Below are 53,350 nucleotides of genomic sequence, written 5' to 3' on the forward strand. Positions count from 1 at the left end.
TTCGGGATGATTGGAAGTGATCGACTGGGCGATGTTCTGCAGGAGCACCGTCTTGCCGGTACGCGGCGGCGCCACGATGAGGCCGCGCTGGCCTTTGCCGATCGGCGTCACGATATCGATGACGCGGGCCGAGTAATCCTTCTTGGTCGGGTCCTGGATCTCCATCTCCAGCCGCTCATCGGGATAGAGCGGCGTCAAATTGTCGAAATGGACCTTGTGGCGGGTCTTGTCCGGATCCTCGAAATTGATCGTGTTGACCTTGAGCAGGGCGAAGTAGCGCTCGCCGTCCTTGGGGCTGCGGATCTGGCCTTCGACCGTATCGCCGGTGCGCAAGGTGAAGCGGCGGATCTGGCTTGGGCTGACATAGATGTCGTCGGGCCCGGCGAGGTAATTCGCGTCGGGCGAGCGCAGGAAGCCGAAGCCGTCCTGCAGCACCTCGACGACGCCTTCGCCGATGATCTCGACCTCGCGCGCCGCGAGGCTCTTGAGGATGGCGAACATCAGCTCCTGCTTGCGCAGCGCGCTGGCATTCTCGACCTGCAGCTCTTCGGCGATCACCAGCAATTCGGCCGGGCTCTTTTCCTTGAGCGAGTGGAGTTTGATTTCCTTGAGTTCTGAAATACTTGTCATGTGAGTTTTCGGTGACGCCACTTTTAGCGGCGTTAGTCTTTGAGGGAGTTGAGTACCAGGTCACTAAAACAACGGCCTGGCGGGTGAGGGAGGGAGCCGATTCTAGAGAAGAATCCTGCCGGCCCTTTGAGGTGGGAACCTTGAACCGGTCACTGCTTCAGCAGAGCCTTAACAAAATACATCGGCCTTGGAAACTGTTTATTTCATTAGCGCGTGATCAGGAAAAGTGGCCCCCGGTTTTCCGTCCGATCACGCGCCAAATTTAAGATTACGATCACGTTAATCACTTCAGGTCGTACCGACCTGAAGTGATCGTGATCTAGGGCTTAACCACGGCCATGATGACGATCACGATCAGGAGCACGGTCGGGATCTCATTGATGATCCGGAAGAACCTTTCGTCCCTGGGTCGCTCGTCCTCTGCGAAGGCTCCGACGAACTGGGCCAGCCAGAAATGGAAGGCCGTCATCGCCACCACCGCAACGAGCTTGACCACAAGCCATAGGCTGAGACTGGCAAAAGCATCGGTCACCCAGATGAGCGACAGACCCAGTATCCAGGACAGGATCATGGCCGGCAGCATGATCGCCTTGAGCAGCCGCCTTTCCATTACCTTGAAGATCTCAGAGCTCTCTCCGCCGACGGCGGTGCGCCGGTGATAGACCATGAGCCGGGGAAGGTAGAAAAGGCCGGCCATCCAGGCTGTGACGGCGATGATGTGAAAGGCCTTGAGCCAGAGATAGCCCATAGATAGTCACCCGTCGAGTTTTCGCAAGTGCCGCACGACTTGCTCCACATGCTCGGGCGGCGTCCCCGGTCGCATGCCATGGCCCAGATTGAAGATATGGCGGTCTTTCGGCAAGGCCCCGATAATCAGCTCCACGGCTTTCTCGAGCGCCGCTCCGCCTTTTTCGACGAGCAGGGGATCAAGGTTCCCTTGCACGGCATGTGATCCCGCCAGCTGGTCGCGGGCCCAAGTAAGCGGCAGCGACGTCTCCACGCTCAAGGCCTCCGCCCTGGTGATCTGGCCGATCCGCTTGTGGCCGGCCCCGGCGCCGCGGGCAAAGACGATGACCGGCACATTGGGCCGCGCCGCCCGCACTTTGGTGATGATCGCCGCAATCGGCCGCCCTACCAGGTCTTCCTGGAGATAGCCCGGCAGATCCCCCGCCCAGGAATCGAAGATCTGCACAACATCCACCCCGGCATCGATCTGGCGGATGAGATAGGACACCGAGGCCTCGATCAAACGGTCGATCAAGAGACCGAACCATTCAATCCCGCTTGCCGCGACAGCACGCGCGATCTCGCGTCCGCCTTCACCGCCCCCGCCGACCATGTAGCTCGCCACCGTCCAGGGCGCGCCGCAGAAACCGATCAGCGCGATGCCGGCCGGAAGCTTCGACTTTACCGCTTCCGCGGTCTCGCAGACGAGCCGCACTTCCTCGGCCTCATCGAGCCGCCACAAGGCCTGCACCCTCGCAAGACCTGAAATCTTCTCGACCACCGGCCCTTCGCCTTCCGCGAAAGTCAGACCCAGGCCCATGGCCTGCGGCACGACCAATATGTCGGCGAACAGGATCGCCGCATCGAGATCGAAGCGCCGCAAAGGCTGCAGCGTCACCTCGGCGGCGAGCTCCGGCGAATAGCACAGATTGAGGAAGGATCCGGCCTTCGCCCTGAGCTCGAGATATTCCGGAAGGTACCGCCCGGCTTGGCGCATGAACCATACTGGACGTCGCGAGGCTTTCTTGGCCTTTAGAACGTCCAGTAGTGCCGAACTATCCATGAGCGCATACCAAATAAAGAGAGAAAGATAGATATTGGTTTAGATGATGGGGCGTGAGAGTCATGAATAGCGAGCTTGCCCGCATCTTGCCAACCGGCCCTCGTTGTCACAGCTCCGAGTCACCTCGCGGCATATTGAGTTGAGGATAAATAAATCTTCTATTTCAATAGGATAATAGAGAGGTGGCAGAGCTGTCCACAAATGGTTTAAGCATTGTTAACAGCGCGTCCTTGTCCACAGAATACCGTCACCACGTTCCCCGACGGCGAAATTGTGGATTACCCGATGAACAAAATGATAGAAGCTTTCCAAAAGCTTAACCGGCGTCATCTTATCCACAACTGAGCAACTGGCTGTACCCGTGTCCGCTCCGCGATTTTTCCACATGCATCTGATCTCGGATGCGACCGGCGAGACCTTGAACACGGTCGCCCGTGCCGCGATGGCCTATTATGCCGATTACCAGCCGGTCGAGCATATCTATGCTCTGGTCCGCACGTCGAAGCAGCTGGCACGCGCTCTGACCGAGATCGAAAGCGAGCCCGGCGTCGTCCTCTTCACCTTGATCGATGCCGATCTGAGATCCCAGCTCGAGAAGAGATGCGCCGAGCTCAGCATCCCTTGCATCTCCATCCTCGATCCGGTCATTGCCAGCCTCGCGCAATATCTCAATGCTCAATCGCGGCCGCAGCTTGCCGGCCAGCATGCGCTCAATGCCGAATATTTCCGCCGCATCGATGCGCTCAACTTCACCATGATCCATGACGATGGTCAGCACACGAACGATCTCGACCAGGCGGATGTGATCCTGACCGGCATCAGCCGCTCGTCCAAGACGCCGACCAGCATCTATCTCGCCAATCGCGGTATCAAGACCGCCAATGTCCCGATCGTGCCGAACATTCCCCCGCCCAAGGAGCTCGAGACGGTAACCAGGCCCCTGATCGTCGGCCTGATCGCCAGCGCCGAGCGTATCGCCCAGATCCGCCGGCATCGCCTTCTCGCCATCAATGAGCAGGGCGAGACGGACTATGTAGACCAGGACGCCATCGCCGCCGAGCTCGCCCATATGCGCAAGCTGTGCTCCCGCCATAATTGGCCGATCATCGACGTCACCCGCCGTTCGATCGAGGAGACGGCCGCGGCCGTCATCAATTTGTTGCGCGACCGTGACGAAGCCAAGGATGCCGAGGCATGAGGCTCGTGCTCGCATCGACGAGCCGGATCCGAGGCGAGCTCTTGACCAAAGCCGGTCTTGACTTCGAAGCTTTACGGCCGGAAGTCGATGAAAATGCGCTGAAAAGATCAGCCAAGGACTTGGCACCCGGCGATTTGGCGCAATCCCTGGCCGCCGCCAAAGCCGTTTCGGTAGCGAATCGACTGCCGGGTGCTCTGGTGATCGGCGCCGATCAGATCCTCAATCTCGGGGGCAGGGCCTTCGACAAGCCGGGATCCCGGGACGAGGCCCGCCAGCATCTCCTCGAGTTGGGGGGGCGGTCCCATGTCCTCGAGACCGCGATCTGCTGCGCTGAAGGCGACGCTGTCGTCTGGCGGCATCTGGGCCGGGCCACGCTGCGCATGCGGAACTTCTCGGAAGCTTTCCTTGAGGACTATCTCGACCGGATGGGCCCGGAGGTCACGACATCGGTCGGCGCCTATAAGCTCGAAGGCCTTGGCGCCCAGCTCTTCGACACTATCGATGGCGATTATTTCACCATTCTCGGCCTGCCGCTGTTGCCGCTCCTCGATTTCCTGAGAAAAAAGGAGGTCTTGGCCCAATGACGCGCAAAGCCTGTGTCATTGGCTGGCCGATCAGCCATTCGCGCTCGCCTATCATCCATGGCTACTGGCTCGAGCGCTATGGCATCGACGGCGCCTATGAGCGCATTGCTGTGCCCCCGGACGACCTGCCAAGCTTCTTCAAGTCGCTCGGCGAGAAGGGCTATGTCGGCTGCAATGTCACGCTGCCGCACAAGGAGGGCGCGTTTCGCGCCGTGCGCGTCGCCGATGCGGCGACCACGCGTCTCGGCGTGGTCAACACGGTATTCCATCGCGATGGCGAATTGTGGGGCACCAGCACCGACGGCGAAGGCTTCCTCGCCAATCTGTCAGACCATGTGCCGGACTGGCAGGCAAAGGATCGCAGCGTCGTCATTCTGGGCGCCGGCGGCGCCGCGCGGGCCATTGTCGGTGCGCTTCTCGATGCCGGTTGCCGAAGGCTCCTGGTCGTCAACCGCACCTTGGCGCGCGCCGAGGAGTTGCGGCGCGATTTTGGGCCACGCGTCGAGCCGCGCCAATGGATGGACGTCGAAAAGCTTCTCGAAGATGCCGATCTCCTGGTCAATACGACATCGCTCGGCATGAGCGGACAGCCGCGGCTGGCGCTCGATCTCGATCACCTGCCGCGGTCGGCGGTCGTCACTGATATCGTCTATACGCCGCTCGAGACCGATCTCCTGATCCGCGCCCGCGCCCGCGGCAATGTCGTAGTGCCGGGCCTCGGCATGCTGCTGCACCAGGCGGTGCGCGGCTTCGAATTGTGGTTCGGCCATAGGCCGGAAGTGACGGTTGAGCTTCACGACCTCGTCGCCCGCGATATCGATCCCGGATTCAAGCGATGATCGTGATCGGCCTCACCGGATCGATCGGCATGGGCAAGACCGAGACGGCGCGCATGTTCGCCAAGGAAGGCATCCCCGTCTCGGAATCGGATGCGATCGTACACCGGCTCTATGATCAGGATGGCGCTGCGGTGAAGCCCGTCGCCGCCGCCTTTCCCGGCGCCGTCGTCCATGGCCGCATCGACCGGGAGAAGCTTACAAAGCATCTCGGTGCCCATCCGCAGGATTTCGCCCGGCTCGAGGCGATCGTCCATCCGCTGGTGCGCGCCGAGCAGGAGAAATTCCTCAAAGACGCGCGCCGGCGGAAGGCGCCTCTCGCGGTGCTCGACATTCCCTTGCTGTTCGAGACCGGGCGCGACCGCGACGTCGACAAGATCGTCGTCGTCTCGGCGCCGGCCGATATCCAGCGCCGCCGGGTACTTGCGCGGCCCGGGATGACAGAGGAAAAATTCGCGGCCATCCTGGCCCGCCAGGTACCCGATGCGGATAAGCGGGCGCGCGCCGATTTCATTGTGGATAGCGATCGGGGGCTGGACTACGCGCACGCGCAAGTGCGGCATATAATCGACGTGCTGTCACAAAGTGATTCGACATAATGCGCGAGATCGTCCTCGATACCGAGACCACCGGCATAGATCATGCGAAAGGCCACCGCGTCGTCGAGCTCGGCGCGGTCGAGCTCATCAACCACATTCCGAGCGGCAAGACCTTCCACGCTTACATTGATCCCGAGCGCGACATGCCGTCCGATGCCGAGGCCATCCATGGTCTGACGACGCAGTTCCTGAAAGGCAAGCCGCTGTTTGCGGCGATCGCCGCGGAGTTCCTCGCCTTCATCGGCGAGGCGAGCCTCGTCATCCACAATGCCTCATTCGACGTCGGCTTCCTCAATGCCGAATTCGCCCGCCTGAACATACCGGCGCTGCTGCCGGAACGCGTCGTCGACACGCTGATGCTCGCCCGCCAGAAGCATCCGATGGGTCCGAACAGCCTCGATGCCCTGTGCAAGCGCTATGGCATCGACAATTCGAAGCGCGACAAGCATGGCGCTCTGCTCGATTCGGAATTGTTGGCCGATGTCTATCTCGAGCTCATCGGCGGACGCCAGGCGGCGCTGTCGCTCTCGGCCATCACGGTCGGAAGCCGCGCCGTGATCACGCCTTCCGGCATCGTACGGCCGCGTCCGGTGCCGCTTACGAGCCGGCTCACCGAGATGGAGATCCTCGCGCACAAGGCCCTGATCGCCGAGCTTGGCGAGAAGGCTTTGTGGAACGAGCTTCTGAATTAAACGGAAATTACGCCGTGGCTTGCGCCTGCGCCGCCATGCGCTTCTGATACATGCCGGCGAAATCGATCGGATCGAGCATCAAAGGCGGGAAGCCGCCATTGCGGGTCGCTTCGCCGAGGATCTGGCGGGCGAAAGGAAAGAGCATGCGCGGGCATTCGATGAGCACCGCCGGATGCAGCATGTTCTGTGGGAAATTCTCCAGCCGGAAGACGCCGGCATAGAGGATCTCGGCGGCGAAGATGACCTTGTTCTCGGACGTCGCCTTGGCGTCGATATGGAGCTCGACCTCGAAATCCGACGGCGCCAGGTTGCGCGCATTCACATTGATCGAGATGTTGATCTCGGGCTGGGCCTTTTGCGGCGCCAGCGACTGCGGCGCATGCGGGTTTTCGAAGCTCAGATCCTTGAGATACTGGCCGAGGATGCGCATCGACGGCTGGGCGCCCGGCTGCGGCGGCGGCGCGTTGAGCTCGGACCCTACGGACTCTGCCGGAGCGGCGGTAGCCTCGGGGCCGGGGCCGGGGCCGGGGCCGTTGCTGTCGCTGCCGTCGCCATTCGTTGATTTGGCGGCCTGCTTCTTCGGCGCCGGCTTGCTCGTCTTGGCCATGGAATCTTCTGCCTTTCATCAAAACGGGGGTGTCCGTTCCGGACGCCAGCTATCATGAATGGCTGATGGGCCGCAAGCATTCCGGCTCGCGCCTGAAGGGCGCTAGCGGTTCCAGGGCGAGCCGTCGTTCTTTTCCTGCTCTCGCTGCGGCGGCAGCCTGTCATCGTGGATTTCAACGGCTTCGCCGTCGATCACGACGCCGCCCTTGCGCGCCATTGGCCGGCTCATGCGCCGCTCGACGATCTTCCGCATGAACGGCAGGAGCAACAGGATGGCGGCGACATCGGACAGGAGACCGGGCAGGATAAAAAGGATGCCGGCCAGGATGCCGAGCATGCCGGCAATGGCGGCGTTGGGGCCGATATAGCCTTTCTGGCTCGCTTCCCGGACCTCGTTGAGGGATCTGATGCCGGTATGGCGGATGGTCAGGCCGCCCAGGACGAAGCCCAGAATGACGGCGAGGACCGGAAACCAGGCACCAAACCATTGCCCGGTCTTAACCAGCAGGAAGAGCTCCAGCAGGCCGAGCGCAAAAAGGACAAAAATAATGGTTCTGATCACCTTAAACCTGTAGGACAGTGAAGCAGCAGCGGCGGCCTTTGGACCGCGCCCCGGCCCTCCTATATAAGGAGGTTGAGACCCCGACTTCAATTTGGCCCAGACGGAAAGACCCGCGGAATGATGAATCAGGCTTTTGACCCACTGAATCTGCTGATCCTTGCGATTGCAGTGGTGGTCATCTTGCGCCTGCGGTCGGTCCTGGGCAAACGCACCGGCAATGAGCGTCCGCCGGTCGATCCCTATGCCACTCAACGCCGCGCTGAAAAGCCGCAAGCGCCGGGCAATGTCATCAACCTGCCACAGCGTGAAAACGCGACCGAAAATTCGGCGTCGCAGCCGCCGGCGGAACCGGTCTGGACAGGCTATGCCGAGGCCGGCACCAGCGTCGCCAAGGGCCTTGAGAAGATCGCCGCCGCCGACGGCCAGTTCTCGACGAAAACCTTCGTCGAGGGCGCCAAGCTCGCTTACGAGATGGTGGTGACGGCCTTCGCCCAAGGCGACCGCCAGTCGCTCAAGAACCTCCTGTCGCGCGAAGTCTATGAAGGCTTCGCCAGGGCGATCGACGAGCGCGAGAAGGCCGGCCAGATCCTCGAATCGCGGTTTGTCGGCATCGACAAGGCCGATGTGACGGCCGCCGATCTCAAGGGCAAGCGCGCCAGCATCACCTTGCGCTTCATTGCCGAATTCATCTCGGCGACCCTCAACAAGGCGGGCGAGGTCATCGACGGCGATCCCAAACAGGTGCGCCAGATCACCGATGTATGGACCTTCGAGCGCGACACCGCCTCGCGCGATCCCAATTGGAAGCTGGCAGCGACGGACGAGCCGGGCTGAGCCCCTCACATGCGGGATGGCATCAGGATGCGCCGGCTCTTGAGTTTGGCCCTGCTTCTGGTCATGTGCGGGGGCATGAGCGCCGCAGCGAAACCCCCCTTCGAGGAAACGGATTTCCGCGCGATCGCCGGCTGGGCCGACGTCGACCACGAGGCTGCGCTCGCGACCTTCAAGCGCTCATGCGCCGAGATCGAAGCGACCGGCCATGCTTTCCAGCGCAAGGTGGCCTATGGCGGGACCAGGCGCGACTGGCTGGCGGTCTGCCAGGGGCTCAAGACCGTCGCCGATGCGCGCCGCTTTTTCGAACAGGCCTTCACGCCGCTCATCGTGCGCGACGCCGAGCGTCCGCAAGGGCTGTTTACCGGCTATTACGAGCCTGAAGCCGAAGGCAGCCTGAAGCCCGGCGGCGCCTACAAGGTGCCGATCTATGCCAGGCCCGCCGATTTTGTCGGCTTCGATGCCAAGACCGCGAAGCGCCTGGGCCTTGCCTATGGCCGCACCGTCGATGGCAAGCCTCAGGCCTATTACACAAGGCGCGAGATCGAGAACGGCGCACTCGAGGGCCGGGGCCTCGAGCTCGTCTGGCTCAAGGACTGGGCCGATGCGTTCTTCATCCAGGTCCAGGGCTCGGGCCGCGTGCGCCTGCCCGATGGCCAGGTGATACGGCTCGGCTTCGCGGCAAAGACCGGCCTTCCCTATACCGCCATTGGCGGGCTCCTGCTCCAGCGCGGCATCCTCACCCGCGAGGACGTGTCGATGCAGGCGATCAGGGCGTGGATGCGCCAGAACCCCAAGGATGCGCGCGAGCTGATGTGGGAGAACAAGTCCTTCGTATTCTTCCGCGAGATCCGGGGCGGGGATTCCGACCTCGGTCCGCCCGGCGCCCAGAAGGTCCCGTTGACACCGTTTCATTCGCTCGCCGTCGACCGCTCTCTATGGATGTTCGGCACGCCGGTCTGGCTCGATACGCAGGCGCCCAAGGGCGAACGCGGAACGCTCGTGCCGTTCCGCAATCTCCTGGTGGCGCAGGACACCGGCACCGCGATCAAGGGCCATGCGCGGGGCGACGTTTTCTGGGGTGCGGGCGAGGAAGCGGCACTGACCGCGGGCCACATGAAAAGCCCGGGCCTGATGATCGTGCTTTTGCCCAAGGCGCTGGCCCAGCGGCTGCTCAGCCGGCAATGACCCGCAAGCTCCCACCCGATTATGCTTTGTGGGAAGACGTCGCGCGGACCGTGAAGCCGCTTCACAGGTCCAAAGCGAAGAAGAAATCCGAGACCAAGGCAAAGGCCGAAGCCCCTCAAGCGGCGAGGGCTGAAAAGCCGGCCAAGCCCATCCTGCGGGCACCGCCGGCACGCCACGATCCGCCGGCATTGACCGGCCTCGACCGCAGAAGCGAGCGCCGCATGACCCGCGGCCAGGTCGAGATCGAAGGCCGCATCGATCTGCATGGCACCGGCATCGAGCGCTCGCGCGAGCGTCTCCTGAATTTCCTGGTGACGTCCAGGGCGCAGGGCCTGCGCCTGGTCTTGGTGATCACCGGCAAGGGTGCCTCGCCCTTCACCCGCCACACGCTGCACGGCTCGGATCACTATCATGCGCCGGAACGCCAGGGCCGCTTGCGCCGCCTGGTGCCGGACTGGTTCCATGAAGGCCAATTCCGCGAGCATGTCGCGGGCTTCCAGCCGGCGCATCCGCGCCATGGCGGGGGCGGCGCCTTTTATGTGAAGCTCAGGAAGAAAGAGCGGAGGGCAGGATGACGCCCTTTGGCGAGCGCATGCGCAAGCTGCGCGCCGAGCGCAAGGTCACGCTGAAGGAGATGGCCGAGGAGATCGGGGTGTCGAGCGCTTATCTCTCGGCGCTGGAGCACGGCAAGCGCGGCCGGCCGGGCTGGCATCTGCTGCAGCGCATCATCAGCTATTTCAACATCATCTGGGACGAGGCCGAGGATGTCGTGCGCCTGGCGCGCATCTCGCATCCGCGCGTGGTCATCGACACGTCGGGTCTCGAGCCTTCCGCCACCGAGCTCGCCAATCGCCTGGCCGACGATATTTCGACCCTCGACCAGAAGGATCTCGCCGAGATGCTCGCCGTGCTCAACCGGCGCAAGCAGAAGAAGAAATAGGTCTGGATCTCAATCGGCGTAGCTGCCGATGAGGACGAGATTGAGCCGGTCGGGCTGGACGCTGTTGCCGGGCTGCATGACGACCGACTGCGCCTGGTAGACAGGGTCGGTGCGCACCAGCGAATAGAGTTTTGCCGCCATACGGGTCTCGTCGCTGAAAGTGAGCCGGTATTTGACGGTGACCAGGATGAACGGGGAGATGACGGACATGCCCTCATATTCCTCGAGGCCCATGCCGGCCGTTTTGACCTCGCTGAACTGCTCGCCCTTCGACAAGGTGTGGCCGAGCCGCCCGGCGGTGTTGAAGTCGCCGGACCGGCGCTTGATCACGTCGACGGCTTTGAAAGGCTGCTTCTCCTGGCAGAAGATCACCGGATGAGCGAGAACGGCGACCGCGGGCGTGGGGCCGATATTCTCGGTGCCGATCTTGAGCGGAATGGAGGCGCCGGCGCCGTCGAAGGCCAATGTGCCGGCGAGCTCGACGGTGAAGGTCACCCATGGGCGCTGCGTGGCGATGAGCACCTGCTCGGCGATGCCGGCGGACCGCTTGGCGGCTTCGGCGGTGGCCTGGGTGGCCTCGGCCAGCGACCGGTTTGTCGCCACCAGGGCATCGCCCGTCACCCGCGTTTCGCTGACCAGAGCGCGGGTCGCGCGCCACATGAGCCAAATGGCTACACCCAGGATGACGGTGAAGATGGCGAGGATCTCGGCGGCATTCGCCCGCGCATATTCGCCGAGGCAACGTCTTGATTCCAAAAGGGAGTCATAGAAGCTGGCACCGACCGTCATCCCCTGCCGGCAGGTCTGCAGGTCGGATGATGTCCACACCATCCAAGCGACGATCGCCGCGATGATAAGCGCAACGATCCAATGGCCCAACGTCCGCATTCTTGGTGGCCCCTTGTGATCGAGCCACCTTTAGAGCAAATCCTGCCCAAGTTGAAGGCTTTGGCGATGAGGATTTGCCTTAAAATATTGATTTGGCGTGAAACCTTTTCGACGACGTGAACTTCGCCGGGATGGGGGCGAGTGTCACAAAATGAACTTCGACAGGTCCGTGTTGCGGGCGAGGTCGCCGATGTTTTTTTCCACGAAGGTTTTATCGATCTTCACCGTCTCGCCGGACCGGTCGGTCGCCGAATAGCTCACCTCGTCGAGGACGCGTTCCATCACCGTCTGCAGGCGCCGCGCGCCGATATTCTCGATCGCGGCGTTGATCTCGGCCGCGATATCGGCGAGCGCATCGATGCCGTCCTCGCTGAAGTCCAATGTCACACCCTCGGTCTTGAGCAGTGCCTTGTATTGCTTGATCAGGCTCGCCTCGGGCTCCGTCAGGATGCGGCGGAAATCGTCGCGGGTCAGCGCCTTGAGCTCGACCCGGATCGGCAGGCGGCCTTGCAGTTCGGGCAGGAGGTCGGAGGGCTTGGCGATATGGAAGGCGCCGGAGGCGATGAACAAAATATGATCGGTCCGCACCGGTCCGTATTTAGTCGACACCGTCGTGCCCTCGATCAGCGGCAGGAGGTCACGCTGCACGCCTTCGCGGCTCACATCGGCGCCCTGGCGTTCCGAGCGGGCGCAGATCTTGTCGACCTCGTCCAGGAACACGATGCCGTTGTTCTCGGTGGCGTTGATCGCCTCCTGGGTGATCTGGTCCTGGTCGAGCAGCTTGTCGCTTTCCTCGGCGAGCAGCACCTCATGGCTCGCCTTGACCGACATGCGCTTCTGCTTGAGGCGGTGGCCGAAGGCCTTGCCCAGCATGTCGGAGAGATTGATCACGCTCGCCGAGGAGCCCGGCATGCCGGGAATGTCGAAGCTCGGCACCGAGGGCGAGTCCATGATCTGGACCTCGATCTCCTTGGCATCGAGCTCACCCGTGCGCAGCTTCTTGCGGAAGCTCTCGCGCGTCGTCTCCGACGCATTCGCGCCGACGAGCGCGTCGAGCACGCGGCGCTCGGCATTGAGATGGGCCTGCGCCTCGACGTCCTTGCGTCGGGCCGCCTTGACCATGGCGACCGCCGCTTCCAGGAGGTCGCGGATCATCTGCTCGACATCGCGCCCGACATAGCCGACCTCGGTGAATTTCGTCGCCTCGACCTTGATGAAGGGCGCGTTGGCGAGCTTGGCGAGGCGGCGCGCGATCTCGGTCTTGCCGACGCCGGTCGGCCCGATCATCAGGATGTTCTTGGGCATCACCTCTTCGCGCAGGGGCTCTTCGAGCTGCTTGCGCCGCCAGCGGTTGCGCAGCGCGATGGCGACGGCGCGCTTGGCGTCCTTCTGGCCGACGATGTGGCGGTCGAGTTCGGAAACGATTTCGCGGGGAGTGAAGTCGGTCATGGATGGCTCATTCAGGCTCTGACGACCGGCAAATGCCGGGCAAGGATGGTGGGGACGAATTGCATGACGGCACGGCGCGCCCGATGCCAGCCGACGCCAAGGAGAATGACGGATGCGCCCATCAGGAGGAGCGTGATCCAGATGGCATTCTGCTCGCCGCCGAGCTGGCTGAAGGCATAGACCAAGGCGCCGCCCAGATAGGCGAGCGAGGAGACGAGGAAGGCGCGGCGGTCGATGACGAGCGCGATGAGCGCGAAGAGGACGACGGCGGCAATGGTCAGGATGTTGGACTGCGCCGTCACGTCCTGGCCGGAGGAGATGATACCGGCAATGGGATGGACGATGAGCGGTGCCGCGATGAGCGTGAGCCAGAAGCCGCAATCGGAGCGGCGCGTCAGGCGTTCGCGATCCGACATGTCGTACCACTGTGCTGCCGCCAGCGTGGCAAAGCCGGCAATGAGGAACAGGATATAGATGACGCCTTGCGAGGGCTCGTCGAACAGCCGGACACAGACATCGAGAAAGGTCACGACGCAGCTGCCGGCCAGCAGCAGCAGCGCGAAAGGCAGCCGGAAACGGAGATAAAAGAGAAGTGCGGCGACAATTGCCGCGAGGCCGGGGAGCCGCATATCGGCAGAGGTTGCAAACCAGGCCGTTTCTTCACTCCCCATGCTGATCACGCCATGAACGTAGTAAGCAAGGCCCGGCACGATGAAGATCGCCAGCACGATGCTCGGCAAGGTGAGCTTGAGCTTGCGGGTCAGATATTCGGCGAGCCCCCACATTACGGCGATGAAGACGACCGGGAACGCCACGCCGAGGGAGGGGAGCGTCGCTGCGGCCGCCCATAGGCCGACACCCAGCAGCACGACGCCGAGGGCGATGAAGAACTCATTGAAGTTCTTCATGAACACGAAGCGCTCGTCGCTCAGCGCATGCTGATGACGTGCCGCATGCCGTTTGGCCGGCAGGTCTTGAAGGGCGAGCGCCTGCTGTTCGGTGATGATGCCGGATCTGACGGCCTCATCGAGATCGGCGCGCGTCAGCATTCGAGGGCTTCGACGGTCACATTGTCGTTGGTGTAGACGCAGATCTCGGCGGCGATGGCCATCGCCTTGCGGGCGATCGCCTCGGCATCCATGTCGGTGTCGATCAAGGCGCGTGCCGCCGCCAGCGCATAATTGCCGCCCGAGCCGATGCCGATCAGGCTGCGCTCGGGCTCGAGCACGTCGCCCGTGCCGGTCAGGACCAGGCTCACTTGCTTGTCGGCGACGATCATCATGGCTTCGAGGCGCCTGAGATAGCGGTCGGTGCGCCAGTCCTTGGCGAGCTCGACGCAGGCGCGGGTGAGCTGGAGCGGATATTGCTCGAGCTTGGCCTCGAGCCGCTCGAACAGCGTCATGGCATCGGCCGTCGCCCCGGCGAAGCCGGAGATGACCGCCCCGCCCGCCAACGGCCGCACTTTTCGGGCATTGGACTTGATCACCGTCTGGCCGATGGACACCTGGCCGTCGCCCGCGATCACCACCCGGTTGCCCTTGCGGAGGGAAAGGATGGTCGTGCCGTGCCACTGCTGGGGATCGCTCATGGGTCTCCTGGTCGCCAAAATTGCCGGGACGGCCCCGGCAGGGCGTCATGTAGGCCCTGCGCACCGTTAAGAAAAGCCTTCAGGCCTGACTCTTAGGTCAAGTTGGAGCAGCTAAAGGGTAGCAGGCTTCTGCTGCACCTGCTAAGAGACCCGCCGCAACAAAGGGTTAAGGCCATGCGCAAGGCCAGCATCGAACGCAAGACGACCGAGACCGAGATTTCGGCGAGCGTCGATCTCGACGGCAAAGGCGCCTATGAGGTCAAGACCGGCATAGGCTTCCTCGATCATATGCTGGAGCAATTGGCCCGCCATTCGCTGATCGACATCAAGCTGAAGGCCAAGGGCGACCTCCATATCGATTTCCACCACACGACCGAGGATTCAGGCATTGCGCTCGGCCAGGCGGTGGCCAAAGCCTTGGGCGACCGCAAGGGGATCAGGCGCTATGCGAGCCTGCATTTGCCGATGGACGAGGCGCTGACCCGCGCCGCCATCGACGTCTCGGGCCGCCCCTATCTTGTCTGGAAGGTCGATTTCTCGAGCCCGAAGATCGGCGACTTCGACACCGAGCTGGTGCGCGAATGGTTCCAGGCCTTCGCCATGAATGCCGGCGTGACGCTCCATGTCGAGACGCTCCACGGCGACAACAACCATCATATTGCCGAAAGCTGCTTCAAGGCCCTGGCGCGTGCCTTGCGTGAGGCGATCGAGATCGATCCGCGCCAGAAGGACCGCATACCCTCGACCAAAGGATCATTGAAAGGCTGATGGCCTGGTGGACCGCCCATAATCAGCCCGGCAAGGGCGCCGATGACGTCGTCTTCCTGCGCGAAGGTTTCAGCTGGTGGGCGCTGCTCTTTCCGCTGCCCTGGCTCGTGATCAAGGGCATGTGGATCGTCCTTCTCGTGGCGCTCGGCGCGCAATTCGCCATCTGGGCGATCGCCGAAGCCTTAGGCGCTGGCGATATGATGCGGCTGATCTTCAGCTTCGCCATCAATCTCATTCTTGCTTTCGAGGGCAACAATCTGTTGCGCTGGACCTATGAGCGGCGCGGCTTCGAGGAATTGGGCCTCGTCCACGGCGATGACATCGACGAAGCCGAATATCGCTTTTTCACCGAGATCGGCCTTCCACAGGCACCGGCCGTAACGGAGGTCGAGCAGCCTCCGGTCTTCTCCTCGCGCTGGAAGCCGGAGGAGCCTGATTTCATCTTTCCGGGATTCGGTCGCTCATGAGCGTCGCCATCATCGATTATGGCTCCGGCAATCTCCATTCCGCCGCCAAGGCGTTCGAGCGGGCGGCCCGCGATAGCGTTTCGCAGCTGAGGATCGAGGTGACGGCGGATCCGGAGAAAGTGCGCAAGGCCGAGCGCATCGTGCTGCCGGGCGTCGGCGCTTTCCGCGACTGCCGCGACGGGCTCAAGGCGGTCCCCGGCATGTGGGAGACGGTCGAAGAGGAAGTCTCGCACGGCAAGCCCTTCTTCGGCATCTGTGTCGGCATGCAATTGATGGCCGAGCGCGGCCTCGAGCATGTCGAGACGAAAGGCTTCGGCTGGATCAAGGGCGATGTGAAGGTGATCGAGCCCGAGGATTCGACGCTCAAGATCCCGCATATGGGCTGGAACACGCTCGATAGTGCCCGTCCGCATGCGCTCTTCGACGGCATCGCGCTCGGCGATCAGGGCCTCCATGCCTATTTCGTCCATTCCTATCATCTCGCTTTGCGCGATCCCTCCGCTCTCGTCGCGACCGCCGATTATGGCGGCGCCGTCACCGCTTTCGTTGCCCGCGACAATGTGGCGGGAAGCCAGTTCCATCCCGAGAAGAGCCAGGCTTTGGGCCTCGCTCTCATCGGCAATTTCCTGAAATGGCGGCCATGATCCTGTTCCCGGCGATCGATCTCAAAGGCGGCCAATGCGTCAGGCTGAAGCTCGGCGACATGGCGCAGGCGACGGTCTTCAATGACGATCCGGCCGCCCAGGCGAAGAGTTTTGAAGCCCAGGGCTTCTCCTGGCTGCATCTCGTCGATCTCGACGGCGCCTTCGCCGGCAGGCCGGTGAATGCGCAAGCCGTCGAAGCCATTCTCGGGGCCGTCACCATCCCGGTGCAATTGGGCGGCGGCATCCGTGACCTCAAGCAGATCGAGGCCTGGCTGGCGCGCGGCATCGCCCGCGTGATCCTGGGCACCGTTGCCTTGCGCAATCCGGATCTGGTGCGCGAGGCCTGCCGCAAGTTTCCCGGCCGCGTCGCTGTCGGCATCGACGCCAAGGGCGGAAAGGTCGCGGTCGAAGGCTGGGCCGAGACGTCGGAGATGTCGGCGGTCGAGCTGGCGCACCGCTTCGCCGATGCGGGCGTTGCCGCCATCATCTTCACCGATGTCGACCGCGACGGCGTGCTGAAGGGAATTAATATCGAGGCGACACTATCATTGGCGCACTCGACGGGCATTCCGGTGATCGCCTCGGGCGGCCTTGCCTCGCTCGCCGATATCAGGCGCCTGCTCGCGCCCGATTGCCGGATCCTCGAGGGCGCCATATCCGGCCGGGCCCTTTATGACGGAAGGCTCGATGCGGCCGAAGCCTTGAAGCTCATTGCCGAGGCGGCGTGATGCTGAAGGCGCGCATCATCCCCTGTCTCGATGTCAAGGACGGGCGTGTCGTCAAGGGCGTCAATTTCGTGAACCTGCGCGATGCCGGCGACCCGGTCGAGATCGCCAAGGCCTATGACAAAGCCGGCGCCGATGAATTGTGCTTTCTCGACATCACCGCGACGCATGAGAACAGGGGCATCATCTTCGATGTCGTGCAGAGGACGGCCGAGGCCTGCTTCATGCCCTTGACGGCGGGCGGCGGGGTCCGGACGACCGAGGACATCCGCAAGCTCCTGCTCGCCGGCGCCGACAAGGTATCGATCAATACCCAGGCGGTGAAAAACCGCGAATTCGTGCGCGCGGGGGCGGAGAAATTCGGCAGCCAGTGCATCGTCGTCGCCATTGATGCGAAACAGGTAGGCCCCGGCAAGTGGGAGATTTTCACCCATGGCGGCCGCAATCCGACCGGTATCGATGCCATCGATTTTGCCGAGGAAGTGGTGGCGCTGGGGGCCGGCGAATTGCTCATCACCTCCATGGACCGCGACGGCACCGGGCAGGGCTTCGACATCGCGCTGATGCGGGCCATTGCCGACAAGGTCAGGGTGCCGGTCATCGCCTCGGGCGGCGTCGGCACGCTCGATCACCTGGTCGAAGGCATCAAGGACGGCCATGCCACCGCCGTCCTCGCCGCCTCGATCTTCCATTTCGGCACATTCACCATTTCCGAAGCCAAGGCCCATATGGCGGAACGGGGAATTCCCATGCGGCTCATCGAAATGGTAGAAGGGCGGACAGGGGCAGGAACATGACGGATATCGCACGCCACAAGCTCGAGGCTCTGGCCGAGCTCGCCGACACGGTGACCGCCCGCAAGGGGGCGTCGCCCGAGATCTCCTATACCGCCAAGCTCCTTTCCCAGGGCATCGAGAAATGCGCCAAGAAGGTGGGCGAGGAGGCGATCGAGGCGGCTCTTGCCGCCGTCAAAGGCGACCGCGACCATCTCAAGCTCGAGGCGGCCGATCTTTTCTATCATCTGATCGTGCTGCTCGAGGCGTCGGGCCTGCCGCTCGCCGAGGTGATGGGCGAGCTCGAAAAACGGGTCGGCGTCTCCGGCATCGCCGAAAAGGCGAGCCGCAAGCAGGTATAGAACCGATGGATTCACTGCGCGATGAGATCTCGCCCTACCGCCATTTCGAGCGCAATGCCTGGGCGAAACTGCGCGCCGACACGCCGATGACCCTCGACCAGGCGGATATCGACGAGTTGCGCGGCCTCAATGACCGTATCGATCTGGCCGAGGTAGTGGCGATCTATTTGCCGCTGTCGCGCCTCCTCAATCTTTATGTCGCGGCGACCCAGGAACTATTCCGCGCCACCGACCGGTTCCTGCATGCCGAAGGCACCAAGGTGCCCTACATCATCGGCATGGCGGGCAGCGTTGCCGTCGGCAAGAGCACCACGGCGCGCATCCTGCAGCGGCTTCTGGCGCGCTGGCCCAACCATCCCAAGGTCGATCTCGTCACCACCGACGGCTTCCTGCTGCCCAATGAGATCCTCGAGCGCGAGGGCATCATGAACCGCAAAGGTTTTCCGGAGAGCTATGACTTGCCGCAGATGCTGCGCTTCCTCTCCGACGTCAAGGCGGGCAAGCGCAAGGTGACGGCGCCGGTCTATTCGCATCTGACCTACAACGTCATGCCGGACAAGCGCGTCACCGTCGACCGGCCCGACATCCTCATCGTCGAAGGCCTCAACGTGCTGCAGGCGGGACGGCCGCCGCGCGATGGCAAGATCATTCCCTTCGTGTCGGACTTTTTCGATTTTTCGATCTTTCTCGACGCGGCCGAGGATGTCCTGCGCGACTGGTATGTGACGCGCTTCTTCTCGCTACGCGACACCGCCTTCCGCGATCCCAAATCCTATTTCCATCGCTACGCCTCGCTCACCGACAAGGAAGCGAACGCCACCGCCAACCGCATCTGGGAGACGATCAATCTCGTGAATTTGCGCGAAAATGTGCTCCCCACCCGCCAGCGCGCCGACCTCATCCTGCGCAAGGGGGCCGATCACATCATCCACAGCGTGTGGCTACGAAAGCTCTGATTACCCTCGCCCCGCTTCGAGGGGCAAGGGTAAGTATCAACTCCTGGGTTTCAGGTTTTCCGGATCGTAGAGCGGTTTGTAGCCGACGCCCGCCACCTCGACGGGGTAGGTCTCGGCGAAATACTCGACATGGAGCTTCCGGCCTTCCTGGCAATAGGCCCAGGGCAGATAGGCGAGCGCGATGTTCTTGCCGATGGTCGGGCCGAAGGCGATGGAGGTCGTGTAGGAGCGCCGGCCGAGCTCGTCGACCAGCACTTCGCCCGTTTCCGGATCCATGACCGGCAGAGTGCCGACGGGATAGCGCATCACGCCGGTCTTGTCGGTGTTCTCCGTCATCACCAGCGTGCACAGCATGGCCGGCTGGTGGGCGCGCGCCTTGTATTCGAGATGCTTCGCCTTGCCGCGGAAATCGGCGTCCTTGACCTTGGGACGCGCGAGGTCGGCCTCGATGAGGTTGTACTGGGTGAGGAGGTCGGCATTCTGCAGGCGCAGGCTCTTTTCCATCCGGCGCGAATTCGCATAGGTCTCGACGCCGAAGGCCATCACGCCGGTCGCGCGCAGCGCGTCCCAGACGGCTAGGCCATCTTCATATTTCATGTGCAGTTCCCAGCCCTGCTCGCCGACATAGGATATGCGGAAGGCGGTGACCGGCAAGCCGGCGATCTCGATCTGCTTGATCGCGGCGAAGGGGAAGTTTGCGGGATCGAGGCCGGAAGGATCGGCGACGGCCTTCTTCAGCGTCGCCCGCGCATTCGGACCCCAGATGCCGATGGTGACATAGTTTTCCGAGGTATCCGTAATGGTGACGTCGAGGCCGCGGTCCTCGGCAATGCGGCGCATATAGTGGAAGTCGCGCGGACCAGCATCGGCGCCGTTCACGAGGCGGCAGCGGTCTTCCATGCGGAAGACGGTGAAGTCGGCGCGCACCATGCCCTCGTCATCGAGGAAGTGGGTATAGATGCCCTTGCCGATATTCGCATCGCCGCCGATCTTGGCGGCGCACAGCCATTCGAGAAGCTCGACATGGTCCGGCCCTTCGATGTCCACCATGTGGAAGTGCGAGAGGTTCACGATGCCGCAATCCTCGCTCATCGCCAGATGCTCGGCGTTGGAGACGCGCCAGAAGTGCCGGCTGTCCCACTCGTTCGGGCGCTCCGGCACGCGGTTGCCGTATTTCTTGAGAAGGTGCTCGTTGGCGGCATAGCCATGCGCACGCTCCCAGCCGCCGAGCTCCATGAAATAGCCGCCAAGCTCCTTCTCGCGCTCATAGAAGGGCGAACGCTTGACATTGCGGCCCGTCGCATAGGGCTCGCGCGTATGCACCGCCGGATAGTAGATCTTCTGGGCGGCCTCGAAGGTGCGGCCCTCGATAAATTTCTCGTCAAGCTGGTGCGGATAGAACCGGGCATAGTCGATCGACGCATGGTCGATCTCGGTGCGTCCGTCGGTCATCCAGTCGGCGATCAGCTTGCCGTAGCCCGGCGCGTCCTTCACCCAGATGGCGACGCAATACCAAAGCCCGCGCACCTTCTGGCTCTCGCCGCAGGACGGGCCGCCGGCCGCCGACACCTGCAGCAGGCCGTTGAAGGAATGGCTTTCATTGTAGCCGAGCTCGCCCAGGATCGGGGTGAGCTCCATGGCGCGCTCCAGCGGCTCGATGATCTGCTCCATGTCGAGATCGCGCTGCGAGGGCGACAGGCGCGCCTCCTGCTTTTCGAGAATGTCGCGCGGATGGCAGAGGCGCGGATTGGTCTGTTCGTAATATCCCCATTCGATCTGGCCGCCTTCGGCGGTCTTGGGGTCGCCGGTGTCGCGCATATAGGCGGAGTTGCCCTGGTCGCGCAGCAGCGGATAGCCGATCTCCTTCCCCGTGCCTTCGAACTGGTTGAAGGGGCCGAAGAAGGACAGCGGATGGTCGACCGGCATCACCGGCAGGTCCTCGCCCGCCATGGCGGCGATGAGCCGGCCCCAGATTCCGGCGCAGACGACGACATGGTCGGCCATGATCGTGCCGCGATGGGTGACGACGCCCTTGATGCGGCCGTTCTCGATGATGAGCGAGGTCGCCGGTGTATTGCCGAAGACCTTGAGCTTGCCGGATTTTTCACCCGCATCGATCAGCTTTCCGGCAACCGTCTGCGAGCGCGGAATGACGAGGCCGGCATCGGGATCGAACATGCCGCCCATCACCTGATCTTCCTCGATCAGCGGGAACAGCTTCTTGATCTCGGCGGGCGAGACATAGTGCGCGCGGGTGCCGAACGCCTTGGCCGAGGAGAGCTTGCGCTTGATCTCCTCCATCCAGACATCGTGGCCGGTGCGCGCGACTTCGAGACCGCCGATACGGGCGTAGTGGCCCATCTTTTCATAGAAGTCGATGGAGTATTGCGTCGTCCAGACCGAAAGATAGTCGTGGCTCGTCGTGTAGCAGAAGTCGGAGGCATGCGCCGTCGAGCCGATATCGGTGGGGACGCCCGACTTGTCGATCCCTATGATGTCGTCCCAGCCGCGCTCGATCAGGTGATGGGCGATGGAGGCTCCGACGATGCCGCCCAACCCTATGATGACAACCTTCGCCTTTTCGGGGAACGCCGACATGAAGACTCCTCGATAGTCCTTCGATCCGATTGGGGCACATTAGTGAGGTGAATTCAACGGTCGTGAGATGGAACGACCAGAGGATGGCGGAATCCGACACCCTCACCCCGCAAGCAGTTGCGCGAAGATCGGCCCCGGGTCGTCGACCTCGACCAGCTTCTTAGCCGAAATCACCCAGTTCCGCGTCGCCACGGCGCGCACGAAGGCCCGGTCGTGGCTGACCAGAAGGCAGGCCGCGTTGTGCTCGATCAACTCGCTTTCCAGCATGTCCTGCCCCTCGATATCGAGGTGGTTTGTCGGCTCATCCAGCAGATAGAAATTGGGTTCCGACAGTCGCAGGAGCAGCATCGCCAGCCGCGCCCGCTGGCCACCCGAAAGCCGCGCAAGGGGTGCAGTCTGCGCGTCGATGCTTATCCCCGTTCCGGCGAGTTGCGCCCTTGCCTGATGGTCGGTCAGGTCGCCGGATCGCTTCACCGCATCCCAGGGCGTCGGGAAAGCGTCGAGCTGGGACAGCGCCTGATCGGAATTGCCGAGCTTGAGGCTGGCCGAGCCACGGATATGTTGATCCCCCTCGGCAAGAGCTACCCGCAGTCTTTCGACTAGTCGGGTCTTGCCCGTCCCGTTGGCACCGAGCACAGCGATCCGATCTCCCTTCTCGATCCACAGCTTCCCGGTGCGGAACAGGAGCCGCCCGTCCGGCGTCGTGACCGCCGCATCGTTTATCGTCACCAACGCCTTGGCATGGGTGCCGCTGTTGGTCAGGCGGATCGCCCCGGCGGAGCGTTCCTGATGCGCCGGCCGCGCCCGCTCTTCCAGCCGGTCGGCCCGCTCCGAAAGCTGCTTGGTCTTGACCACCAGCAGGTCGGAGCCGGAATTGATACCTATGTTCTTGAGCTTTGCCGCTTGCTGCCGCAGCGCTTTGACCTTGCGCATGTCGTTCTCATACTGGCGATCGCGCGACGCATCGCGCTCTTCCAACGCCTGGAGCGCGCGGGAATAGGGCAGGGAGAAGTCTTCGCTGTCCTCAGGGCGCAGGAACAGGGTGCGGTTGGTTACGTCATCGAGAAAGGCGCGATCATGGCTCGCCGCGATCACCGCGCAGTCGCGCGGCAAGGCGATAAGAAACCGCTGCAACACGCCGATGCGGCCAATGTCGAGATGGTTCGTCGGCTCGTCCAGAAGAAGCAGATCAGGTTCGACCACGGCCGCCCGCGCGAGAAGCATGGTCCGCTGCCAGCCGCCGGACAGGCTGTGAACTGTGCTGCCTCTTATGGCCTCGTCCACGGCGAGATCATCGAGCAGGACATCGATCCGCCAGCTCTCCGTTTCGGCGACCTCGGGGGCGAGCGCGTCGCGCACGGCGTCATGAAGGCTCAAGGGTGAGAGACGTTCGGGCACGTCCTGCGATGCGAAGGCGACGACCAGGCCGCGCATGCGTGTCACGGTTCCTGTCGTAGCGTCTTCCTCGCCCGCCACGATGCGAAGGAGCGAGGATTTGCCTCGCCCATTTGCCGCAACGAGGCCCAGGCGGTCACCTTTGGCGACCGAGAAGTTGAGTCCTCTGAAAAGTGACTCGCTACGGATCAGGGAAAGGTCTTTGGCGGAGATAAGGGACATTGCAGGCTCATCAAGTCAGGGCGGCACAGCCAACTGTGCCCAAAGAGGCTGACGATGAGACGGCGATGCGTTCCTCAGTCAGCCCCACGAAATCGAGCGCGGGGCGAACACAGGTCCACGAGTTCTGTGCTGGAAGTGCTGATGCAGCATCGACTTCCCCTCCTGTTTGAACGCAAAGTCACATAGACCATTTTGCACCGGCTTGACAACACCGCGCCCGAAAGCGGGCGATCAACCCGAAAACCCGCCCGCCGCCAGGAACGCGAGCTCCTCCGGCGTCGACTTCCGCCCCAATATGGCGTTGCGATGCGGGAAGCGCCCGAAGCGGGCGATGATGTCGAGATGGAGCTTGGCCCAATGGGTCATGTCGTCCGGATCGCGCACCGAGAACAGCGCGACGCAGCGCATTTGCGCATCGAGATCCTCGGCATGCTCGAAGGGCATGATGATCCAGCGGGCGAGCGTCGCCGGCATGGCGAGATGGTCGCCGCGCGCCACCGCCTGTCTGGCGAGCGCCAGCGCTTTCTTGTCGGCGGCGAAAGCCAGCGGTGAGCCGCGATGGATGTTGCGCGAGAACTGGTCGAGCATCAGAATCAGCGCCAGCATTCCTTTGGGCGTTTCCGTCCAATGATCGAAGGCGCCGTCGCGGGCTTTGGCCAGCGCATCCTTGAAGCGCACCGACAGCTGGCCGTCGAAAGCCGCGTTTTTGGTGAACCAGCGCTCTTCGCCGGCCTTGAGCCAGAAATCGACCACGTCGTTGGGCGTCATTTCGGGTCGAGCTCCATGCGAGTGATGATGAACTGGGCGAGTGCTTCGACATGGTCGCGGTCGAAAACCGGCACCGGCGCATCCGGCACCGGCCCCGTGGCGGCGATCGCCACGACGCTCCGATCCTCGCCCGCGAGCTGCGGATGATCGAGCGCCAGGTTGCGCACCTCGATCTTGGCGTGATCGCCATGCTTGTAGCCTTCGACGATGATGAGGTCGCAGGGCGAGAGCTTGGCGAGGATCGCCGCGAAGGACGGCTCCTCTTCATCGCGCGATTCATGGATGATCGCCCAGCGTTGGCGCGAGACCACCGCGACCTCGCTGGCGCCGGCGGCACGGTGGCGGAAGCTGTCGCGACCCTCATGATCGATGTCGAAGGAATGATGCGCATGCTTGACGGTGGCGATGCGATAGCCGCGTCTCGTCAATTCGCGCACCAGCCTCTCGACCAGCGTGGTCTTGCCGGCATTCTTGAAACCGGCGACGCCGATGATCTTCGCCGTCATGGCCGATACTCCGCGCGCAGTCTGAGCGCCATGTCCATGTCTTCGGGCGTATTGATGTTGAAGAACGGATCATAGGGCAGAGAGGTCCATTCCGCGATGCCCGCGCCCTGCGACATGGCCCAGTCGTTCATGGAGCGCCGGCTGCCCTGCATGAAGTCCAGCAAGACCGGGACCAGCGTCACCTTCCACAGGCCGAATACCGGATGCAACCTTCCATCCGAACTCGCCACCGCCATGTCCAGGCCTTGCGCCGCCGCCACGAGCTTCGGCACCAGATCGCGCGGGAAGAATGGCGTATCGACGGCGGCGGTGGCGACGAAAGCGAAATCATGGCGCCCGGCCCAGTCGAGCGCCGCGAGGAGGCCGGCAAGCGGGCCCAGATGATCGCCCGGCGCATCCGTCACCACCGGCAGTCCTTGTGTGTCGATCGGCTGCGTGCCGTCATGCCGGTTGACGATGAGCTGGGCGACCTGCGGCGCAAGCCGGGCGATTGCGTGGGTGATCAGCGGCGTCTCCCCGAGAAGAAGCCGGGCCTTGTCCTCGCCCATGCGCCGCGACTGGCCGCCCGCCAGGATGCAGCCGGCAATGGACGTAGGCACGCTCACGCAGCGCCCGCTTCATAGAGGCGCTGCGGCGGGATCCACAAAGTGATCTCGTCCGCAAGGCCGATATCGCCCTCGCGCTCGACCCAGGCGGTGATGCCACGCTTGTGCTTCGCCGCTTTGACGAAGCCCATTTTCTGCCCAGGATTGTGCCTCTCGATGATCTCGGCCGGATAGCGGCAGGGCTCGTTCTCCATGTCGACGACGATGGTGGCGCCGGAGGGGAACTGCAGGCGCGATGAGGGCGGCAGCAGCGTCAGGTCGGGAATGCCGGAGGTCACGACATTGGCGCCGACCCATTCCGGCTTGACCTCGGGTATCTCCATGATGCCGGCAATGTCAGCGAGTTCCTCGACCGACAGCAAGGTGAGCTGGCGGACATTGCGGATCGGCGTGTCGCGCGGATATTGCCGGATGGTGCGCACATCGGCCTTGCGCGTGAGCCCGCTATGGCAGTCGCCTTCGATGCCGTCGAAGCGCAGTTTCAGGCTCTCGACACGGGCTTTCTCGAGGCCCGTCGCCCGCTCGGGGTTCCTGAGCAGCGCCTCGACACGTCCGGTGAAAGCGAGCTTGGTCATCAAAGGCATGATCGTCTCCATTCGGGCGACCCGCATAGCAGGTCGCCGGCGGGGCGGCTATAGTGCAGGGATGACCGAACACGAACTCGATGCCCAAGGCCTTTTATGCCCGCTTCCGGTGCTGAAAGCGCGCAAGCGCCTGGCCGGGCTAAAATCCGGCGAGACCTTGAAGCTCATTGCCACCGACCCCGCTTCCGTCATAGACGTTCCCCACTTCTGCAACGAACAGGGCCATGAGCTCCTCTCGCATGAGAAGGCGGAGGGCCGGCATATTTTCAGGATCAGGCGCAAATGAGTTTCGATTTCGGCAGCTTCAACAATTGGGGATCGCTCAAAAAAGTGGCGGTGCGCCCACCGTCGGTCGCCTTCAAGAGCGACGCGAGGCTCGATGCCGAATGGAAGCCGCTCAACTATCATTCGCGGCCCGACCTCGCCGAGGCGAACCGCGAATTCGCCCGTGTCGAGTCGATTCTGAAAGCGGCCGGCGCTGATGTCATCGCTCTGCCCGACGGCGACGGCCTGACGCTCGATTCGCTCTACACGCATGATGCGCTGATCGTGACACCGCGCGGCCTGGTGCGACCGCATATGGGCAAGCCGCAGCGGCGGCGCGAGGCACAGGTGAACGGCGCCCATCTCGAGACTTTGGGCTTTCCGATCGCCGGCGAGATCCAAGGTCCGGGCTCGGTCGAGGGCGGCGATCTCGTCTGGATCGACCGCCACACACTGTTGGCCGGCATCGGCTATCGCACCAATCGCGACGGCATCGCGCAATTGCGCAAGCTCGCCGGCTCCGATGTCGAGATCCTCGAATTCGACCTGCCGCACTACAAGGGCAAAAGCGACGTCTTCCATCTGATGTCGGTCCTGAGCCCGCTCGATAAGGATTTGGCGGTGGTCTATCTGCCGCTGATGCCGGTGCGGCTCGTGGAGTTCCTCGAAGCCCGCGGCATCGGCTTCGTCGAGGTGCCCAACGAGGAATTCGACAGCATGGGCTGCAATGTCCTGGCGATCGGTCCGCGCCATGCGATGATGGTGGCGGGCAACCCCGAGACCGAGCGGCGCATGAAGGCCGCGGGCGTCAGGGTCGAGGTCATCAAGGCGGACGAGATCTGTCGCAAGGGCGAAGGCGGCCCGACCTGCATGACCAGGCCGCTGGTGCGGGGTTAGGATCAGCCGGCCGGGGGCTAGGTGTTGATCGCCGCCTGAGCATCGAAAGCCCGCTTATAGGCAGGCCGCGCTTCGCCGCGGGCGACATAGGCGGCCAGGTTCGGAAATTCGTCCAGAAGGCCCGAGGCTCTCAGCCTGAGCAGCACCGACACCATCATCAAATCGCCCGCGCTGAATGCACCGTCGAGCCAGTCGGCGCCGCCCAGCCGGTCGGAAAGCTGCCGCAGCCGCTCGCGGACGCGATCCTTGACCAGAGACATCCGCTCCGTGCTCCAGGGCTTGTCGCTCTCCAGAATCCGGGCGGTTACGAACTCGAGGATCGGCAGCTCCACCGTGTTGAGCGCGGCAAACATCCAGGTGATCGCCCGCGCCCGGGCATCGGCATCCTGCGGCAGCAGGCCTGAATGGCGCTGGGCGAGATGGAGCACGATCGCTCCCGTTTCGAACAAAGCGAGATCGCCTTCCTCATAGGTCGGAATCTGGCCGAACGGATTAAGCGCCAGATGTGCCGGTTCCTTCATCGCCTGAAACGAAACCAGCCGAACCGCGTAAGCCTGGCCCACTTCTTCGAGCGCCCAGCGAACCCGCGTATCACGCGCCAGTCCCTTGCCGCCATCGGGAGACCGTTCAAAGGCGGTAATGGTGATGGTCATCGCGAAGCTCCTCCTGGCGAAAGCCATTGGCGACGGGGCTGACGAGCTGTCAAGGCAAACCGTATTCGCCGCTTTTTCGATATCGCAATCATTGATAAGATCGGCGAGTTTTCACGGCGAAAATGACGGAGGCTGGCATTTCACGGGCCGAACGACTCCTGAACTTGATAGAGGAACTCAGACGCCATCGTCGCCCTGTTCCGGGGATCGACTTGGCGCGAGCGTTGCATGTTTCGATCCGCACCCTCTATCGCGACATTGCCTCATTGCGAGCGCTGGGGGCCGGTATCGAGGGAGAGCCGGGCCTCGGATATGTTCTGCGCTCGGGATTCCTTTTGCCGCCGGTCATGTTCACGGTGGAGGAGGTGGATGCTCTCATTCTCGGGTCGCGCTGGGTAGCCGACAGGGCCGACAAGCCATTGGCGGTAGCCGCGCGCAGGGCCATGGCAAGATTGAGCGCAGTCATGCCCAATGAGCTCGTCGATCGTGTTGAAGCGCAATATCTCCTCGTCGGGCCGAGTGCGTATTCTTCGCGAGAGACCATCGATATGTCGGTCGTAAGGCGAGCGATCCACCGCGAACGCAAGCTGCTCATTCACTATAGCGATAGTGCAGGCAAGAATTCCGAACGTGTCATATGGCCTTTTTTGCTCAGCTACTTTGACGGCGGGCGGCTCATTTCGGCATGGTGCGAGCTGCGCGATGGCCTGCGGCATTTTCGTACGGACCGCATTTCGTCACTTTCGGAAATGTCGTCGCGCTATCCACGCCGCCGCCACGATCTCATCAAGCTTTGGCGCGAGTCCGAAGCCCTCGGCCCGTGCAAACAGATGACTACTGCCGTTTTCTGACATGTGGGCACATTAGGTTTCCTCACCGTTGCTGGAGGAAATCAAATGACATCGAAGGCCTTTTACAGGCTGACATGCCTCGCCTTTGTGATGCTTGGCACCCCGTCGATTTACGCCCAGTCACCAGACAATCAGGAAAGCCCGACAATGGAACACGACCAGATCCAATCTACGATCGACAGGAATAATTCAGCGGTGGCCGCGCGTGATATTGAGGGCATTCTTGCCACTTATGAGCCAGATGCCGTCGTTGTCGGCCAACCCGGCAAGCCCGCCATGGGAACGCCGGCACTGCGTGAGGCTTTCAAACAATTCCTGGCGCTCGATCCCAAGCTTGACGTTGCGCGCCATGAAGTCATCCAGGCGGGCGATATCGCCCTTCATTCCTACACGTGGAAAATGTCGGGAAAAGTACCCGGCGGAGCGCCGATCGAGCAAAGCGGACTTTCGGTGGTGGTCCTGCGCAAACAGCCTGACGGGCGCTGGCTGATGGTGATCGACAACCCCTTTGGCGATCATCTTCTGCCCAAGAACTGACATCGGGTTGAAGTATTGGCGGGCTGAGGGGTCACCTGCGAAGCTGCCCCCTCGACTCGCTACCCGATGAATCCCTTCACCTTGTCGGAGAAGCCGACGGTCACCGAGCCGTCCCGGTGCTCGATGAGCGGCCTCCTGATGAGCGAGGGGTTCTTCATCGCCAGCGTCACCGCCTTGGCCTCGGTGAGATTCTCGGTTTCCGCCGCCGGCAGGCCGCGCCAGGTATAGCCGGCACGGTTGATCATCTTCTCCCAGCCGCCCAAAGCCTTCGACCATTTGGCCACTTGCTCCTTCGACAGCTTGTCCTCCTTCACATCGGTGAAGTCGTAAGCCTTCTTCTTCTTGTCGAGATAGTCCATGGCCTTCTGGCACGTGGTGCATTTCTTGAGGCCGAACAATTTGAGCATCAATCGAACTCCAGTGGGTTAGCCGAGTGAAAGGGTCTTGTCGGTGTGGAAGGCGCCGGCGCCCGAGACCTCGTCGGTAAAGGCCTTGAACAGCTCCTCGATCTGGCGCTTCTCGATATCCTTGACGATGAACACCAGCCGCGTGCGCTCATCGCCGTCGGGCCAGTTGGGAAGGCGCACCGGCGGATGATAGATATGCTGCACGCCATGCAGCACGATGGGCCGCTCCGGATCATCGGCGACCTTCACGATCCCTTTCATGCGCAGCATGTTGGCGCCGTGATAGGACTGGAGCAGGCCTAAGAACATATCGAGCCCTTGCGGGCTGATGGCGCGCGCATCGGCAAAGCTGAAGGAGCGGATATGGTCGTCATGGCGCGACACGTCGTGATGCTCATGGTCGTGATCGTGATGATGCTCATGATGGCGATGGCGGCGGCGCTTTTCACCCGCGGCATAGGCCTGGGCATTGAGCCAGGCCTTGGCGTCGAGCGACTTGGTTTCGGGATTGTAGAGGCCGCTGTTCAAGAGCCGCGCCGCGGTGGCTTCGCCCCGGTGCGTGGTGAGGATGCGCGCCGCCGGGTTGAGCGCCCGGAGCCGGCCGATCAGCGAATGGAGCGCGTCCTCGCCTTCGCGGCCGGTGAGGAGATCGAGCTTGGTCAGCACCAGCCGGTCGGCAACCGCCGCCTGCTTCACCGCTTCCCTATGGGCATCGAGCGTCGCCTCGCCCGCGACACCGTCGACGACCGTGACGACGCTTTCGAGCCGGCAACGGGAGAGGAGATCGGGTTCGCTCATCACCGTATGCAGCACGGGAGCGGGATCGGCGAGGCCGGTCGTCTCGATGACGATGCGGTCGAAGGCCTTGATCTCGCCCTTATCGCGCCGCGCGATGAGCTTGAGCATGGTGTCGATGAGATCGCCGCGAATGGTGCAGCACAGGCAGCCCGACGACATCTCGAACACATTCTCATCCGAGCGCTCGACCAGCAGGTGGTCGAGGCCGATCTCGCCGAACTCGTTGATGATGACCGCGGCGTCCGCGAGCATCGGGTCCTTCAGCAGGCTGTTGAGCAAAGTGGTCTTACCGGCGCCGAGGAAGCCGGTGATCACCGAGACGGGAAGGATCTGGGGGTCGCTGCTCATAGGCCGCTGATATAGGCGATGGGGGGCCTGCCGTCAGCCCCTGCCGGGTCCGCTCCCGCTCATGGGCGGGTCAACCGGGCCGCATGACGTCGCGGGAAGGGGCCTTGAGCCCCCTACCTCTTCTTTTTCCGGCGCGCCTTCTTTTTCTTGGGCGGGGCGACATCGCCCTGCGAGGCGGCGGGCTGGATGCGCTCTTCGGTGGCGCGCGCAAGTGCTGCGATCGAGGCGAAGCTTTCCGGCGTCATCACGTCGCAATAGCTGTTCTGCTTCTTGAAGGCGGTGCAGACCGAGAGCGAGGAGGCCTGGTCGAGGTTCCATACCATGGCGTTGAAGCCGTTGGCGCCGGGGACCTTCACCACCCCGCTGGTCGATTCCTGGATCAGGTCGCGCACGCCGAGGAGGCGGCCGCGCAGCGCCATGTCGGCGGTGGCGGGCTTGTCATAGGAGCCGAAGGACACACCCCAGCCGGTGAGGGTCGATGCCTTGGCGACGGGTGTGGGCTTGCCTCGGCACACGATCTGGGTGAGGTCGGCAGGCACCAAAGCGCCGAGCTGCGTATTGGCGATCGCGCCGATGCGCATCTGCTGCGGCTGCGGCGGCTTGGCGAAGCCCGAGGTCAGCATCATCTCGGCGAGGTCGGCGCGTTCCCTGCCGCCCGAGGCGCCGAGCACGATGGCGATGAGCTTGCGGCCGTTGTCGGTCGCCGAGGCGACGAGATTGAAGCCGGAACTGCAGACGAAGCCGGTCTTCATGCCGTCCGCCGTCTTCATTTGCCTAAGCAGCGCATTGCGGTTGCGCAATTGCCTTTTGCCGAGGCTCACCGCGGCTTGCGAGAAGTAATGGGCATGCTCGGGGAAATCGCGCAGGAGCGCCGTCGCCAGCATGCCGATGTCGCGGGCGCTCGTCACTTGCCTTGCGTCGAACAGGCCGTTGGGATTGGCATAATGCGTCGCCGTCATGCCGAGGCGCGCAGCTTCGGCATTCATCAGCTTGGCGAAGTTCTGATAGGTGCCGCTGGCGCCTTCGGCCAGCACATAGGCCATGTCATTGGCGGAATAGACGAGCAGCATCTGCAGCGCGAGATCGACGGTGATGGTGGTGCCGGACTTCATGCCGACCTTGCTCGGCGGCTGGCTCGAGGCGAGCTCCGACACGGTGAGCTTCTGATCGAGCTGCATTTCCCCGCGCTTGAGCTTGTGAAAGATGACGTAGGCCGTCATCAGTTTGGTGAGCGAAGCGGGATACCAGGGCTCGCCGGCGCGATCCTGCGACACGACTTCGCCGGTCGCGGGATCGAACAGCAGAGAGGGGCCGGCACCGGCAAGGACAGGCGTTGCGGCAAAGCTCACCGCAACGAACAAGCTCATGGCTTTGAGACGTAACCGTGCCGCCACAATGTCTTCCTCTCAACTTATAAAGCGCCCGTCTCTTGAGCCGGAGTACCGTACTCCTTGTTCAAGATCAATGGCGTAGCGGATGCAGGCTCCCGCGGACCGGGAACCTAAGCTAGAATTTTGTCGAGATTAGGCATTTTAAGGCTCAGATCGTTAAGATTCGTTTTGAGTCCGTCCCAATCCTCATCGGCGAGTTCCGTGAGCGGCGGCCGCATGGTCTTGAAGGCCGGCGCCTTGCCATATTCGGCGACCGTGCGCTTGAGGGCTGGGATCATGGCGACGCTCTCATAGGCCTTGCGCATCTGATTGAGCGCCTGCTGCTTGGCATCGGCCTCAGGCGTGGTGCGTGTCTCATAGAGATTGACGATGGCGCCCGGATGGATATTGGCCATGGCCGAGATACAGCCCGCTCCGCCATGCCGCATGGTCTCGAGCAGGAACTTTTCCGAGCCGCAGAAGGTGCGGAAGCTCGGAAGCGCCTCCAATAGCGCCTTGCTGTAGACGAAATCGCCGCCCGAATCCTTGATGCCGACGACCGTCGAGGGATAGGCCTTGACCAGCCGCTCGATCAGCGTGAGGGGGATCGGGACGCCGGACACTTGCGGGATGTGATAGAGGCAGACCTTGAGCGCTTGATCGCCGACGCGCTGGATCGCTTCCGCATAGAAGGCGAAGAGCCCGTCTTCCGACACTGATTTGTAATAGAAGGGCGGCAGCATGAGAACCGCCGCCGTCTTGGCCTTGGCCGCGGCCTGGCAGAGCGCCACCGCATCGGGCAGCGCGCAGGCGCCGGTGCCGGGCATCATCTTGTCGGGCGGCAATTCGGCCTCGATCAGGCGGGCGAGAAGCTCGAGCTTTTCCCCGACGGTGAGCGAATTCGCTTCCGAATTCGTGCCGAACACGGCGAGCCCCGCCCCTTGCGTCAGGATCCAACTGCAGAATTTGACGAACAGATTGGCATCGATCGCGAGATTCTTGTCGAACGGTGTCAGGACCGGCGAGAAGACGCCGGCGAGAGTGTCATGGGCCATGGGAGCGCGCGGGGTCGGTTGGATGGAGGTTGCCTCCTGCCTTAGTGCCCGCCTTTGCCCGGCAAGTCAAAGGGGAGTTCGCGTCTGCACGCTCCTGAGGATTTTTTCCTGCGCGCTTACGCTGCGCCGCCGGCCCGGTCGACCGCCGCGGCCCTCGTCAGGCCGCCGCTCGGGACGTTTTCCCCGCCGCCGTTGCATATGCACCACAAGCGGCCGTCGCACGGGGTGGCCGCGAGATGTTACACGGCTGTCGGTGAACAGGGCCGCGCAGATCTTCGGAAGAGGTTGAGAACGTCTGTACGCCGTGGTCCGCCATCCCGCTCAGTGCGGCGAAGTGTCGGCTTGAAGCGAACAGGTTCGCAGCCTCCTACGAAATCTGAATCGGAGGCGTCGCCGACGGTGTTGTTCGATCACAACAGGTCGTTGAATTGAAACGGATCGGCCGATATCTCTCTGTCCCGGCGCATCGCAATCACGCAATGATGGGGGAAGATATGGCAGGCAAGATAATCTGGTTGGGCGGCACTGCGCCCCGGGCTCTGGCGGCGGCGGCAGGCGGCTTCCTCTTGGCGCAAGCGGCGATGATGGCGCCGGCCCATGCCGATCCCTGCATCGGCGCGGCCGACGACGCGCATTCGACGGTCTGCGCCAACGGCTCGACCAACGTGCAGCTCACCTATCCGGACAGCAACGAAGACTATGAAGGCGGCGACTTCACCTTGCGTCTGGACAATCACGACGTCGTTAACGGTGGCATTCTTTTCGAAGATCTCGACGCGGGTGACGGGACGGTCACCTTGCAGAATGGCAGCGACGCGATCAATGCGGGCGGCAGCGGCATCGATGCCAAGGCCGATGAGGCGGGTGAAGATCTCACGATCAACGTCGAGACCGGCAGCTCGGTAACCGGCGGCACCAATGGCATCAATGTGCTCAGCGAAGAGGGGAACGTGACGGTCAAGACGGAGGTGGGGACCTCGGTCAGCGGTGGCCTTGCCACCGCCAATACCGCCGGCATCAATGCAGTGGCGGGGGAGCAGGGCTCCGTCTCGGTGACCGCGGAAGGCACGGTGAGCGGCAGAACCGGCATCTTTGCGTCGGCCGATTCCGGCACGGTCAGCGTCGCCACAGGCGAAAAGTCCCAGACAGGCGGCAGCATTACCGGCATTCACGCGCAAAGCAATCAGGGCGGCGCTGTCACGGTCACCACGGGCAAGGAGTCGGACGTCCAGGGCTCCGGCCAGATCGGCATTGAAGTGGGTACCAATGCCGGCGGCGACATAACGGTCACCACGGGTGAAAAATCTCGGACGACGGGCGTCACGGAAGGCATCCAGGCGATCGGCTTCAACGCCGGCGCGATCACGGTCAACACCGGCGCCGGCTCCGAGATTGGTGGGGGCAGTGACGACGGCATCGACGCGACCAGCTTTGCCGATGGCGTCGTCAAGGTGACGACGGGAGCGAGCGCGAAAGTCAATGGGGGCGACAACGGCATTGAAGCGGCAAGCGGTTCCGGGAATGTCTCCGTCACGATCGGCCAAGGCTCCGAAACGAAGGGCGGGCTGAGCGGAATCAAGGCCACCACAGGTGCCGGTGCCATCATCAGCGTCACCAATGACGGCACCGTCGCCGGCACGAAGGCGGGCATCGAGGCGGCGAGCGGCGTCGGCGCCATCCAGATGATCAATCGCGGAACGGTAGCGAATGTGAGCGGGCTCGCCCAGGATCTGGCGATTCTCGCCTCCGGCGGTTCCGCCGAGATCGACAATACCGGCCTCATCACCGGACGCATCGAGACCGGCGGCATCGCCGACAAGATGGACAATGACGGCACCTGGACCACCAGGGGCACCAGCAATTTCGGCGCCGGCGCCGATGTCGTCAACAACAACCAGAAAATCGCCGTCGGGACCAACAGCGCGGTCGCCGAGACCGCCCGCTTCCAAAGTCTCGAGACCTTGAACAATGCCGGCAAGATCCTGCTCGCCGACCAGGCCGCCGGCGCCGCCAATATCTCGGACCGGCTCGAGACCAGCGGCAACTATGTCGGCCAGGCCGGCGCCGAGCTCCATGTCGATGCATCCCTGGGCGGTCCCGCATCGCTGTCCGACGTCCTGGCGGTCGGCGGCAACACGTCCGGCGTGACCCGGATCGTGTTGAACGACATCAATCTGGGCCCCGGCGCCTTCAATCCGACCGGCATCCTGGTGGTCGACGTGGCGGGCATCGGTCATGAAGGCGATTTCGTCCTGGCGAATGGACCGATCGACAAGGGTCTTTTCGTCTATGACCTCGTCTTCAACAATACCGATCAGGCCAACGACCAGTTCCGGCTCGTCTCTTCGGCCGATGAGGAGGTCTTCGAGACCCTGGCCACGGTCGCGTCGAGCCAGGAAATCTGGCGCGATACGGCCAATGCCTGGGAAGGGCGCCAGCAAGTGCTGCGCGACCGCATTGCCGATCGGGTTTTTGTATCGGTGGTGGCCGATCCACCGCTGCCGGGCGACGTTGCGGCGGAAAGCAGCCTGTGGTTCCAGGCTCTGGGCAGCTGGACCGACCGCAACGCCCGGATCTCAGGCTTCGATCTCGACTATAGCCATTCGGTCTATGGCTTCGTCGCCGGCGCCGATGCCGGGATCAGCCTCGGCGATGACGGCACTTTCATTCTGGGCGTGCTGGCGGGCTATGTCGACTCCTCCCTCGACTTCGATCAGAGCTCGACCTCGATCAAGACGGAAGGCGCTACGCTCGGCGTCTATGCGAGCTTCCTCACGGGCGGCTTCTTCGCCAATATCCTGCTCAAGGCCGATGTGCTCGACCTGGATTATTCGGCGCCGTCGCTGGCGCCCGCCAATGACCATGACAATACCGACGTGGCCTCGCTCGGCGGCCGCGCCGATATCGGCTTCCGCTTCGGCGAGAGCCTGTTCGTCGAGCCCATGCTCTCGCTCGATGCGATCTCGACCAAGATCAACAAATTTTCGATCGGCGGCTCCGATATCGATCCTGGCACCAATGACAGTATGCGGGGCGGCGCCGGCCTGCGTCTGGGCATCGATGCGGAAATGATCAGGACATCGGTCGCCGGCCGGGTCTGGGACGTCTTCGACGGCGACAACGAGATCGACATCATATCCACCGGGCCGGTGCTCGCCATAACGGACGACACGCTGGACGGCGTCTATGGCGAAGTCGTGGGCCAGATCGATCTCGATCTCTCCTCCAGCACCGTCCTCTTCGCCCGGGGCAGCTATCTGTTCAGCGACGACATCAGCAAGCCCTCGGTCTCGGGCGGCCTCAGTTTCTTCTGGTGATCAGCCAGGCTTCACCGGAGACATGGCGATCATCCGCCGCCTGATCTCATCGCCGCTCGTCACCGAGCCGGCGATGAAGCGCGAATATTCATGGAGAACGCGCAGATCGGCGATGATCGCGTCATCGCTGCCATATTCGAACAGGCCGCCTTCGCTCGACGCCCCTACGACACCACCTGCGGCCGTGAGCTTCTCCAGGAGCCGCTCCAGATCCTGAGCTGTGTTCCAGTCGTAGTCGTGATGGACGAAGGCGGCATCGACGCCCGCGAGCGGGTTGTCATCCTCTTTCAGGACGGCGAGCGCATTGGCGCCGAACAACGCGCCGTCCTCATTGCGGTCGAGGACATGGATCACGATCGGCCGCTGCAGCAGTCGCGGCTCTCTGTGCTTCAAGAGGATCAGGCTGTTGATGGAATCGAGCGCCGGCCCGCCGGTGACATTGACGAGGTGCAAGGGGGCATCGCTCGCGAAGGCCTGGTCCGCGGCGATCGCCTCGGCGATGAGGCTCGCCACTTGCTGCGTCCTGAGGCGCATCAGCGTGATGTGCGGCGAGGCGGCGAAGCGGCGGTCGGCCGGGCTGTCGAAAGGCGGCACCAGATTATCGGCGCCGAGCTTCATCACATAGGTGCTGAGCCCGTCGAGATAGGGTTGAACATGGCGGCGGCGAGCCGCGATTTCCGCGCCAACCGGCGCAGCAGGAAGCGCAAGAGGAAGGGAGGGATCCAGCCGCGTTGCCGGTCATCGCTGAGAAAAGCTCGGCTGCGCGCGGCGCGTGCGGCTTCGTCATCGGCGACCGCGAAGCGGGGATGGGTCACATCGATGATCGGCAGGTCGTGGCCGGCGCGGGTGCAGGCGTGAAGAACCCCGCCAGTACCTTTTGGCGTCGCTTCGGCAATCGCGGGACGGGATGAAGATGCCATACGGCCCTCCTGCTGCTAAAGCTTCGGAGGGCATGCAGGATGGCTTGCCGAGCCGTAGCTCGCGGAAACAGGCCCGCCTTCGCCCTTTGGGCTCCGGCGCAGCAACCTTCGCACGCTTCGCGAGCGAAGGCTGGTGCCCCTGGAGGGACTCGAACCCCCACGCCCTTGCGAGCAACAGATTTTGAGTCTGCCGCGTCTACCATTCCGCCACAGAGGCCAAACCAGGGGCAGGGTGTAGAGGCAGGTCGGCCCTCCCGTCAACCGCAAAGCGCGCCCGGACCTAAGGGACTGCCGCCGGCCCCTTTTGGTGCGTTATATAACGCCAAGGAGGGCAGGTCGGCCCACCGCAGGGGAGAAACCAGTCCATGGCGAGCCAGTCATTCGAGTTTCAAAGCCCCAAGGGATACCGGCTTTCCGGCCGCATCGAACAGCCCGAGACGACGCCGCGCGGCTGGGCGATCCTCGCCCATTGCTTTACCTGCGGAAAGGAGAGCCTCGCCTCGGTGCGGGTGGCGCGCGCCCTGGCGCTCAACGGGATCGGCGTGCTGCGCTTCGACTTCGCCGGGCTCGGGACCAGCGGCGGCGCGTTCGCCGATGCAACCTTCGCCGCCGATGTCGGCGACCTGGTCGCCGCCGGCGCGGCGATGGCAGCTTCCGGCATGGCGCCGACGCTGCTTATCGGGCACAGTCTCGGAGGCGCCGCCGTTCTGGCGGCCGCCGGCGAGATGCCGATGATCAAGGCGGTTGCCACGGTCGCGGCCCCGTCCGATGTGGCGCATGTGCTGCATCACTTCGATGCGGACAGCCTCAGGCGCATAGAAGCCGAGGGCGAGGCCGAGGTGAGCTTGGCCAATCGTCCTTTTATCCTGCGCAAGGGCTTCATCGACGATGTCCGCCGACATGATCTCGAGGCGCATATCGCCAAGCTTCACCGGCCATTGCTGATCCTGCACGCCCCGCGCGATACGACGGTCGGCATCGAGAACGCAGGCCGCATATTCGCCGCCGCCAAGCATCCGAAGAGCTTCGTCTCGCTCGACGACGCCGACCACTTGCTGACCCGGCGCGCCGATGCCGATTATGCCGCCACGATCATCAGTGCCTGGGCATTGCGCTGTCTTCCGCCGCTGATGGAGGATCTGCCTCAGGTCGAAGAGGCTCACGGCGTCATTGCCGAGGAGACGGGAAAAGGCGCCTATCAGCTGGCGATGCGCAGCGGCCGGCATCGCTTTCTTGCCGACGAGCCGGAGAGCGTCGGCGGGATGGGCAGCGGGCTTTCGCCCTATGAACTGGTGTCCGCCGGCCTTGCCGCCTGCACGACGATGACGATGCGGATGTATGCCGAGCGCAAGGGCTACAGGCTGACGCGGGCGCGCACCGTGGTGACGCACTCCAAGCGCCCTGACGAGGTGCGGGCCGATCTCTTCACCCGAACGATCACGCTCGAGGGCCCGCTCGACGACGAGCAGCGCCAGAAGATCCTCGCCATCGCCGATCGCTGTCCTGTCGACCTGACACTGATCCGCGGGTCTGACATCGAGACCAGTCTCAACGACAGTGAGGCGAACACCGCTGCGCTGGCGTCCAGCTGATCGCGCTCACACGAGGGCGTGCAAGGCCCGGGCGGTTTCGGGATCGGCCGGGAAGAGGCTTTCCAGCGCCAGTTCCGACAAGGTCACATCGACCGGCGTCCCGAACACCGTGGTGGTGGAGAGGAAGGAGAGGACGTCCTCTCCCGCTTTGAGGCGGAGCGGCACCACGACGCCGCCATAATCGGCATGCGGCCGGGCGCTCGCGGGATGCGGATAGGCGGCAAGCTCGGCGAGGAGGGCGATGAGGACCGGATCGCCGGTCACGTCGATCTGCCGGCGCAGGCGGTCGAGAAGATGCGCCCGCCATTCGCTCAAATTCTCGATGCGGGTGCTGAGGCCTTCGGGATGCAGGCTGAGGCGCAGGACATTGACCGGCGGCTGGGCGAGGTGGGCCGCGACGCCCCCCATCAGCTTCATCGCCGTGTCATTGGCCGCAATGAGGGTCCAGTGCCGGTCGATGGCAAGCGCCGGATAGGGCGCGTGGCCCTTGAGGATGAGGTCGATCGCCTGGCGCGCCGCGGCGAGCGAGGGGTCGTCGAGCTTCCGTTCGGCAAAGGCCGGCGCATAACCCGCCGCGAGCAGCAGCATATTGCGCTCGCGCAAGGGCAGGTCGATCACCTCGGCGAGCTTCAGCACCATGCCGCGCGACGGCACCGAGCGGCCGGTCTCGATGAAGCTCAGATGGCGGGTCGAGATCTCCGCCTCGCCGGCAAGATCGAGCTGGCTCAGCCGCCGCCTTGTCCGCCAGTCGCGCAACTGCTCGCCGAATGTCTTTGCCGCTTCGCTCATACCCGGACGATACCCCATGGACAAAGGCATCTCCATGACCTCAGAGGTAATCGACTTGCCTCTCTCTCCTTTCCATCATGGACCTATCGAAGAAAGGAGACGACCATGTCGACCAGCCATCCCCAATTCCTGCGCTATGTCCTGATCGCCGATGCCATTGCCAGCGGCGCCACCGGCGCCCTGATGATTCTCGGCGCGAGCTTCCTCTCAGGGCTGCTCGCCATTCCGGGCGGCCTTATTTTCGAGGCCGGCCTCATTCTCGTGCCCTATGTCCTCTTCGTCGCCATCATCGCGGGCCGGCCTGTCATTCCGGTGAAGCCCGTATGGTTCATCATCGCCTGCAATGCGCTGTGGACCTTAAGCTCGCTCGTCCTGCTGGTGAGCGGCCTGATCGCGCCCAATGCGCTGGGCTATGCCTTCGTGCTCGTACAGGCCGTCGTGGTGGCGGTTCTGGGCGAGCTGCAATATGTCGCGCTGCGCCGAAAGGCTGTTGCGGCCTGACGAAAGCATGAGACCTTTTCCCGAACACCTGTGGGAGAAGGTCTCTCTTACCTTGAGGCGGAATCGCGCTAGATTGCCGCGATGATCCGCATCACGGCCACCCTATCCATCCCTGACGACGCGCTCAGCGAGCGCTTCATCCGCGCTTCCGGTCCCGGCGGCCAGAATGTCAACAAGGTTTCGACCGCGGTCGAGTTGCGCTGCGATCTCAAGCGCGCCGATCTGCCGCTCGACATGATGCAGCGTTTGCAGCTTCTGGCCGGGCGCCAGCTCACCCTCGACAATGTCCTCGTCATCACCGCCGACACGCATCGCTCGCAGGAGCGCAATCGCGCCGAAGCCTTGGGCCGCCTTACCGCCCTTCTGAAGCGCGCCGCAGTCAGGCCCAAGAAGCGCATCGCCACCAGGCCGACCAAGGCGTCCAAACAGCGCCGGCTCGACGCCAAGGCGCGCACGTCCCGGGTCAAATCTCTGCGCCGCGTGCGTCCCGCCTTCGATTGAGGAGAGCATTCTTCGTGCACATCACCATGGCGCCAGACGAGTGGAAGACGTTCGACGGTTTCATCCGTTGTGCCGAGCGCTATGTGGAGTTCGGCTCGGGCGCCAGCACCGTGCAAGCGGCGGCGCAAGTGAAGGATTGGGTGGTCGCTTTCGATTCATCGCAAAGCTGGCTCGATCGGGTGGCCGAGGCTTGCCGCGAAAGGAAGACGCGCCTCACGCCCACGCTCTCTTATGTCGACATCGGCGAAACCGGCGAATGGGGCTTTCCCAAAAGCGAGACTTCACGCGACCGCTGGCCGCTCTATCATTCGAGCATGTGGGGAGATCCGCGTCTCGCCGAAGCCGATCTCTATCTGATCGACGGGCGTTTCCGCCTCGCTTGTTTCGGGCAAGTTCTGCTCCATTGTGGCGAGCGCGCCTTTATCGCCTTCCACGATTATGCATCGCGGCCTCATTACCAGGCGGCCGCGGGCCTCGCTCGCGAAGTGCTGCGTGTCAATGACCTGTCGATCTTCATGCGTCCCGCCGCTTTCGATCGCAGACTGGCGCAGCGTCTGATCGCTGATCACGCCCATGACCCACGCTAAAAGATAAGCCTCGACGGAAAAGCTCAACGCCGCTACACACCTCCCCTTCATGCTTCGTGCCCTTTATGACTGGACCTTGTCGCTCGCCGCCCGCAAGACGGCGGAAATATGGCTTGCCGTCATCGCTTTCATCGAGAGCTCGGTCTTCTTGATCCCTGCAGATGTCCTCTATCTGCCTATGGCGCTGGCGCGGCCCGAGCGCGCCTATCGCTACGCCATCGTGGCGACCGTGGCCTCGACCTTGGGCGGCATTGCCGGATATTTCCTCGGGCTTTTTGCCTATGACGCGCTGGCGCGTCCGGTGCTCGATTTTTACGGCAAGCTCGACGAGTTCGAGCAATTGCGCCAATGCACCGGCGAAGACACGATCATGCTGCTCCTGGTGACGTCGGGTCTCGCCCATTTGCCGCCGATCAAGGTCGTCACCATCCTGGCGGGCGTCGTCCAGATCAGCTTCGGCTTCTTTGTCCTCTCCTGCATCATCGCCAGGGGTGCCCGCTTCATGGCGCTCGCCTGGGCCATGCGCCGCTATGGCGAACCGATCCGCCACTTCATCGAGAAGCGCCTGGGCCTGATCGCCGGCCTTGCCGCCGCCATACTCATCCTGCTCTACTTCGCCGCCAAGTATCTCGGAGGGGGCGCGCTCGCCGCCTGTTGATTTAGACAATGATGATCACCCAGCGCAGTGCCTTGCTGATCATATTCATCGTCAGCCTGCTGACGATCATCGGCGCGTTCCTGTTTCAATGGGCGGGCTATGCACCCTGTCCGCTCTGCCTGCAGCAGCGCTGGGCCTATTATGCGGTGATCCCCTTGAGCCTCATTTTCGCCGGCATCGCGCGCAGCAACGCCGGCATCGCCCGCTTCGGACTCCTGCTCTTGGCGCTCATCCTCATCGCCAACAGCATCTTCGGCATTTATCACGCCGGCGCCGAATGGAAGTTCTGGCCGGGGCCCGACACCTGCGGCGGCGCCCTGGGCGATGGCCTGCCGACCCTCACCAACGAGCCGGTGGTGCGCTGCGATGAGGCGGCGATCCGGATCCTGGGTCTGTCGCTCGCAGGCTGGAATGCGGTGATCTGTGCGGCGCTCGCGGCTGTCGCGCTTAGAGGCGCATCAAGACACGGCTGACGACCGATTAAGGCTCCAGCTCGGTATCCCAGTAGAGATAGTCCTGCCAGCTGTCATGCAAGAAATTGGGCGGAAACATCCGCCCATTGGCATGGAGCTGGCTGATGGTCGGCCGGATCGGTTTATGGGCCGGCCACATTTCCGCCTCGCGCGGCAATTGCCCGCCCTTCCTGAGATTGCAGGGCGAGCAGGCGGTGACGACATTGTCCCAGGTCGTCTGGCCGCCTTTCGAGCGCGGGACGACATGGTCGAAGGTGAGGTCGCGGCGGTCGCCGCAATATTGGCAGGTGAAGCGGTCGCGCAGGAACAGATTGAACCGGGTGAAAGCGGGGTTGCGCGCCGGCTTCACATAGGTCTTGAGGGAGACGACGGAAGGGATGCGCATCTCGAAAGCGGGGCTGCGCACGACGCGCTCATACTCCGAGACGATGTTCACACGGTCGAGGAACACCGCCTTGATGGCATCCTGCCAGCTCCAGAGCGACAGTGGATAATAGCTCAGAGGCCTGTAATCCGCATTCAGCACCAATGCGGGGCATGCTTCCGGAGATATGGTTGGATGGTGAGCTCCGGCACCGTCCTCCTGTAACATGGGTTCATATTCTACATCTTGTGTGTCAGGGCTGTGAAGGCCCTTTATGACAGTCTCTAGGACACCGCCTGCGGCAGGCCCTTGAGACTGCGGTAGTGAGCCCAGAGCAGCCTCGCGGCGATCGACCGCCAAGGTCGCCAAGTTTCGGCCAAAGACAGCATGGCACGGGAATCCGGCCTTTTCGTGAGCCCGAAGAGGTCGGCGGCCGAGGCCTGGAGCGCCAGATCCCCGGTCGGCCAAGCATCGGCCCGGCCGAGGCAGGAGAGCACATAGATATCGGCGGTCCAGGGCCCGATGCCGGGGAGGGCGGTGAGCGCCGCGATCGCCTCTTCGTCGGAATGAAGATGGAGCGAATCGACCCTGAACTCGCCTCTATGGGCGGCCCGCGCCAGGGCATGGAAGGTGCGGCTCTTGGCGCCGGAGAGGCCGAGCTTCATGAGCGTCGCATGCCGGCGCCGCAGGATCGCCTGCGGGTCGAGCGGCGCCAGCTCGCGCTCGATCCTGCGCCAGATCGCATCCGCCGCCCGGAGCGAGATCATCTGCTCGGTGACGATGCGCAAGAGGCCCGGCAGCCCGCCCGGCGCCCGCCTGAGCGGCGGCAGGCCGGTCGCGCCGATGACGCGGGAGAAACGCGGCTCATGGGTGAGCAGCCACTCCACCCCTTCGACCAGGTCGGCTTCGCTCTCGATGGTCCTGTGCATGGCGCGTGTTATAGAGCATCCCGAAACCAAGAATAGTCATGAGCCCACCCGTTTTCCGTTTCGCCCCCAGCCCCAATGGCCGCTTGCATCTGGGCCATGCTTTTTCGGCCCTGCTGAATGAGAAGATGGCGCGCGCGACGGAAGGCCGCTTCCTGTTGCGCATCGAGGATATCGACACCATCCGTTGCACACCCGCGCTCACGTCGCTGATGCTGGCCGATCTCGGCTGGCTCGGCCTCCAGTGGGAAGAGCCGGTTCTACGCCAGAGCGCGAATCTCGGCGATTATCACGCGGCCCAGCAGACCTTGCGCGATCGGGGCCTCCTCTATCCCTGCTTCTGCTCGCGCCAGGACATTGCGCGGGCAGTTGGGGACGAAGCGTCGCGCGATCCCGAAGGCCAGCCGCTTTATCCCGGCACCTGTCGGCACATGACGAAGGAAGACCGCAGCCAACGCCTGGCGCGCGGCGATCCGGCGGCCTGGCGCATCGACATGAGCCGGGCGCTCGCCGAGCTTCCGGCACACCTCACCTTCAGCGAGGAAAGCTCGGGCTCAGCGGTGAACGAGATCGCTCGCCCGGAAGGCTGGGGCGACGTCGTGCTCGTGCGCAAGGACATCGGCACCAGCTATCACGTCGCGGTCGTGATCGACGATACGCGCCAGGGCGTCACCCATGTGGTGCGCGGCCGCGATCTCTTCCACGCGACATCGATCCACCGCCTGTTGCAGCATCTCCTGCGCTTGCCGGTGCCGCGCTATTTCCATCACGCGCTCATCAATGACGAGGCGGGGCGCAAATTGTCGAAGAGCCTCGGCAGCCGATCGTTGAGCGACCTTCGCCAGGAAGGGGTGTCTGCGACGGATGTCCGGAAAGCGCTGGGTTTCTAGAAGTCGCTGGCGATGCCCTTCACTTCCCAGTCGCCGAAGCGCGTCGGTTCCGGACCGTCGCGGCCGTTAACTTCCCTGGGAAGATCGGGCACTTGCGCTGCCTTGCGCCGAGCGGCCGCCTCGGCAAGTGCACGTTGCGCCGCCGCGGGAAGGTCCTTTCCACTCTTGTCGTAGAGGTCAGCCATACCCATCATATAGGGACTGAATTGCATCTGGTGCAAGGCAACGGAGACAGTTTGATGAATGTGATGCGGACCGGAATTCTGCTGGCGGGGCTCGTGGCCCTGTTCCTGGCTGTTGGCTATGCCATTGGCGGCCAGACCGGCATGCTGATCGCGCTCGTCTTCTCGGTCGGCATGAACGCCTTTGCCTATTGGAATTCCGACAAGATGGTGCTCTCGATGCATGGCGCGCGCCAGATCGACCGCGCCGCATCGCCGGACTTCTACGATATGATCGAGCGGCTTTCCCGCAATGCCGGACTGCCCATGCCCAAGGTCTATGTCATGGACAACCCGCAGCCCAACGCCTTCGCCACCGGGCGCGATCCCGAGCATGCCGCGGTCGCCGCGACCTCAGGGCTGCTGTCGAGCCTGAGCTATGACGAGATCGAGGGCGTGATGGCGCATGAGCTCGCCCATATCCGCAACCGCGACACGCTGATCATGACGGTGACGGCGACCATCGCCGGCGCCATTTCCATGCTCGGCAATTTCGCCTTCTTCTTCGGCGGCGGCGACCGCGACCGCAATGGGGGCTTGGGCATGATCGGCACCTTGCTCATGATCATCGTCGCTCCGCTTGCCGCCATGCTGGTGCAAATGGCGATCAGCCGCACCCGCGAATATTCCGCCGACCGCGCCGGTGCCGAGATCTCCGGCAAGCCGATGGCGCTCGCCTCGGCGCTCGCCCGCATTTCCAATGCGGCGCACCATGTCGAGAACGATACGGCCGAGGCCAATCCGGCTACCGCCCATATGTTCATCATCAATCCGCTGTCGGGCCGTCGCATGGACAATCTGTTCTCGACCCATCCCGCAACCGAGAACCGCATCGCCGCCCTGAAGCAGATCGCCGGTGAAATGGGCGGGGCGGCGCCGCAAGCGCAATCGAGCGGTCCCTGGTCAGGCGGACCGGCGCGTCCTAATAAGGGCCCATGGGGCTGAGCGCGGCAAAGCATCGCAAGAACGACAAGGCAGGACTGGCGGCGCGCCGCGCCGCTCTTGCCATTCTGTCGGCCGTTCTCGATGACGCGCGGCCCGTCGACGATGCCTTGATGCAGCTCCATGCGGCGGGTCTCGAGCCGCGCGACCGCGCTTTCGTCGTGGCTCTGGTGCAGACCTCTCTGCGCCGCAAGGGCGAGAGCGAGGCGATCATCGCTCGCTTTCTCACAAAGAAGCTGCCGCGCAAATCGGGCAATGCCGCGCTGATCCTGTTTCTGGGGACGACGCAGCTTCTCTATCTCGAAACGCCGGCCCATGCGGTGATCGATCTTGCCGTGACGCTGGCGCGCGAGGATCGCGATGCCCGCCACTTCGCCAATCTCATCAATGCGGTGTTGCGCAAGCTCGTCGATGTGAAGCCGATCGACCGGCCGCGCCTCAATGTGCCGGACTGGCTGTGGCGGCGCTGGACGAAGACCTATGGCAACGACATCGCCGAAGCGATCGCCCACGCTCATCTCGCCGAGCCGGCGCTCGATCTCTCGGTCAAGTCGGATCCAGAAGCTTGGGCGAAAGCCTTGAACGGCATCGCCCTGCCGACGGGCTCCGTGCGGCTCAAGGACAGATCGGGTGCGATCGAAGGTCTACCAGGCTTCGGCGATGGCGCCTGGTGGGTCCAGGATGCGGCCGCCGCTTTGCCGGTGCGGCTCCTGGGCGACGTTGCGGGGAGAACGGTGCTCGATCTCTGTTCAGCACCCGGCGGCAAGACGGCGCAGCTTGCCGCACGTGGCGCCAAGGTGACGGCGGTCGATCAGTCGGCGCCGCGCATGGCGCGCGTCAGTGAGAATCTCGATCGGCTGAAGCTTGCAGCCGAGCTTGTTGTCGCCGACGTCCTGGAATTTCCGTCGGACCGGCTCTTTGATGCGGTGCTGCTCGACGCGCCGTGCTCGGCCACGGGCACGATCCGCCGCCATCCGGAACTGCCTTTCATCAAGAGCGAGCAGCAGATCGCGGAACTCGTGGAGTTGCAGGCGCGCCTGCTTGCACATGCGGCAAAACTCGTCAGGCCTGGCGGAAGCCTCATCTATTGCACCTGTTCGCTCGAGCCTGAGGAAGGCGAGGACCAGGTCGAGCGCTTTCTCGGGGGCCATCCCGACTATGGCCGCGTGAAGCTGGCGGTGGAGGATGTCGCGGGTGAGAGCCGGTTCATTACGCCCAAGGGTGATCTGCGAAGCTTGCCGTCGATGAATATCGGCCAGGATCAAGGGCTTGACGGTTTTTACGCCGCCCGCTTGGCGCGCCTTGTGACGGCGCTTCCCGCCAAAGTGGGTACCGGTTTGGCGATAGAGGAAGCGCCCAAGAGAATGTCGTTAGCCAATCCTTAACCTTAAGCTCATCCAATGGCCGGACAGCCCCATCCGTCCACAGATCGAGCCGTTGAACGACGCCCATGTTGCGTGCCCTTGAGTCCCGTTTCGAAGTGTTCGGCGCCCTCAGGGCGGCGCTTGGCGCCACCTTGCAACCTATTGAAAGAGCGCAGGATTTTGGAAGCCGGCTGCTGCGGCGCTGGCGCCCGTCGAAGCTCGTCAGGCCGATCATTCCGCTCGTCCTCGGCAATCCCGATCTCGGCCACCAGATCTATCGCAACCGTTTCGTGCTGGCGGGCCAGGCGATCTCCGGCGGAACCCACAGCATCTTCGCAAAACCGGTGCTCGAGCCCGCCTGGCTCATCGAGCTCCATGGCTTCGCCTGGCTCGCCCATCTCGAGGCCGCTGGGTCCGCCATGCATCGCGCCTATGCGCGCACTCTCGTCCTCGATTGGGTGAACGAGGCGCGCAACCTCCCCAAGGAAGCGAAACACCCCGACGTGGCGGCCGTGCGGCTGATGGCCCTGGTGCGTCATGCGCCCTTCCTTCTCAAGGGTGCGAGCTCTTCCTTCGAGGACAAGTTCCTGCGCCTCATTGCGCGCGAGACAACGCAAATGGCGCATGAGCCGGGCCGCATCGAAGAGGCGCTGGCGCTCGCTTATGCGGTGACCGCCTTCGAATCCTCCGCCACTTTCCGCAGCCACGCCTATGAACGGCTGGAGACGGCGATCGCCGAGCAGATCCTGCCCGATGGCGGCCATGTGTCGCGCAATCCGGCGACGCTCTTGAAACTTCTTCTCGATCTCGTGCCCTTGCGTTCCGCCATCATCGCCGCGCGCGAGCCCTTGCCGAAGCGGCTCAATGCCGGCCTTGAGCGCATGCTACCGATGCTGCGCTTCTTCTCGCATGGCGATGACGGGCTCGCCGTCATCGAAGGCGTCGCCGATCCGTCGGTGCGCGAGATGCGCGCCGTCTTCGGTCAGGACACGACCCTTGGCCGTCCCGTCTCGCTCGCCGCCTATTCGGGCTTCAGCCGCATGGCGCATGGCGGCGCCACCGTCATCACCGATTTCGGCCCGGATGCCGCCTGCTCGGGTCCGCTCGCTTTCGAATTCTCCGACGGGCCCTCGCGCATCGTGGTCAATTGCGGGCTTCCCGCCGACGGCTCGAAGCGCTGGATCTATGCCGCTTCGGGACCGGCGGCGCATAACACGCTGAGCCTCGACTCTTATATTCTGGAGAGGTCGCAAGGACCTTTAAGCTGGCTGACCGGCAGCTTGCGCAAGACGCAAGTCGAGCGGCGCGGGGTGAGCGACAGCGGCAGCTTCGGCACCTTCTTTCGTGGCGGCAATGTGCTCACCGGCAATCTCCTGCATGAGCGCGATCTCTATCTGTCGGTGGCCGGCGATGATTTCCGCGGCGAGGACCGACTTGTCCGCGACGGCGCCAGCGATCCTGCCTTGATGGGCCTGCCTTATGTCCTGCGCTTCCATCTCCATCCGTCGATCAAGGCGACCCTGTCCAAGGACGGCGAGACGGTGATGCTGATTCTCGCCAACCGCACCGCCTGGCGCTTCGCCGCCAAGGGCTGCGTCATCGATCTCGCCGACAGCGTCTATCTGGCGGGCCTGCCGCAGCCGAGGCGGACCCAGCAGATCGTGCTCAAGGGCGTGATCGGCCGCCACGACCGGGTGAATTGGGCCTTCCGGCGGCTCGCCAAGCGCGACAAGCGGGAAACGCCCGGAAATAGGGCGCCGGAACTGCCTTTCTGATGGCATGGACAGTGGCCTGTGCTAGATCACGGGCCCTCTCTGCCACAGCCGGGGCCCTTCGATGTCGCCACCCCTACGCCGCGCTTTGCTTTCCGTTTCCGACAAGACGGGTCTCGTCGATTTCGCCCGCGCACTCGCCCGGCGCGGTGTCGAACTCGTCTCGACCGGCGGCACCGCCAAGGCGCTGAAGGCGGGAGGCCTTGAGGTGACGGATGTCTCCTCGGTCACCGGCTTCCCCGAGATCATGGACGGCCGGGTCAAGACGCTGCATCCCAAGATCCATGGCGGGCTCCTGGCTGATCGCGGCAATCCCGATCATGTGAGGGCACTCGCGGCCCAGGCGATAGCTCCTTTCGAGCTGCTTGTCGTCAATCTCTATCCCTTCGAAGCGGCGACGGCGAAGGGCGCCGCATGGGACGTGGCGATCGAGAATATCGACATTGGCGGGCCGGCGATGATGCGCGCCGCGGCCAAGAATCACGGCAGCCTCGCCGTGATTGTAGATCCGTCCGACTATAATGATGTGCTCGAGGTCATCGATGCGAACCAGGGTGCGGTGAGTGACAAGGCGCGCCGCTATTTGGCCGCCAAAGCCTTCGCTCGCACGGCTTCTTATGATGCGGCCATTGCGCAGTGGTTTGCGCGCGAGCTTGAGGATGAAACACCGGACTACGCCGCACTAGGCGGAAAGCTCATCCAGAAACTGCGCTATGGCGAGAACCCGCATCAGTCGGCGGCCTTCTACAAGAGCCCGGAGAACCGTGAAGGCGTTGCCACCGCCGAGCAGCTCCAGGGCAAGGAACTCTCCTACAACAATATCAACGACACCGATGCGGCCTTCGAATGCGTCGCCGAGTTCGATACCGGCGCGGCGGCTTGCGTGATCGTGAAACACGCCAATCCTTGCGGCGTGGCCTTGGGATCATCGCTCGCTGACGCCTATAAGAAAGCGCTCAGCTGCGACCCGGTCTCGGCCTTTGGCGGCATCATCGCTTTCAACCGTGCGATCGATGCCGAGTCGGCGGAAGAAATCGTGAAGATCTTCACCGAGGTCATCATCGCGCCGGGGGCGAGCGCTGAGGCGCGCAAGATCATCGCCGAGAAGAAGAACCTCCGCTTGCTCGTCACCAAGGGCCTGCCGGATCCACGGGCGCCGGGTGCGTTGTTCAAGACGGTCGCCGGCGGATTCCTCCTGCAGTCGCGCGACCAAGGTCATGTCGAGGCGCAAGACCTCAAGGTGGTGACGAAGCGTGCGCCGACGGCGGAAGAGCTTGCCGATCTGCAATTCGCCTTCACCGTTGCCAAGCATGTGAAATCGAATGCCATCGTCTATGCGAAGAAGGGGGCAACCGTCGGCATCGGCGCCGGGCAGATGTCGCGTGTCGATTCGACCCGCATCGCCGCGGCGAAGAGCGCCGAAGCGGCGAAGGCCACAGGCCAGGCGGAGCCTCTCGCGAAAGGCGCCGTCGTCGCCTCCGACGCCTTCTTCCCCTTTGCCGACGGGCTTATCACCGCGGCGGAAGCGGGCGTCACCGCCGTCATCCAGCCCGGCGGCTCCATGCGTGATGCCGAGGTGATCAAGGCGGCTGACGAATTGGGGCTCGCCATGGTCTTCACCGGCATGCGCCACTTCCGGCACTGACGACTTCCCCGCACTTTGCTAGAACTTAGGCCATGGTGACGGATGTGAATTCAGCGCCGGCCGAGGAGGGCTCGAGCCTCCTGCCCGGCCTCCTGACCGGCGAACTGGGCTTGCGCCTGAAGACCCTGGTGCGGCTGCGCTGGCTCGCGGTCGCGGGCCAGACGGCGGCCGTCGCCATGGTGCATTGGGGCCTGGGCTTCGATCTCCCGGTCGGCTGGTGCCTGGCGGCGATCGCGCTTTCCGCCTGGCTCAACATTTTCCTCACCTTGCGCTGGCGCGGCAATCTCCTGACCGACCGCAATGCGGCGCTGCTCCTGGGCTACGACATCCTGCAACTGGCGCTGCTCCTCTATCTCACCGGCGGTCTGGAGAATCCCTTCGCCTTCCTCTTCCTGGTGCCGGTCACCGTCTCGGCGACCTCGCTGCCGATCAAATGGACCTTGGTTCTGAGCGGCATCGCCTTTGTCTGCGCGAGCTTCCTCGCTTTCGATCATTTTCCCTTGCCGTGGTTCGCCGAGGCGCCGCTCGAGCTGCCGACGATCTATATCGTCGGCATGTGGACGGCGCTGGTGTCGGGCGCCGTCTTCTCCGCCATCTATGCGCGCCGCATCGCCGAGGAAGCGCGCCAGATGTCGGCCGCCCTTTCCGCGACCGAACTGGTGCTTGCCCGCGAGCAGCGCCTGTCGGCTCTCGATGGTCTCGCCGCCGCCGCCGCGCACGAGCTCGGCACGCCGCTCGCCACCATCGCCCTCGTCGCCAAGGAGTTGAAGCGCGAACTGCCGGCGGGCGGCCACACGGCTGAGGATATCGACCTCCTGATCAGCCAGGCGGCGCGCTGTCGCGAGATCCTGTCCCGTCTCGCCAATCGCGACACGCCCGCCGATGCCATCATGGCCCGGGCGAAGCTGCTGGTGATGCTGGAAGACATCGTGGCGCCGTTGCGCGGCTCCGATGTCACGATCGAAGTCGATGCGAAGCCTGCCGATGACGGCAAGCCGCGGGTCGACGGAGAGCCGGTTTTCGACCGCAACCCCGCCATCACCTATGGGCTCGGCAATCTGATCGAGAATGCCGCGGATTTCGCCACCACCAGGGTCGATGTCGAGGCGCGCTGGTCGGGCTCCGACGTCACCATCACGGTGCGCGATGACGGCCCGGGCTTCTCGCAGGACATCATCGACCGCCTGGGTGATCCTTTCGTCACCTCGCGCAAGGGCTATGGTCCGGGCGATGCCGGCGATGCGGCCGGGCGCCATGAGGGCATGGGCCTCGGCTTCTTCATCGCCAAGACCCTGCTCGAGCGCTCCGGCGCCCAGGTGGCGCTGGCCAACCGGACCTATCCCGATCACGGCGCCAGCGTGCGCATTTCCTGGCCGCGTCACAGGGTCGACATGGCGCTGCGTAACCCTGTCGCGAGTGGGGTTTGAGATAGCGGAACTTACGCCCTATAAGGGGGCGGAAAGGACGTGCATTTTGATGACCGACAGCAACCTGCCGCAGGATCTGACCCTTCTTCTGGTGGATGACGACAAGCCTTTTTTGACCAGGCTTGCTCGCGCCATGGAGACGCGCGGTTTTTCCGTGCGCATGGCGGAGACCGTGGCCGAGGGCGTCGAGCAGGTGAAGAAGGAGCCGCCGGGCTATGCCGTGGTCGACTTGCGGCTCGGCGACGGCAACGGCCTCGATGTCATCGAGGCGCTGCATCGTTCCAGGCCCGATGCCCGCGCCGTGGTCTTGACCGGCTATGGCAATATCGCGACCGCGGTGACGGCGGTGAAGCTCGGCGCCATCGACTATCTGGCCAAGCCCGCCGATGCCGATGCGGTCTATAGCGCGCTGACGGGGGCGGGCGGGGCGCGGGCGGCGCTGCCGGAGAACCCGATGTCGGCGGACCGCGTGCGCTGGGAACATATCCAGCGGGTCTATGAATTGTGCAACCGCAATGTCTCGGAGACGGCGCGTCGTCTCAACATGCACCGCCGCACCTTGCAGCGCATTCTCGCCAAGCGCGCGCCGAAGTAACATTCCTTACGGAAAGCTCTCCGGATCATAGAGTCCATGCAGCCGCAGTGCCGCGGCACGGGCGAAGGAGAGCGTCATCGCCTTGCGCCGCGAGGCGTGGAGCAGGTGCTCGGCCGGATCGCGCTGGACTTCCGCCCCCCAGGCATCGGCGATGATGAGGCCGGCTTCCGCCGGCATGATCTCAGGAGTGAGCTCGGTAGTGATGGCGAAATAGAGCCGGTCGCAGAAATCGCGATATTCCGGCCATTTGAGATCGGCGCGGAAGTCCTCGAGCGACGACTTGATCTCGACGATCCAGATCAGGCCGGAAGGCGACAGCGCCATCACGTCGACGCGCCGGCCGGAAGCGAGCGTGAATTCCGTGAGGGTAGCGAAGCCCGCGGCGCGCAGATGCCGGCACACGCCTTTCTGGATGGCGGCGGCGGTGGGCGACTGGCGCCCGTCGGGCTTAATCAAAGGTATCATGCGACGATTATAATTCAGGCTTGTTGCCGGCCAAACTTTCCTTCTAATGTTTCGCCTCAAATCGAGGACCCGGTCAACCGGGCTGAAGCGGGTTCCTGCTCGCTGCTGACAAAAGGGGAAGTGCCTTATGGATGGATTGCTCAGGCTGAGCCGCTGGATCGATGCGGTCACGGCCTTCATCGGCCGTCACATCATCTGGCTGATCCTTGCCGCCATCCTGGTCTCGGCGATCAATGCTGTGATCCGCAAGGCTTTCGACATCAGTTCCAATGCCTGGCTCGAGCTGCAATGGTATCTGTTCGGCTGCGTCTTCATGGTGGCCGCCGCCTATACGCTGCAGAGGAACGAGCATATCCGCATCGACATCGTGTCCAGCCGTCTGTCGCAGAATTGGCGCAACTGGATAGACATTTTCGGCCATGTGCTGATGCTTCTGCCGTTTGCGGCGCTGATGACCTATGAGAGCGT

At 63.5% G+C, this 53,350-nt stretch carries 62 protein-coding genes and 1 tRNA gene (2 of these 63 cut by a window edge); 35 read left to right on the plus strand and 28 right to left on the minus strand.

Annotated features, from left to right (window positions below; all coding sequences use genetic code 11):
- The 3 genes from rho to hemE form a co-directional block, all read right to left on the minus strand.
- Positions 1-630, minus strand: the beginning of a protein-coding gene (rho, locus tag DS839_RS12910) for a transcription termination factor Rho (RefSeq protein WP_119270733.1). The gene continues 654 nt to the left of window position 1, outside the view; 630 of the gene's 1,284 nt are visible here — the first part of the coding sequence; the start codon lies at positions 628-630; its stop codon lies beyond the left edge, outside the window.
- Positions 631-949: 319 nt separating this feature from the next.
- A complete protein-coding gene (gene hemJ / locus DS839_RS12915; RefSeq protein WP_119270734.1) occupies positions 950-1,378 on the minus strand; it encodes a protoporphyrinogen oxidase HemJ in 429 nt (142 codons plus the stop codon).
- A 6-nt stretch (positions 1,379-1,384) separates the two neighbouring features.
- Complete coding sequence (gene hemE / locus DS839_RS12920) at positions 1,385-2,419, minus strand: uroporphyrinogen decarboxylase (RefSeq protein ID WP_119270735.1); 1,035 nt, start codon at positions 2,417-2,419, stop codon at positions 1,385-1,387.
- Positions 2,420-2,804: 385 nt separating this feature from the next.
- Here hemE and DS839_RS12925 point away from each other — a divergent pair, with 385 nt between their 5' ends.
- From DS839_RS12925 to dnaQ, 5 genes are read left to right on the plus strand one after another with little or no spacing between them, the layout of a single operon-like run.
- Positions 2,805-3,617, plus strand: coding sequence for a pyruvate, water dikinase regulatory protein (locus DS839_RS12925; protein ID WP_119270736.1), 813 nt, complete (start codon positions 2,805-2,807; stop codon positions 3,615-3,617).
- On the plus strand, positions 3,614-4,201 hold the full coding sequence (locus DS839_RS12930; RefSeq protein ID WP_119270737.1) for a Maf family protein: 588 nt from the start codon (positions 3,614-3,616) through the stop codon (positions 4,199-4,201). Before DS839_RS12925 ends, DS839_RS12930 begins: the two co-directional genes overlap by 4 nt.
- Positions 4,198-5,040 carry a shikimate dehydrogenase gene (locus tag DS839_RS12935; RefSeq protein ID WP_119270738.1) on the plus strand — a complete coding sequence of 281 codons (843 nt, stop codon included), beginning with the start codon at positions 4,198-4,200 and terminating at the stop codon, positions 5,038-5,040. The genes DS839_RS12930 and DS839_RS12935 overlap by 4 nt, the downstream gene beginning before the upstream one ends.
- Complete coding sequence (gene coaE / locus DS839_RS12940) at positions 5,037-5,636, plus strand: dephospho-CoA kinase (RefSeq protein WP_119270739.1); 600 nt, start codon at positions 5,037-5,039, stop codon at positions 5,634-5,636. Before DS839_RS12935 ends, coaE begins: the two co-directional genes overlap by 4 nt.
- Entirely contained in the window at positions 5,636-6,328 is a 693-nt protein-coding gene (dnaQ, locus tag DS839_RS12945) for a DNA polymerase III subunit epsilon (protein ID WP_119270740.1), read from the plus strand. The genes coaE and dnaQ overlap by 1 nt, the downstream gene beginning before the upstream one ends.
- A gap of 7 nt (positions 6,329-6,335) precedes the next feature.
- Here dnaQ and secB read toward each other — a convergent pair whose 3' ends face one another.
- Positions 6,336-6,935: a protein-export chaperone SecB gene (gene secB / locus DS839_RS12950; RefSeq protein WP_119270741.1), complete on the minus strand. Its 600-nt coding sequence runs from the start codon at positions 6,933-6,935 to the stop codon at positions 6,336-6,338.
- 102 nt (positions 6,936-7,037) lie between these two features.
- Positions 7,038-7,496 carry an FxsA family protein gene (locus DS839_RS12955; RefSeq protein WP_162918487.1) on the minus strand — a complete coding sequence of 153 codons (459 nt, stop codon included), beginning with the start codon at positions 7,494-7,496 and terminating at the stop codon, positions 7,038-7,040.
- Between the two features lie 117 nt (positions 7,497-7,613).
- Here DS839_RS12955 and DS839_RS12960 point away from each other — a divergent pair, with 117 nt between their 5' ends.
- The 4 genes from DS839_RS12960 to DS839_RS12975 all read left to right on the plus strand — a co-directional run bounded on the left by DS839_RS12960 (position 7,614) and on the right by DS839_RS12975 (position 10,455).
- Positions 7,614-8,330: a Tim44/TimA family putative adaptor protein gene (locus tag DS839_RS12960; RefSeq protein WP_368911575.1), complete on the plus strand. Its 717-nt coding sequence runs from the start codon at positions 7,614-7,616 to the stop codon at positions 8,328-8,330.
- 75 nt (positions 8,331-8,405) lie between these two features.
- A complete protein-coding gene (mltA, locus tag DS839_RS12965) occupies positions 8,406-9,515 on the plus strand; it encodes a murein transglycosylase A (RefSeq protein ID WP_162918488.1) in 1,110 nt (369 codons plus the stop codon).
- Positions 9,512-10,090 (plus strand): Smr/MutS family protein, encoded by a 579-nt coding sequence (locus tag DS839_RS12970; RefSeq protein ID WP_119270743.1) that lies wholly within the window; start codon positions 9,512-9,514, stop codon positions 10,088-10,090. Before mltA ends, DS839_RS12970 begins: the two co-directional genes overlap by 4 nt.
- The gene (locus DS839_RS12975; RefSeq protein WP_119270744.1) at positions 10,087-10,455 is read left to right on the plus strand and encodes a helix-turn-helix domain-containing protein; all 369 of its coding nucleotides are present in this window, start codon (positions 10,087-10,089) and stop codon (positions 10,453-10,455) included. Before DS839_RS12970 ends, DS839_RS12975 begins: the two co-directional genes overlap by 4 nt.
- 9 nt (positions 10,456-10,464) lie before the next feature.
- Here the strand turns inward: DS839_RS12975 and DS839_RS12980 are convergent, their stop codons facing one another.
- The 4 genes from DS839_RS12980 to hslV form a co-directional block, all read right to left on the minus strand.
- Positions 10,465-11,343 (minus strand): hypothetical protein, encoded by an 879-nt coding sequence (locus DS839_RS12980; protein WP_162918489.1) that lies wholly within the window; start codon positions 11,341-11,343, stop codon positions 10,465-10,467.
- A 144-nt stretch (positions 11,344-11,487) separates the two neighbouring features.
- Positions 11,488-12,792, minus strand: a complete 1,305-nt coding sequence (gene hslU / locus DS839_RS12985; protein WP_119270746.1) for an ATP-dependent protease ATPase subunit HslU — start codon at positions 12,790-12,792, stop codon at positions 11,488-11,490.
- An 11-nt stretch (positions 12,793-12,803) separates the two neighbouring features.
- Positions 12,804-13,841, minus strand: coding sequence for a hypothetical protein (locus DS839_RS12990; RefSeq protein WP_119270747.1), 1,038 nt, complete (start codon positions 13,839-13,841; stop codon positions 12,804-12,806).
- Entirely contained in the window at positions 13,835-14,380 is a 546-nt protein-coding gene (gene hslV / locus DS839_RS12995; protein ID WP_119270748.1) for an ATP-dependent protease subunit HslV, read from the minus strand. The genes DS839_RS12990 and hslV overlap by 7 nt, the downstream gene beginning before the upstream one ends.
- Before the next feature lie 174 nt (positions 14,381-14,554).
- On the opposite strand from hslV, the gene hisB reads away from it, so the two are divergent.
- From hisB to coaA, 7 genes are read left to right on the plus strand one after another with little or no spacing between them, the layout of a single operon-like run.
- On the plus strand, positions 14,555-15,148 hold the full coding sequence (hisB, locus tag DS839_RS13000; RefSeq protein ID WP_119270749.1) for an imidazoleglycerol-phosphate dehydratase HisB: 594 nt from the start codon (positions 14,555-14,557) through the stop codon (positions 15,146-15,148).
- Entirely contained in the window at positions 15,148-15,615 is a 468-nt protein-coding gene (locus DS839_RS13005) for a DUF2628 domain-containing protein (RefSeq protein WP_119270750.1), read from the plus strand. Before hisB ends, DS839_RS13005 begins: the two co-directional genes overlap by 1 nt.
- Entirely contained in the window at positions 15,612-16,259 is a 648-nt protein-coding gene (gene hisH, locus DS839_RS13010; protein ID WP_119270751.1) for an imidazole glycerol phosphate synthase subunit HisH, read from the plus strand. The genes DS839_RS13005 and hisH overlap by 4 nt, the downstream gene beginning before the upstream one ends.
- Positions 16,256-16,987 carry a 1-(5-phosphoribosyl)-5-[(5-phosphoribosylamino)methylideneamino]imidazole-4-carboxamide isomerase gene (hisA, locus tag DS839_RS13015; RefSeq protein ID WP_119270819.1) on the plus strand — a complete coding sequence of 244 codons (732 nt, stop codon included), beginning with the start codon at positions 16,256-16,258 and terminating at the stop codon, positions 16,985-16,987. The genes hisH and hisA overlap by 4 nt, the downstream gene beginning before the upstream one ends.
- Positions 16,987-17,781, plus strand: coding sequence for an imidazole glycerol phosphate synthase subunit HisF (gene hisF, locus DS839_RS13020; RefSeq protein WP_119270752.1), 795 nt, complete (start codon positions 16,987-16,989; stop codon positions 17,779-17,781). Before hisA ends, hisF begins: the two co-directional genes overlap by 1 nt.
- Positions 17,778-18,119: a phosphoribosyl-ATP diphosphatase gene (locus tag DS839_RS13025; RefSeq protein ID WP_119270753.1), complete on the plus strand. Its 342-nt coding sequence runs from the start codon at positions 17,778-17,780 to the stop codon at positions 18,117-18,119. Before hisF ends, DS839_RS13025 begins: the two co-directional genes overlap by 4 nt.
- A gap of 5 nt (positions 18,120-18,124) precedes the next feature.
- On the plus strand, positions 18,125-19,075 hold the full coding sequence (gene coaA, locus DS839_RS13030) for a type I pantothenate kinase (RefSeq protein ID WP_119270754.1): 951 nt from the start codon (positions 18,125-18,127) through the stop codon (positions 19,073-19,075).
- A gap of 36 nt (positions 19,076-19,111) precedes the next feature.
- On the opposite strand, the gene DS839_RS13035 is transcribed toward coaA, so the two are convergent.
- From DS839_RS13035 to DS839_RS13060, 6 genes are all read right to left on the minus strand, one after another.
- Entirely contained in the window at positions 19,112-21,673 is a 2,562-nt protein-coding gene (locus DS839_RS13035) for a GcvT family protein (protein ID WP_119270755.1), read from the minus strand.
- 102 nt (positions 21,674-21,775) lie between these two features.
- The gene (locus DS839_RS13040) at positions 21,776-23,290 is read right to left on the minus strand and encodes an ATP-binding cassette domain-containing protein (RefSeq protein ID WP_119270756.1); all 1,515 of its coding nucleotides are present in this window, start codon (positions 23,288-23,290) and stop codon (positions 21,776-21,778) included.
- A gap of 231 nt (positions 23,291-23,521) precedes the next feature.
- Positions 23,522-24,058 (minus strand): DUF924 family protein, encoded by a 537-nt coding sequence (locus DS839_RS13045; protein WP_119270757.1) that lies wholly within the window; start codon positions 24,056-24,058, stop codon positions 23,522-23,524.
- The gene (gene mobB / locus DS839_RS13050) at positions 24,055-24,564 is read right to left on the minus strand and encodes a molybdopterin-guanine dinucleotide biosynthesis protein B (RefSeq protein ID WP_119270758.1); all 510 of its coding nucleotides are present in this window, start codon (positions 24,562-24,564) and stop codon (positions 24,055-24,057) included. Before mobB ends, DS839_RS13045 begins: the two co-directional genes overlap by 4 nt.
- A complete protein-coding gene (gene mobA, locus DS839_RS13055; RefSeq protein ID WP_119270759.1) occupies positions 24,561-25,169 on the minus strand; it encodes a molybdenum cofactor guanylyltransferase MobA in 609 nt (202 codons plus the stop codon). The genes mobB and mobA overlap by 4 nt, the downstream gene beginning before the upstream one ends.
- Complete coding sequence (locus DS839_RS13060; protein WP_119270820.1) at positions 25,166-25,753, minus strand: MOSC domain-containing protein; 588 nt, start codon at positions 25,751-25,753, stop codon at positions 25,166-25,168. The genes mobA and DS839_RS13060 overlap by 4 nt, the downstream gene beginning before the upstream one ends.
- A 61-nt stretch (positions 25,754-25,814) precedes the next feature.
- Between DS839_RS13060 and DS839_RS13065 the strand changes: the two genes are divergently transcribed.
- Positions 25,815-26,039 (plus strand): sulfurtransferase TusA family protein, encoded by a 225-nt coding sequence (locus DS839_RS13065; protein ID WP_119270760.1) that lies wholly within the window; start codon positions 25,815-25,817, stop codon positions 26,037-26,039.
- Complete coding sequence (locus DS839_RS13070) at positions 26,036-26,914, plus strand: dimethylarginine dimethylaminohydrolase family protein (RefSeq protein WP_119270761.1); 879 nt, start codon at positions 26,036-26,038, stop codon at positions 26,912-26,914. Before DS839_RS13065 ends, DS839_RS13070 begins: the two co-directional genes overlap by 4 nt.
- 17 nt (positions 26,915-26,931) lie before the next feature.
- Here the strand turns inward: DS839_RS13070 and DS839_RS13075 are convergent, their stop codons facing one another.
- The gene (locus DS839_RS13075) at positions 26,932-27,567 is read right to left on the minus strand and encodes a glutathione S-transferase family protein (protein WP_119270762.1); all 636 of its coding nucleotides are present in this window, start codon (positions 27,565-27,567) and stop codon (positions 26,932-26,934) included.
- Between the two features lie 137 nt (positions 27,568-27,704).
- Here DS839_RS13075 and DS839_RS13080 point away from each other — a divergent pair, with 137 nt between their 5' ends.
- Positions 27,705-28,418, plus strand: a complete 714-nt coding sequence (locus DS839_RS13080) for a helix-turn-helix transcriptional regulator (RefSeq protein ID WP_119270821.1) — start codon at positions 27,705-27,707, stop codon at positions 28,416-28,418.
- A gap of 45 nt (positions 28,419-28,463) precedes the next feature.
- Positions 28,464-28,955: a YybH family protein gene (locus tag DS839_RS13085; protein WP_119270763.1), complete on the plus strand. Its 492-nt coding sequence runs from the start codon at positions 28,464-28,466 to the stop codon at positions 28,953-28,955.
- 59 nt (positions 28,956-29,014) lie between these two features.
- Here the strand turns inward: DS839_RS13085 and DS839_RS13090 are convergent, their stop codons facing one another.
- From DS839_RS13090 to DS839_RS13105, 4 genes are all read right to left on the minus strand, one after another.
- On the minus strand, positions 29,015-29,362 hold the full coding sequence (locus DS839_RS13090) for a Spx/MgsR family RNA polymerase-binding regulatory protein (RefSeq protein WP_119270764.1): 348 nt from the start codon (positions 29,360-29,362) through the stop codon (positions 29,015-29,017).
- Positions 29,363-29,380: 18 nt separating this feature from the next.
- Positions 29,381-30,508 carry a CobW family GTP-binding protein gene (locus DS839_RS13095; RefSeq protein ID WP_119270765.1) on the minus strand — a complete coding sequence of 376 codons (1,128 nt, stop codon included), beginning with the start codon at positions 30,506-30,508 and terminating at the stop codon, positions 29,381-29,383.
- 113 nt (positions 30,509-30,621) lie between these two features.
- Positions 30,622-31,902, minus strand: a complete 1,281-nt coding sequence (locus tag DS839_RS13100; RefSeq protein WP_162918490.1) for a D-alanyl-D-alanine carboxypeptidase family protein — start codon at positions 31,900-31,902, stop codon at positions 30,622-30,624.
- Between the two features lie 107 nt (positions 31,903-32,009).
- Positions 32,010-32,933, minus strand: coding sequence for a dihydrodipicolinate synthase family protein (locus DS839_RS13105; protein WP_119270767.1), 924 nt, complete (start codon positions 32,931-32,933; stop codon positions 32,010-32,012).
- Positions 32,934-33,427: 494 nt separating this feature from the next.
- On the opposite strand from DS839_RS13105, the gene DS839_RS13110 reads away from it, so the two are divergent.
- On the plus strand, positions 33,428-36,250 hold the full coding sequence (locus DS839_RS13110; RefSeq protein ID WP_162918491.1) for an autotransporter domain-containing protein: 2,823 nt from the start codon (positions 33,428-33,430) through the stop codon (positions 36,248-36,250).
- Here the strand turns inward: DS839_RS13110 and DS839_RS13115 are convergent, their stop codons facing one another.
- The 3 genes from DS839_RS13115 to DS839_RS13125 form a co-directional block, all read right to left on the minus strand.
- Positions 36,251-36,868, minus strand: coding sequence for a hypothetical protein (locus DS839_RS13115; RefSeq protein WP_119270769.1), 618 nt, complete (start codon positions 36,866-36,868; stop codon positions 36,251-36,253).
- On the minus strand, positions 36,868-37,170 hold the full coding sequence (locus tag DS839_RS13120) for a hypothetical protein (RefSeq protein ID WP_119270770.1): 303 nt from the start codon (positions 37,168-37,170) through the stop codon (positions 36,868-36,870). Before DS839_RS13120 ends, DS839_RS13115 begins: the two co-directional genes overlap by 1 nt.
- Before the next feature lie 131 nt (positions 37,171-37,301).
- Positions 37,302-37,387 (minus strand) — tRNA-Leu (locus DS839_RS13125).
- A gap of 148 nt (positions 37,388-37,535) precedes the next feature.
- Between DS839_RS13125 and DS839_RS13130 the strand changes: the two genes are divergently transcribed.
- Positions 37,536-38,762, plus strand: coding sequence for a bifunctional alpha/beta hydrolase/OsmC family protein (locus DS839_RS13130; protein ID WP_119270771.1), 1,227 nt, complete (start codon positions 37,536-37,538; stop codon positions 38,760-38,762).
- A gap of 6 nt (positions 38,763-38,768) precedes the next feature.
- On the opposite strand, the gene DS839_RS13135 is transcribed toward DS839_RS13130, so the two are convergent.
- Positions 38,769-39,551, minus strand: coding sequence for a helix-turn-helix domain-containing protein (locus DS839_RS13135; RefSeq protein ID WP_119270772.1), 783 nt, complete (start codon positions 39,549-39,551; stop codon positions 38,769-38,771).
- Between the two features lie 105 nt (positions 39,552-39,656).
- Here DS839_RS13135 and DS839_RS13140 point away from each other — a divergent pair, with 105 nt between their 5' ends.
- From DS839_RS13140 to DS839_RS13160, 5 genes are all read left to right on the plus strand, one after another.
- Positions 39,657-40,052: a hypothetical protein gene (locus DS839_RS13140; RefSeq protein ID WP_119270773.1), complete on the plus strand. Its 396-nt coding sequence runs from the start codon at positions 39,657-39,659 to the stop codon at positions 40,050-40,052.
- 81 nt (positions 40,053-40,133) lie between these two features.
- Positions 40,134-40,553, plus strand: coding sequence for an alternative ribosome rescue aminoacyl-tRNA hydrolase ArfB (gene arfB / locus DS839_RS13145; protein ID WP_119270774.1), 420 nt, complete (start codon positions 40,134-40,136; stop codon positions 40,551-40,553).
- A gap of 14 nt (positions 40,554-40,567) precedes the next feature.
- The gene (locus tag DS839_RS13150; protein ID WP_162918492.1) at positions 40,568-41,140 is read left to right on the plus strand and encodes a hypothetical protein; all 573 of its coding nucleotides are present in this window, start codon (positions 40,568-40,570) and stop codon (positions 41,138-41,140) included.
- Between the two features lie 49 nt (positions 41,141-41,189).
- Complete coding sequence (locus DS839_RS13155) at positions 41,190-41,798, plus strand: YqaA family protein (protein ID WP_119270776.1); 609 nt, start codon at positions 41,190-41,192, stop codon at positions 41,796-41,798.
- An 8-nt stretch (positions 41,799-41,806) separates the two neighbouring features.
- Entirely contained in the window at positions 41,807-42,271 is a 465-nt protein-coding gene (locus tag DS839_RS13160; protein WP_119270777.1) for a disulfide bond formation protein B, read from the plus strand.
- 7 nt (positions 42,272-42,278) lie between these two features.
- Here DS839_RS13160 and DS839_RS13165 read toward each other — a convergent pair whose 3' ends face one another.
- Both DS839_RS13165 and DS839_RS13170 read right to left on the minus strand, forming a co-directional pair.
- Positions 42,279-42,863: an HNH endonuclease gene (locus DS839_RS13165; RefSeq protein ID WP_119270778.1), complete on the minus strand. Its 585-nt coding sequence runs from the start codon at positions 42,861-42,863 to the stop codon at positions 42,279-42,281.
- Positions 42,864-42,919: 56 nt separating this feature from the next.
- Positions 42,920-43,564 (minus strand): DNA-3-methyladenine glycosylase family protein, encoded by a 645-nt coding sequence (locus DS839_RS13170; RefSeq protein ID WP_119270779.1) that lies wholly within the window; start codon positions 43,562-43,564, stop codon positions 42,920-42,922.
- A 38-nt stretch (positions 43,565-43,602) separates the two neighbouring features.
- Between DS839_RS13170 and gluQRS the strand changes: the two genes are divergently transcribed.
- Positions 43,603-44,451 (plus strand): tRNA glutamyl-Q(34) synthetase GluQRS, encoded by an 849-nt coding sequence (gluQRS, locus tag DS839_RS13175; RefSeq protein WP_119270780.1) that lies wholly within the window; start codon positions 43,603-43,605, stop codon positions 44,449-44,451.
- Here gluQRS and DS839_RS13180 read toward each other — a convergent pair.
- Positions 44,448-44,636 (minus strand): DUF1674 domain-containing protein, encoded by a 189-nt coding sequence (locus tag DS839_RS13180; protein ID WP_119270822.1) that lies wholly within the window; start codon positions 44,634-44,636, stop codon positions 44,448-44,450. The genes gluQRS and DS839_RS13180 overlap by 4 nt on opposite strands.
- Positions 44,637-44,690: 54 nt before the next feature.
- Between DS839_RS13180 and htpX the strand changes: the two genes are divergently transcribed.
- From htpX to DS839_RS13210, 6 genes are all read left to right on the plus strand, one after another.
- Positions 44,691-45,617, plus strand: a complete 927-nt coding sequence (gene htpX, locus DS839_RS13185; RefSeq protein WP_119270781.1) for a zinc metalloprotease HtpX — start codon at positions 44,691-44,693, stop codon at positions 45,615-45,617.
- On the plus strand, positions 45,608-46,999 hold the full coding sequence (locus DS839_RS13190; protein ID WP_119270782.1) for an RsmB/NOP family class I SAM-dependent RNA methyltransferase: 1,392 nt from the start codon (positions 45,608-45,610) through the stop codon (positions 46,997-46,999). Before htpX ends, DS839_RS13190 begins: the two co-directional genes overlap by 10 nt.
- 65 nt (positions 47,000-47,064) lie before the next feature.
- Entirely contained in the window at positions 47,065-48,753 is a 1,689-nt protein-coding gene (locus DS839_RS13195; protein WP_119270783.1) for a heparinase II/III family protein, read from the plus strand.
- Positions 48,754-48,814: 61 nt separating this feature from the next.
- Entirely contained in the window at positions 48,815-50,395 is a 1,581-nt protein-coding gene (purH, locus tag DS839_RS13200; RefSeq protein WP_119270784.1) for a bifunctional phosphoribosylaminoimidazolecarboxamide formyltransferase/IMP cyclohydrolase, read from the plus strand.
- A gap of 32 nt (positions 50,396-50,427) precedes the next feature.
- Complete coding sequence (locus DS839_RS13205; protein WP_119270785.1) at positions 50,428-51,822, plus strand: ActS/PrrB/RegB family redox-sensitive histidine kinase; 1,395 nt, start codon at positions 50,428-50,430, stop codon at positions 51,820-51,822.
- Positions 51,823-51,871: 49 nt separating this feature from the next.
- Positions 51,872-52,417: an ActR/PrrA/RegA family redox response regulator transcription factor gene (locus tag DS839_RS13210; RefSeq protein ID WP_119270786.1), complete on the plus strand. Its 546-nt coding sequence runs from the start codon at positions 51,872-51,874 to the stop codon at positions 52,415-52,417.
- Positions 52,418-52,423: 6 nt separating this feature from the next.
- Here DS839_RS13210 and DS839_RS13215 read toward each other — a convergent pair whose 3' ends face one another.
- On the minus strand, positions 52,424-52,882 hold the full coding sequence (locus DS839_RS13215) for an MmcB family DNA repair protein (protein ID WP_119270787.1): 459 nt from the start codon (positions 52,880-52,882) through the stop codon (positions 52,424-52,426).
- Between the two features lie 127 nt (positions 52,883-53,009).
- Here DS839_RS13215 and DS839_RS13220 point away from each other — a divergent pair, with 127 nt between their 5' ends.
- Positions 53,010-53,350, plus strand: partial view of a TRAP transporter small permease subunit gene (locus tag DS839_RS13220; RefSeq protein WP_119270788.1) — the 5' portion only. 217 nt of this gene lie beyond the right edge of the window; 341 of the gene's 558 nt are visible here — the first part of the coding sequence; its start codon is at positions 53,010-53,012; its stop codon lies off the right edge, out of view.

This window comes from Taklimakanibacter deserti, assembly GCA_003574785.1.

What these genes read in the sequence shown, in the direction of transcription:
- hemJ (WP_119270734.1), bottom strand. Translation starts at nt 1,378, where the DNA reads ATGGGCTATCTCTGGCTCAAGGCCTTTCACATCATCGCCGTCACAGCC.
- hemE (WP_119270735.1), bottom strand. Translation starts at nt 2,419, where the DNA reads ATGGATAGTTCGGCACTACTGGACGTTCTAAAGGCCAAGAAAGCCTCG.
- DS839_RS12925 (WP_119270736.1), top strand. Translation starts at nt 2,805, where the DNA reads ATGCATCTGATCTCGGATGCGACCGGCGAGACCTTGAACACGGTCGCC.
- DS839_RS12930 (WP_119270737.1), top strand. Translation starts at nt 3,614, where the DNA reads ATGAGGCTCGTGCTCGCATCGACGAGCCGGATCCGAGGCGAGCTCTTG.
- DS839_RS12935 (WP_119270738.1), top strand. Translation starts at nt 4,198, where the DNA reads ATGACGCGCAAAGCCTGTGTCATTGGCTGGCCGATCAGCCATTCGCGC.
- coaE (WP_119270739.1), top strand. Translation starts at nt 5,037, where the DNA reads ATGATCGTGATCGGCCTCACCGGATCGATCGGCATGGGCAAGACCGAG.
- dnaQ (WP_119270740.1), top strand. Translation starts at nt 5,636, where the DNA reads ATGCGCGAGATCGTCCTCGATACCGAGACCACCGGCATAGATCATGCG.
- secB (WP_119270741.1), bottom strand. Translation starts at nt 6,935, where the DNA reads ATGGCCAAGACGAGCAAGCCGGCGCCGAAGAAGCAGGCCGCCAAATCA.
- DS839_RS12960 (WP_368911575.1), top strand. Translation starts at nt 7,614, where the DNA reads ATGATGAATCAGGCTTTTGACCCACTGAATCTGCTGATCCTTGCGATT.
- mltA (WP_162918488.1), top strand. Translation starts at nt 8,406, where the DNA reads ATGAGCGCCGCAGCGAAACCCCCCTTCGAGGAAACGGATTTCCGCGCG.
- DS839_RS12970 (WP_119270743.1), top strand. Translation starts at nt 9,512, where the DNA reads ATGACCCGCAAGCTCCCACCCGATTATGCTTTGTGGGAAGACGTCGCG.
- DS839_RS12975 (WP_119270744.1), top strand. Translation starts at nt 10,087, where the DNA reads ATGACGCCCTTTGGCGAGCGCATGCGCAAGCTGCGCGCCGAGCGCAAG.
- DS839_RS12980 (WP_162918489.1), bottom strand. Translation starts at nt 11,343, where the DNA reads ATGCGGACGTTGGGCCATTGGATCGTTGCGCTTATCATCGCGGCGATC.
- hslU (WP_119270746.1), bottom strand. Translation starts at nt 12,792, where the DNA reads ATGACCGACTTCACTCCCCGCGAAATCGTTTCCGAACTCGACCGCCAC.
- DS839_RS12990 (WP_119270747.1), bottom strand. Translation starts at nt 13,841, where the DNA reads ATGCTGACGCGCGCCGATCTCGATGAGGCCGTCAGATCCGGCATCATC.
- hslV (WP_119270748.1), bottom strand. Translation starts at nt 14,380, where the DNA reads ATGAGCGATCCCCAGCAGTGGCACGGCACGACCATCCTTTCCCTCCGC.
- hisB (WP_119270749.1), top strand. Translation starts at nt 14,555, where the DNA reads ATGCGCAAGGCCAGCATCGAACGCAAGACGACCGAGACCGAGATTTCG.
- DS839_RS13005 (WP_119270750.1), top strand. Translation starts at nt 15,148, where the DNA reads ATGGCCTGGTGGACCGCCCATAATCAGCCCGGCAAGGGCGCCGATGAC.
- hisH (WP_119270751.1), top strand. Translation starts at nt 15,612, where the DNA reads ATGAGCGTCGCCATCATCGATTATGGCTCCGGCAATCTCCATTCCGCC.
- hisA (WP_119270819.1), top strand. Translation starts at nt 16,256, where the DNA reads ATGATCCTGTTCCCGGCGATCGATCTCAAAGGCGGCCAATGCGTCAGG.
- hisF (WP_119270752.1), top strand. Translation starts at nt 16,987, where the DNA reads ATGCTGAAGGCGCGCATCATCCCCTGTCTCGATGTCAAGGACGGGCGT.
- DS839_RS13025 (WP_119270753.1), top strand. Translation starts at nt 17,778, where the DNA reads ATGACGGATATCGCACGCCACAAGCTCGAGGCTCTGGCCGAGCTCGCC.
- coaA (WP_119270754.1), top strand. Translation starts at nt 18,125, where the DNA reads ATGGATTCACTGCGCGATGAGATCTCGCCCTACCGCCATTTCGAGCGC.
- DS839_RS13035 (WP_119270755.1), bottom strand. Translation starts at nt 21,673, where the DNA reads ATGTCGGCGTTCCCCGAAAAGGCGAAGGTTGTCATCATAGGGTTGGGC.
- DS839_RS13040 (WP_119270756.1), bottom strand. Translation starts at nt 23,290, where the DNA reads ATGTCCCTTATCTCCGCCAAAGACCTTTCCCTGATCCGTAGCGAGTCA.
- DS839_RS13045 (WP_119270757.1), bottom strand. Translation starts at nt 24,058, where the DNA reads ATGACGCCCAACGACGTGGTCGATTTCTGGCTCAAGGCCGGCGAAGAG.
- mobB (WP_119270758.1), bottom strand. Translation starts at nt 24,564, where the DNA reads ATGACGGCGAAGATCATCGGCGTCGCCGGTTTCAAGAATGCCGGCAAG.
- DS839_RS13060 (WP_119270820.1), bottom strand. Translation starts at nt 25,753, where the DNA reads ATGCCTTTGATGACCAAGCTCGCTTTCACCGGACGTGTCGAGGCGCTG.
- DS839_RS13065 (WP_119270760.1), top strand. Translation starts at nt 25,815, where the DNA reads ATGACCGAACACGAACTCGATGCCCAAGGCCTTTTATGCCCGCTTCCG.
- DS839_RS13070 (WP_119270761.1), top strand. Translation starts at nt 26,036, where the DNA reads ATGAGTTTCGATTTCGGCAGCTTCAACAATTGGGGATCGCTCAAAAAA.
- DS839_RS13075 (WP_119270762.1), bottom strand. Translation starts at nt 27,567, where the DNA reads ATGACCATCACCATTACCGCCTTTGAACGGTCTCCCGATGGCGGCAAG.
- DS839_RS13085 (WP_119270763.1), top strand. Translation starts at nt 28,464, where the DNA reads ATGACATCGAAGGCCTTTTACAGGCTGACATGCCTCGCCTTTGTGATG.
- DS839_RS13090 (WP_119270764.1), bottom strand. Translation starts at nt 29,362, where the DNA reads ATGCTCAAATTGTTCGGCCTCAAGAAATGCACCACGTGCCAGAAGGCC.
- DS839_RS13095 (WP_119270765.1), bottom strand. Translation starts at nt 30,508, where the DNA reads ATGAGCAGCGACCCCCAGATCCTTCCCGTCTCGGTGATCACCGGCTTC.
- DS839_RS13105 (WP_119270767.1), bottom strand. Translation starts at nt 32,933, where the DNA reads ATGGCCCATGACACTCTCGCCGGCGTCTTCTCGCCGGTCCTGACACCG.
- DS839_RS13110 (WP_162918491.1), top strand. Translation starts at nt 33,428, where the DNA reads ATGGCAGGCAAGATAATCTGGTTGGGCGGCACTGCGCCCCGGGCTCTG.
- DS839_RS13115 (WP_119270769.1), bottom strand. Translation starts at nt 36,868, where the DNA reads ATGAAGCTCGGCGCCGATAATCTGGTGCCGCCTTTCGACAGCCCGGCC.
- DS839_RS13120 (WP_119270770.1), bottom strand. Translation starts at nt 37,170, where the DNA reads ATGGCATCTTCATCCCGTCCCGCGATTGCCGAAGCGACGCCAAAAGGT.
- DS839_RS13130 (WP_119270771.1), top strand. Translation starts at nt 37,536, where the DNA reads ATGGCGAGCCAGTCATTCGAGTTTCAAAGCCCCAAGGGATACCGGCTT.
- DS839_RS13135 (WP_119270772.1), bottom strand. Translation starts at nt 39,551, where the DNA reads ATGAGCGAAGCGGCAAAGACATTCGGCGAGCAGTTGCGCGACTGGCGG.
- DS839_RS13140 (WP_119270773.1), top strand. Translation starts at nt 39,657, where the DNA reads ATGTCGACCAGCCATCCCCAATTCCTGCGCTATGTCCTGATCGCCGAT.
- arfB (WP_119270774.1), top strand. Translation starts at nt 40,134, where the DNA reads ATGATCCGCATCACGGCCACCCTATCCATCCCTGACGACGCGCTCAGC.
- DS839_RS13155 (WP_119270776.1), top strand. Translation starts at nt 41,190, where the DNA reads ATGCTTCGTGCCCTTTATGACTGGACCTTGTCGCTCGCCGCCCGCAAG.
- DS839_RS13160 (WP_119270777.1), top strand. Translation starts at nt 41,807, where the DNA reads ATGATGATCACCCAGCGCAGTGCCTTGCTGATCATATTCATCGTCAGC.
- DS839_RS13165 (WP_119270778.1), bottom strand. Translation starts at nt 42,863, where the DNA reads ATGTTACAGGAGGACGGTGCCGGAGCTCACCATCCAACCATATCTCCG.
- DS839_RS13170 (WP_119270779.1), bottom strand. Translation starts at nt 43,564, where the DNA reads ATGCACAGGACCATCGAGAGCGAAGCCGACCTGGTCGAAGGGGTGGAG.
- gluQRS (WP_119270780.1), top strand. Translation starts at nt 43,603, where the DNA reads ATGAGCCCACCCGTTTTCCGTTTCGCCCCCAGCCCCAATGGCCGCTTG.
- DS839_RS13180 (WP_119270822.1), bottom strand. Translation starts at nt 44,636, where the DNA reads ATGGCTGACCTCTACGACAAGAGTGGAAAGGACCTTCCCGCGGCGGCG.
- htpX (WP_119270781.1), top strand. Translation starts at nt 44,691, where the DNA reads ATGAATGTGATGCGGACCGGAATTCTGCTGGCGGGGCTCGTGGCCCTG.
- DS839_RS13190 (WP_119270782.1), top strand. Translation starts at nt 45,608, where the DNA reads ATGGGGCTGAGCGCGGCAAAGCATCGCAAGAACGACAAGGCAGGACTG.
- DS839_RS13195 (WP_119270783.1), top strand. Translation starts at nt 47,065, where the DNA reads ATGTTGCGTGCCCTTGAGTCCCGTTTCGAAGTGTTCGGCGCCCTCAGG.
- purH (WP_119270784.1), top strand. Translation starts at nt 48,815, where the DNA reads ATGTCGCCACCCCTACGCCGCGCTTTGCTTTCCGTTTCCGACAAGACG.
- DS839_RS13205 (WP_119270785.1), top strand. Translation starts at nt 50,428, where the DNA reads ATGGTGACGGATGTGAATTCAGCGCCGGCCGAGGAGGGCTCGAGCCTC.
- DS839_RS13210 (WP_119270786.1), top strand. Translation starts at nt 51,872, where the DNA reads ATGACCGACAGCAACCTGCCGCAGGATCTGACCCTTCTTCTGGTGGAT.
- DS839_RS13215 (WP_119270787.1), bottom strand. Translation starts at nt 52,882, where the DNA reads ATGATACCTTTGATTAAGCCCGACGGGCGCCAGTCGCCCACCGCCGCC.